The organism is Paraburkholderia ribeironis, assembly GCF_900019265.1.
In the GTDB taxonomy this organism is placed as follows: domain Bacteria; phylum Pseudomonadota; class Gammaproteobacteria; order Burkholderiales; family Burkholderiaceae; genus Paraburkholderia; species Paraburkholderia ribeironis.
In genome coordinates, this window is sequence record NZ_CYGX02000015.1 from 150 (window position 1) to 57820 (window position 57671).

46 protein-coding genes and 3 pseudogenes (1 of these 49 only partly in view) are annotated in these 57671 nt (G+C 61.8%); 23 read left to right on the forward strand and 26 right to left on the reverse strand.

The features are described from left to right. The 3 genes and pseudogenes from BN2475_RS36200 to BN2475_RS07720 form a co-directional block, all read right to left on the reverse strand. Positions 1-977 (reverse strand): annotated as a pseudogene (locus BN2475_RS36200) (hypothetical protein); the annotation flags it as partial. Between the two features lie 60 nt (positions 978-1037). Then, positions 1038-1202, reverse strand: a pseudogene (locus tag BN2475_RS36475) (ESPR-type extended signal peptide-containing protein); the annotation flags it as partial. A gap of 720 nt (positions 1203-1922) precedes the next feature. Beyond that, positions 1923-2714 (reverse strand): LuxR C-terminal-related transcriptional regulator, encoded by a 792-nt coding sequence (locus BN2475_RS07720; protein ID WP_094779095.1) that lies wholly within the window; start codon positions 2712-2714, stop codon positions 1923-1925. Between the two features lie 791 nt (positions 2715-3505). Between BN2475_RS07720 and BN2475_RS07725 the strand changes: the two genes are divergently transcribed. Beyond that, positions 3506-4195, forward strand: coding sequence for a response regulator (locus tag BN2475_RS07725; RefSeq protein ID WP_094778958.1), 690 nt, complete (start codon positions 3506-3508; stop codon positions 4193-4195). A 267-nt stretch (positions 4196-4462) separates the two neighbouring features. On the opposite strand, the gene BN2475_RS07730 is transcribed toward BN2475_RS07725, so the two are convergent. Beyond that, positions 4463-7513, reverse strand: coding sequence for a hybrid sensor histidine kinase/response regulator (locus tag BN2475_RS07730; protein WP_245841179.1), 3051 nt, complete (start codon positions 7511-7513; stop codon positions 4463-4465). Positions 7514-7630: 117 nt separating this feature from the next. Further along, complete coding sequence (locus tag BN2475_RS07735; protein ID WP_094778959.1) at positions 7631-8563, reverse strand: LysR family transcriptional regulator; 933 nt, start codon at positions 8561-8563, stop codon at positions 7631-7633. A gap of 193 nt (positions 8564-8756) precedes the next feature. On the opposite strand from BN2475_RS07735, the gene BN2475_RS07740 reads away from it, so the two are divergent. From BN2475_RS07740 to BN2475_RS07765, 6 genes and pseudogenes are all read left to right on the forward strand, one after another. Then, positions 8757-9785: a 4-hydroxythreonine-4-phosphate dehydrogenase PdxA gene (locus BN2475_RS07740; protein WP_425435495.1), complete on the forward strand. Its 1029-nt coding sequence runs from the start codon at positions 8757-8759 to the stop codon at positions 9783-9785. 59 nt (positions 9786-9844) lie between these two features. Then, positions 9845-11017, forward strand: a complete 1173-nt coding sequence (locus BN2475_RS07745) for an L-rhamnonate dehydratase (RefSeq protein WP_094778961.1) — start codon at positions 9845-9847, stop codon at positions 11015-11017. Positions 11018-11148: 131 nt separating this feature from the next. Then, entirely contained in the window at positions 11149-12441 is a 1293-nt protein-coding gene (locus BN2475_RS07750; RefSeq protein ID WP_094778962.1) for an MFS transporter, read from the forward strand. Positions 12442-12542: 101 nt separating this feature from the next. Beyond that, positions 12543-13490, forward strand: coding sequence for a YncE family protein (locus BN2475_RS07755; RefSeq protein WP_094778963.1), 948 nt, complete (start codon positions 12543-12545; stop codon positions 13488-13490). After that, positions 13468-14430: an amidohydrolase family protein gene (locus BN2475_RS07760; protein ID WP_094778964.1), complete on the forward strand. Its 963-nt coding sequence runs from the start codon at positions 13468-13470 to the stop codon at positions 14428-14430. The genes BN2475_RS07755 and BN2475_RS07760 overlap by 23 nt, the downstream gene beginning before the upstream one ends. A gap of 20 nt (positions 14431-14450) precedes the next feature. Further along, positions 14451-16029, forward strand: a pseudogene (locus BN2475_RS07765) (aldehyde dehydrogenase (NADP(+))). A gap of 528 nt (positions 16030-16557) precedes the next feature. On the opposite strand, the gene BN2475_RS07775 reads toward BN2475_RS07765, so the two are convergent. From BN2475_RS07775 to BN2475_RS07820, 11 genes are all read right to left on the reverse strand, one after another. Further along, entirely contained in the window at positions 16558-17520 is a 963-nt protein-coding gene (locus BN2475_RS07775; protein ID WP_094778966.1) for an electron transfer flavoprotein subunit alpha/FixB family protein, read from the reverse strand. A 77-nt stretch (positions 17521-17597) separates the two neighbouring features. Further along, positions 17598-18347 carry an electron transfer flavoprotein subunit beta/FixA family protein gene (locus tag BN2475_RS07780; protein WP_094778967.1) on the reverse strand — a complete coding sequence of 250 codons (750 nt, stop codon included), beginning with the start codon at positions 18345-18347 and terminating at the stop codon, positions 17598-17600. 64 nt (positions 18348-18411) lie between these two features. Then, positions 18412-19230 carry an SDR family NAD(P)-dependent oxidoreductase gene (locus BN2475_RS07785; protein WP_094778968.1) on the reverse strand — a complete coding sequence of 273 codons (819 nt, stop codon included), beginning with the start codon at positions 19228-19230 and terminating at the stop codon, positions 18412-18414. A gap of 33 nt (positions 19231-19263) precedes the next feature. Further along, positions 19264-20007: a carboxymuconolactone decarboxylase family protein gene (locus BN2475_RS07790; RefSeq protein ID WP_094778969.1), complete on the reverse strand. Its 744-nt coding sequence runs from the start codon at positions 20005-20007 to the stop codon at positions 19264-19266. Beyond that, the gene (locus BN2475_RS35365; protein WP_245841180.1) at positions 20004-20345 is read right to left on the reverse strand and encodes an SDR family oxidoreductase; all 342 of its coding nucleotides are present in this window, start codon (positions 20343-20345) and stop codon (positions 20004-20006) included. Before BN2475_RS35365 ends, BN2475_RS07790 begins: the two co-directional genes overlap by 4 nt. 13 nt (positions 20346-20358) lie before the next feature. Next, entirely contained in the window at positions 20359-20892 is a 534-nt protein-coding gene (locus tag BN2475_RS35370) for an SDR family NAD(P)-dependent oxidoreductase (protein WP_162494323.1), read from the reverse strand. Positions 20893-20904: 12 nt separating this feature from the next. Then, a complete protein-coding gene (locus tag BN2475_RS07800; protein WP_094778970.1) occupies positions 20905-21663 on the reverse strand; it encodes an SDR family NAD(P)-dependent oxidoreductase in 759 nt (252 codons plus the stop codon). 11 nt (positions 21664-21674) lie between these two features. Next, entirely contained in the window at positions 21675-22634 is a 960-nt protein-coding gene (locus BN2475_RS07805) for an acyl-CoA dehydrogenase family protein (protein WP_094778971.1), read from the reverse strand. 1 nt (position 22635) lies between these two features. Beyond that, entirely contained in the window at positions 22636-23838 is a 1203-nt protein-coding gene (locus BN2475_RS07810) for an acyl-CoA dehydrogenase family protein (RefSeq protein ID WP_094778972.1), read from the reverse strand. An 8-nt stretch (positions 23839-23846) separates the two neighbouring features. Next, entirely contained in the window at positions 23847-25988 is a 2142-nt protein-coding gene (locus tag BN2475_RS07815) for an acetate--CoA ligase family protein (protein ID WP_094778973.1), read from the reverse strand. Between the two features lie 3 nt (positions 25989-25991). After that, entirely contained in the window at positions 25992-26762 is a 771-nt protein-coding gene (locus tag BN2475_RS07820) for an enoyl-CoA hydratase/isomerase family protein (RefSeq protein WP_094778974.1), read from the reverse strand. A 400-nt stretch (positions 26763-27162) separates the two neighbouring features. Between BN2475_RS07820 and BN2475_RS07825 the strand changes: the two genes are divergently transcribed. Next, positions 27163-28050, forward strand: coding sequence for an SMP-30/gluconolactonase/LRE family protein (locus BN2475_RS07825; RefSeq protein WP_245841182.1), 888 nt, complete (start codon positions 27163-27165; stop codon positions 28048-28050). 56 nt (positions 28051-28106) lie between these two features. On the opposite strand, the gene BN2475_RS07830 is transcribed toward BN2475_RS07825, so the two are convergent. After that, complete coding sequence (locus BN2475_RS07830; RefSeq protein WP_094778975.1) at positions 28107-29045, reverse strand: LysR family transcriptional regulator; 939 nt, start codon at positions 29043-29045, stop codon at positions 28107-28109. A 115-nt stretch (positions 29046-29160) separates the two neighbouring features. Here BN2475_RS07830 and BN2475_RS07835 point away from each other — a divergent pair, with 115 nt between their 5' ends. Then, positions 29161-30225, forward strand: a complete 1065-nt coding sequence (locus BN2475_RS07835; RefSeq protein ID WP_094778976.1) for an LLM class flavin-dependent oxidoreductase — start codon at positions 29161-29163, stop codon at positions 30223-30225. Positions 30226-30234: 9 nt separating this feature from the next. Beyond that, on the forward strand, positions 30235-31032 hold the full coding sequence (locus BN2475_RS07840; protein ID WP_094778977.1) for a flavin reductase family protein: 798 nt from the start codon (positions 30235-30237) through the stop codon (positions 31030-31032). Positions 31033-31277: 245 nt separating this feature from the next. On the opposite strand, the gene BN2475_RS07845 is transcribed toward BN2475_RS07840, so the two are convergent. The 5 genes from BN2475_RS07845 to BN2475_RS07865 all read right to left on the reverse strand — a co-directional run bounded on the left by BN2475_RS07845 (position 31278) and on the right by BN2475_RS07865 (position 38262). Beyond that, positions 31278-32513, reverse strand: coding sequence for a porin (locus tag BN2475_RS07845; protein WP_094778978.1), 1236 nt, complete (start codon positions 32511-32513; stop codon positions 31278-31280). A 140-nt stretch (positions 32514-32653) separates the two neighbouring features. After that, positions 32654-33868: a CaiB/BaiF CoA transferase family protein gene (locus BN2475_RS07850; protein ID WP_094778979.1), complete on the reverse strand. Its 1215-nt coding sequence runs from the start codon at positions 33866-33868 to the stop codon at positions 32654-32656. Between the two features lie 157 nt (positions 33869-34025). Then, positions 34026-35414, reverse strand: a complete 1389-nt coding sequence (locus BN2475_RS07855) for an MFS transporter (protein ID WP_094778980.1) — start codon at positions 35412-35414, stop codon at positions 34026-34028. Positions 35415-36078: 664 nt separating this feature from the next. After that, the gene (locus BN2475_RS07860; RefSeq protein WP_094778981.1) at positions 36079-37182 is read right to left on the reverse strand and encodes a mandelate racemase/muconate lactonizing enzyme family protein; all 1104 of its coding nucleotides are present in this window, start codon (positions 37180-37182) and stop codon (positions 36079-36081) included. A gap of 60 nt (positions 37183-37242) precedes the next feature. Further along, positions 37243-38262 carry an Ldh family oxidoreductase gene (locus BN2475_RS07865; RefSeq protein ID WP_094778982.1) on the reverse strand — a complete coding sequence of 340 codons (1020 nt, stop codon included), beginning with the start codon at positions 38260-38262 and terminating at the stop codon, positions 37243-37245. A 598-nt stretch (positions 38263-38860) separates the two neighbouring features. Here BN2475_RS07865 and BN2475_RS07870 point away from each other — a divergent pair. The 8 genes from BN2475_RS07870 to BN2475_RS07905 all read left to right on the forward strand — a co-directional run bounded on the left by BN2475_RS07870 (position 38861) and on the right by BN2475_RS07905 (position 47815). Continuing rightward, positions 38861-39826 carry a substrate-binding periplasmic protein gene (locus BN2475_RS07870; RefSeq protein ID WP_159444536.1) on the forward strand — a complete coding sequence of 322 codons (966 nt, stop codon included), beginning with the start codon at positions 38861-38863 and terminating at the stop codon, positions 39824-39826. 185 nt (positions 39827-40011) lie between these two features. Continuing rightward, the gene (locus BN2475_RS07875) at positions 40012-40776 is read left to right on the forward strand and encodes an amino acid ABC transporter permease (protein ID WP_094778984.1); all 765 of its coding nucleotides are present in this window, start codon (positions 40012-40014) and stop codon (positions 40774-40776) included. Then, complete coding sequence (locus tag BN2475_RS07880) at positions 40776-41582, forward strand: amino acid ABC transporter ATP-binding protein (protein WP_094778985.1); 807 nt, start codon at positions 40776-40778, stop codon at positions 41580-41582. Before BN2475_RS07875 ends, BN2475_RS07880 begins: the two co-directional genes overlap by 1 nt. Positions 41583-41657: 75 nt before the next feature. Further along, entirely contained in the window at positions 41658-42764 is a 1107-nt protein-coding gene (locus BN2475_RS07885) for a mandelate racemase/muconate lactonizing enzyme family protein (RefSeq protein ID WP_094778986.1), read from the forward strand. A 495-nt stretch (positions 42765-43259) separates the two neighbouring features. Beyond that, the gene (locus tag BN2475_RS07890) at positions 43260-44204 is read left to right on the forward strand and encodes a dihydrodipicolinate synthase family protein (protein WP_094778987.1); all 945 of its coding nucleotides are present in this window, start codon (positions 43260-43262) and stop codon (positions 44202-44204) included. A 175-nt stretch (positions 44205-44379) separates the two neighbouring features. Then, a complete protein-coding gene (locus tag BN2475_RS07895; protein WP_094778988.1) occupies positions 44380-45963 on the forward strand; it encodes an aldehyde dehydrogenase (NADP(+)) in 1584 nt (527 codons plus the stop codon). 252 nt (positions 45964-46215) lie between these two features. After that, positions 46216-46899, forward strand: coding sequence for a GntR family transcriptional regulator (locus tag BN2475_RS07900; protein ID WP_094778989.1), 684 nt, complete (start codon positions 46216-46218; stop codon positions 46897-46899). A 442-nt stretch (positions 46900-47341) separates the two neighbouring features. After that, positions 47342-47815: a hypothetical protein gene (locus BN2475_RS07905; protein ID WP_094778990.1), complete on the forward strand. Its 474-nt coding sequence runs from the start codon at positions 47342-47344 to the stop codon at positions 47813-47815. A 181-nt stretch (positions 47816-47996) separates the two neighbouring features. On the opposite strand, the gene BN2475_RS36480 is transcribed toward BN2475_RS07905, so the two are convergent. Continuing rightward, positions 47997-48227 carry a LysR substrate-binding domain-containing protein gene (locus tag BN2475_RS36480; RefSeq protein WP_245841184.1) on the reverse strand — a complete coding sequence of 77 codons (231 nt, stop codon included), beginning with the start codon at positions 48225-48227 and terminating at the stop codon, positions 47997-47999. A gap of 237 nt (positions 48228-48464) precedes the next feature. On the opposite strand from BN2475_RS36480, the gene BN2475_RS07915 reads away from it, so the two are divergent. The 5 genes from BN2475_RS07915 (at position 48465) to BN2475_RS07940 (ending at position 53439) form a co-directional block, all read left to right on the forward strand. Further along, positions 48465-49670: a paraquat-inducible protein A gene (locus BN2475_RS07915; RefSeq protein WP_094778991.1), complete on the forward strand. Its 1206-nt coding sequence runs from the start codon at positions 48465-48467 to the stop codon at positions 49668-49670. Beyond that, positions 49667-50962 carry an MlaD family protein gene (locus tag BN2475_RS07920; RefSeq protein ID WP_094778992.1) on the forward strand — a complete coding sequence of 432 codons (1296 nt, stop codon included), beginning with the start codon at positions 49667-49669 and terminating at the stop codon, positions 50960-50962. The genes BN2475_RS07915 and BN2475_RS07920 overlap by 4 nt, the downstream gene beginning before the upstream one ends. Positions 50963-51105: 143 nt before the next feature. Then, on the forward strand, positions 51106-51618 hold the full coding sequence (locus tag BN2475_RS07925) for a PqiC family protein (RefSeq protein WP_425435484.1): 513 nt from the start codon (positions 51106-51108) through the stop codon (positions 51616-51618). A 732-nt stretch (positions 51619-52350) separates the two neighbouring features. Beyond that, positions 52351-52629 (forward strand): DUF1488 family protein, encoded by a 279-nt coding sequence (locus BN2475_RS07935; RefSeq protein WP_094778994.1) that lies wholly within the window; start codon positions 52351-52353, stop codon positions 52627-52629. Positions 52630-52647: 18 nt separating this feature from the next. Then, entirely contained in the window at positions 52648-53439 is a 792-nt protein-coding gene (locus BN2475_RS07940) for a phosphate/phosphite/phosphonate ABC transporter substrate-binding protein (RefSeq protein WP_094778995.1), read from the forward strand. A 29-nt stretch (positions 53440-53468) separates the two neighbouring features. Here BN2475_RS07940 and BN2475_RS07945 read toward each other — a convergent pair whose 3' ends face one another. The 3 genes from BN2475_RS07945 to BN2475_RS07955 form a co-directional block, all read right to left on the reverse strand. Next, a complete protein-coding gene (locus tag BN2475_RS07945) occupies positions 53469-55496 on the reverse strand; it encodes an acetyl/propionyl/methylcrotonyl-CoA carboxylase subunit alpha (RefSeq protein ID WP_094778996.1) in 2028 nt (675 codons plus the stop codon). A gap of 86 nt (positions 55497-55582) precedes the next feature. Continuing rightward, positions 55583-56368 carry an enoyl-CoA hydratase/isomerase family protein gene (locus tag BN2475_RS07950; RefSeq protein WP_094779099.1) on the reverse strand — a complete coding sequence of 262 codons (786 nt, stop codon included), beginning with the start codon at positions 56366-56368 and terminating at the stop codon, positions 55583-55585. A gap of 29 nt (positions 56369-56397) precedes the next feature. Continuing rightward, positions 56398-57671, reverse strand: partial view of a carboxyl transferase domain-containing protein gene (locus BN2475_RS07955; RefSeq protein ID WP_094778997.1) — the 3' portion only. It continues 334 nt past the right edge of the window; the window shows 1274 of its 1608 coding nt (coding positions 335-1608); its start codon lies off the right edge, out of view; it ends in the stop codon at positions 56398-56400.

A 57671-nucleotide genomic window follows, 5' to 3' on the forward strand; every position in this document is an offset into this window, starting at 1 on the left:
CTGTCAAGGTTGCTGTTGGTCGTGCTCAGCCCCGTCGACAGCGAGCTCACGCCGGTCGAGGTCGAGGTCGACAGGCTGTCGAGGTTGCTGTTGGTCGTGCTCAGCCCCGTCGACAACGAATCGATACTACCGTTGGTCGTACTCAATACTGAATAGAGTTCCGACCCGTTGATTGCATCCGTTGACGTCGCAGTAATCTGCCCGGCAGCAACATTCGTGATCTGACGCTCACTGCCGACCGATCCAACACTCACAATGCCTGCAGTGGCTGGCGTGGTTCCAGCAAAGCCGCTATATGTCTGCGAGCCGACTGTCGCCGATGTCACGTTGACACCCGCCACCGCTGCAGAGGAGTCGGAACCCAGTGCGACACTATTTGCCACGGTTGCAGTCGAATTCGCCCCAAGCGCAATCGTATTCGTGTTCAACGCATTCGCATTAACACCCTGTGCAATCGACTGATCCCCACTCGCGGACGTGGTACCCATTCCAATCGCGATCGAGTCCGATCCAGTCGCCGTGCCAGTAGACAAACTCGTGTTAGTGGCGAAATAAGGCAGTGCGAACGCTCCGGTCACCGTAAGGTTATTGATCGTGGCGTTGTTAAGATATGCCGCCGTGTTCGCGTAGAGTGTTCCACCAACCGACAGGTTCGTCGCGTTATTGGTCGAGCCAGTGTTAAACGCCAGGATGCGGTTTGTCTGAGTGGCGGCGTCCGCGCTGCCACAAATGACGTCCGAACCGTAGTAATTAATCCCCGCCGTTGGACCGGACGAAACATTATCCTGCGTGATTCCGCTGAATCCAGAAGCAACGCCCCCGTTGGTGTTGCCATACGGGGAATATACGGTGCTATAGCAGGTTGGATTGGTCGCACTTCCACCGCCTAACGACGTGAAGATTCCGCCAACAAACGTCGCGTTATTAGCCGCAGCCTGCGCGTATGTCGCCCCGCCCATCATCGAGATGACCAGCATACATTCCAGAGCCAGAATGCCACGACGCCGCAATCGTAGTTCGATCACACCTGCGCTCGACCCTGCTGCTTCGGAACGTACGCTACCCCGAGAGCATTGCGCCATCTCCCCGACGACGACATATGCAGACCTCACCCGACTCCAAACTACCCGAAAAATCCTGTTCATACGGTCTTCCCATCTATAAATATACGGAGTCAGCACTGAAATCCGTCGTGCCGACATTGCCTTTTTACAAACTTAATAAAATCCGATAATCTGATGACGGGATACAATCCCGACACCATTACTGCCTTCAGGCAATAAAACATTCGAAAAAATCAAGACGAACACCGCCCTCGCACATCAAAAAGACGTGCGAATAGAGTATTGAATTTCGATAAGGCGTTATTTAAACCCGACTACCTACGTAACCTATTCTAAATTTGACAAATAAATTTAGAATAGGCCCAGTCTTATTTTTCTTGCCGAAAAACAAGGACAGACAGCCAAGGTTTCATCACACGATAAAATTCGCACGAAGCAAATCAGCACCTCGCGCACAGATTTAATTCATCACTTGAATAATTAATATTTTAATGTTTTCAACATCAAACCCAAATCGGCCCAGTCCGATTATCAGCACCGAAAGGTCAAGGTTTGTTAATTTCACCCTGTCGTCAGAATTCACCTCGGCAAGCGCCCGGCGCATGCTACGTCAACAAACCGCATAGCACTCGCTACGCGCCGGGAATGCAACGTCGATGTTTCAGTGAAAGGCGATCTTGCGAATACGGGACGGAAGCAATTTTTGAACAATCCAGCGCCATGCCGCCATGCAAGCCAAGGATTTTTGTCCATCACGTTCATGCAACTTGCGATTTGGCGAGCGGATCCTATATTCCTGGAAAGTTATCTTTTTTAATGCTGGATTTCTGTCGATTCTTTATGTCGCGGCGCTCATGCTCAACTGGCTACCGGAGGCTGCCAAGCGGACCTCCGTGGATCCGTGCATTGGTCAAAAAAGCGGCAGACGCTGTCTTCGGCAGACATTGAATTCTCAGACGCCCCGTCCCCATCCGTCGGAGCCAGTACGGATTTGGTGGACAATACCAACCCGCTCTCGATCCCGTAACGCACAAGGTCAGTGTCCCGCTTGATTCCCAGCTTGGCCATTGCAGTGCACTTTTGCGAGCTGATTGTCTTCTTGCTGCGGTTCAACTGTTCGGCAATTTCTCCAACTGAAATTCCAGATATAAATAAACGAATGACGTCCAACTCCCGCAACGTAAGTGGGCTGCCATCCAGGCTACCGCGACGGCCCCGTTTGGTTGATCCGACGATTGATTCTATTCGCGGCGACAGATACGGACGGTTCGCGTATGCGGCGTGAACCGCCTGGGTAAGGTGAATGGTTGGATCAGATTTACTAACGATACAGCGATTACCCATAGTGATTATCGAGTGCAGAACTGAAGGGTGCTCCATCATGGTCAGCACGACGATTTTCAGGTTTGGATAACGCTGCCGAATCAGTTTGAATAGAGCCAAACCGTCACCATATTCATCTCCCGGCATGACATAGCCCGTCAGCAGCACGTCACACGGGATGCAGTCCAACGCCGTAACAAGGTCTGTGGAATTATGCGTAGCTCCGACCGCCGAAATCGTGCCGCTCTTTTTCAGTTCAAGCTGAACGCCCGAGAGCATAGCGGGATAATGATCCGCAAGCATGACGCGGATGGTAGATGAGGTCATGGACGACTCCATAGCAATATGTGACTCAAGCACAGGCACCGTCGGAAAATGATCGCACGCCGCTCCCCTTAAGATCGTCCTGGTTGCAGCGTACAATCGGGCATCCAAACCGCTGACACGTGGCTGATAATCTGACGCGACACTGCAAAGCAGAACAGGTTCACCAGGGATTCGACAAAGATTTAATTTCCTGCTGATCCATAGCACACCAAACGGCAACTATGGAAATACTTTATAGGGTTTTCCTTACGGCGGTAATAGGCCCAGTCCTATAAACTCCTCCAAATACTCAAAAAGCCATATTTGTCCTATCATTTCGAAAAATGATTTGAGTCTTGGATCAGTTTTTTTCGGACTGACAATAGGCCTGGTCTTATTTTCACAGGTGAGTTTCAAGGGCAAATCCGAAGAAAATCGCGTACCACTTGCCCCTGCATGAGCGGACACGCGGCCACGCCAAGAGGCCAGTTCGAAAACGAAAACCTCAAGGGTGCCTCCTGCCTGCGTACACGGCCCGGTCGTGCAGCCGCCACACGGCCCAGCAACGAGCACTGTTCTCGACGCCTTTCTCGATCCGCATTGTCAGAGGCTCCCGCCCGTTACTATGATGGTGTATGAAGTGTCGGATTTTCGGCTCGTCGTTCGTGTCGGTCGGCAAATGCCGGTTCACCGGTGTCGTGGGTTTTGCGTCGCAGCAAAATTGCTTGCAAGAAGAAAGCGGTTTGCCTCCTCTGGTGCGTGCGTGACACTGCACTCCTTTTTGCCGCACAGGCGGTACACGGAGGGTCACCATGGCTTCTCTTGCGATCCGGGTTGTACTTGCTGACGACCACCCGGCCATCATTAGCGGCGTGGAACATGAGCTGCTTCTCGATAGCACAATCGAGCTAATGGGCTCGGCGAAAAACTCGACGGAATTGATTGCGCTACTCGAAACCAAGGCATGCGACGTTCTGGTGTCCGATTACGCGATGCCAGCGGGCGAATACGGTGACGGGATTGCGCTGTTTTCCCTGATCCAGCGGCGCTATCCAACTGTCAAACTCGTCGTGCTTACCATGCTGGACAACCCGGCGGTGCTGCGCGCGCTCGTGGTCCAGGGTGTCAAGTGCATCGTCAGCAAGTCCGACGCCCTCAGCCATATCGTTCCCGCCACGCATACCGCGTTTAGCGGCGGCAAGTACTATTCGCCGCGAGTGGAGGAGATCGTCCAGTCGATCGACTGGAACCGCCGCGGCCGCGGCTCGACCGATGTTCTCAGCCAGCGCGAATCCGAAGTCGTGCGGCTGTTTGCTTCGGGGCTGACCGTCAATGAGATCGCTGAAAAATTGTGTCGCAGCAAGAAGACGATTAGCGCGCAAAAGTCGAAGGCAATGGAAAAGCTCGGTATCGACCGGGAAGTCGATCTGTTGCGCTACGCGATGGAAAGCGGTTTGGTGTCGTCGTCCCCGCGAGCGTCCGGCAGCGAACCCGAGGGATAGCAACAACAGGAGGCGCTCACGCTGGCATTCACCCAGAAAGACTCATACGGCCCAACTGGCCAGGCCGCACAGTTGCCGCTTCGTCCCGCGACCAGCATTTGATCCTTTTCCCATTCACATAAAAAATGCTTTCGATATTGCGGACACGTACACGAAGCGGTTCATGTTCGATAGGACTACCCAGCAACTCTACGAGCACCTTCTGTTTGCTTCCGTTACTCTTGCCGACCAGGCCGACCTGCCGGGAGAGTTCGGTACGCATCGCTGTCATATACCGATCTGAGCGTCCGTCGCGCGTCGTGCGAGCGCGGCACGCGCGAGCGGTTCAAAACGGGCGAGCGCGTCCCTGAGACCAGCCGTGTCGTGATCCTTCGCGTACTGCTCCATTTGCCTACAGTCGTTCGCGATGTCCTCTTCATGAATCATCGCAAATGAGCCGCGTGTTGCGTGAAGCTGCTCACGCACCGTTTTCATGTCGTCAGCTTCGAGCGCCTTGTGCAGCGTTACGAGCGATTCATCGAGTGACCTGTTCATTGCAGCATGCACACGCTCGGGTAGCGGGCCCCGCGTAACGTCCTGCATGGCCGCGACGCTGACCGCGGGACGCTCATCAGCCTCGCTGATCAGCCGGCGCAAGGCTTGATCCATCGTGCCAAGCAGAACCGGCTTAAGCAGAATCATGTCGATGCCCATACTCTCGCACCGTAGGCGTTCCTCTCCTGTCGCATGGGCCGTGATCGCGATGATCGGCACTGTCTCCTTCTGGGCTCGCAGGCATCGCGCTAGCGCATAGCCATCCATTCCCGGCATGCTGAGGTCCGTCATGACCACGTCGTAATCGCGCTCTTTAAAACGCCGCAGGGCTTCGCCCCCGTTGTCCGCCATGTCGGCTTCATATCCGAGCGTAGCGAGCTGCGCGGCGATCAGTTCGCGGTTCGAAAGCTGGTCATCCACGACCAGAACGCGAAACGCGTGCGTGTTGAGCAACCCGGCCGAGGGTCCGCCAGCGTCATGCTCGGTATGCTCCACCGGAACACTTGTATCGGCACGCAGCGGCAGCGTCACGACGAAGGTGCTGCCCGCATTGAGCTCGCTCCTGACCAGAAGCGTGCCTCCCATCAAGTCTGTCAGGCGTCGGCACAGCGCGAGCCCAAGTCCGGTTCCGCCATAACGCCGGGTAATGGACGAATCGGCCTGCTCGAACGCATGAAACACGGTCTCTTGCTGCGCGGCCGACATTCCGATACCGGTATCGATTACGCCGATCGTGATTGGCGAATCATCGACCGTATCATCCTTGCGGTATACCTCGAGTATCACTTCGCCACTACTCGTGAACTTGATCGCATTGCTAACCAGGTTGACCGCGATCTGCCTGATTTTCGTCGGATCGCCGAGGTAGTGCGACGCAAGCGTATCGTCAATCACACAGTTGAATTCGAGCCCTTTTTCGCGTGCGATCGGCGCGAAAATTTCGCCGACCTCGCGAATGGTGTCGGCGAGATCGAATCGGACTGTCTCGACGGTCATCTGGCCAGACTCGACCTTTGAGAAGTCGAGAATGTCATTGATGATAGTCAGCAGGGAAACAGCCGCGGACGAGACAACGCGCAACCGTTCGCTTTGCGACGAGGACAATTGTGAACGGCCGAGTAATTCGAGGTTACCGAGAATTGCGTTGAGTGGTGTACGTATTTCATGACTCATCACGGCGAGGAAGGCGGACTTCGCCTGGTTCGCCGCATCGGCCGCCGCACGCGCTTCGTTCAGCTTGCGCTCGGTGTTTTTGAGGTTCGTGACGTCGGAGAAGCTGCACAGCAGCACTTCGCTTCCCTGATATTTCGTGCGCACGAGACTGACCTGCAGATCATCGATCTGCCCTCCCTTCAGCTTCAGGGACATCACGAGATCGGACTGCCATGCGGGCGCGTCCGGGGAGCGGTCGTAGAGGCTATGCAATTGGGCATGCAATGGCGGTTCATCCTCGCGCACGTTCGCCGCGTAGCGGCACATCACGTCGTTTTGCAGCATGATGTCACCGCGCTCGAACGACAGAAGGGCGAACCCGGACGGCGCTGCGGCGACCATGGTCCGATTCAGGTTCTCGCTTTCGAAGATCCGCTTAGAGCGCTCATAGTCCGGCCTGAATACCGCGCGATCGAGCAGCAGCAGGAGCGTCCACATGAAACCTGTCACCGCCAGCATCAAGACGGTATATCCAACGAGCCTCGGCCACAGTTCGCCGAGAATCGCGCGCCACGAAAACGCATAGATCAGTGTCCACTCTCCGGTCTGAACGGGGGCGCTGGCGATAAAAAGACCTTGCAGGTATCGGCGATCCATCCCAACCGTATGTGGGTTCCACGGCTGTGCAGCCAGAGCCTGGCGGACTGTCTCGCGGAGTCCGGTTCCTTGCGCTATGTCGAGGATCACCTTTCCTCTGCTATCGACGAGTAACGTGACTTCGTCATAGCGGTGACTGAAGAGATCTTCGATCAGCGGCTGTACCAGTAGATAGCGGACCATGACGAGAATCGGCTTGCCATCACTAAACACGGGGAGCAGAACGCGGAACACAGACTGCCCGCTGAATGGATCGACAACCGGCGGAAACCAGAGCGCGTTACGACTTTCGAGCAGCTTGTCCGCGACTGCGGGGTTAGTCAGATCGCCAATGTCGGGCGCAATCCTGCCCAGCAGCTCTTTGACATTTTCGACACCATTGCGCTTGAGTGGATCGTCCGCCGGTACAGGACCGATAGCAATGAAACGACGATCGGGCGAGTACATATATCCGAACACCCTTCCGAATTGCACCCGCGTATAGCCACCCGTGCGATAGTTGAATTCCTTGGCAAGAGCGAGATAGCGCGCCCATTCCGTAGTCTGCCAGGGGCCGGCAACGTCGCCCATCACCAGTACCGGATCGAACTGCCGGTTCGGATGAACGACAACGTGGCCGTGCTGCCTGACGAACAGATCGACCAGATCCTCTGGCGCTGAGGGACGCCCACCCCATACCGATTCTTCATGCAGGACGGCGGCCCTCAGTCCGCTTTCGCGTTCGGCAAAAATCAGCTGTAAGCGGGTTTTCTGGTAGATGAAGTCGGAATAGCGGCTAGCAATGTAGTCGTTGACCATCATGTATTGCAGAACACCGGCGAGTAGCAGCAGAACAATCGTAATTGCAATGCCAGCCCCGAAAAGGAGCATCCGCTGGTGGCGGTTTGGCGCAGGGGTATCGCTAGCATCCGGCTCACGACCGGAGGGCGGAAGTGCGTGCTCCTGTTCATGGGAACCCACTTTTTCCGACGACATCGTTGCCTCCAGGCCCTGCCTTGAAAGACAGGTTCCTGTCATCTTAATGCCATTCGCGATGATGCCGGGTATCGGCTGCGGGTTCAGCAGTCAACCAGTCCGCTGCACTAACCGCTATCACGCATCGCCGTGAAAGAGCGCCAGAAAATACCGTGCAGGCGTGCTCAGCGGCCTGTCGCGTCGCACGACACTGCCATAGGACGGCAGCTTATGGCTGAACGTATAGCCGATTGTGGCGACCAGTCCGTGCTCCGCATTGCACTGTGCCACGGTCGCGGGAATTACGCCGAGCATCTGCGAGTGTGCAACGAGGCTCATCGTTGTCAGAATCGAACCCGTTTCAATCAGGCCGCGCGGCAACGGCTCGTGATGCTCCTGGAACTCGCGCTCGACGACCTCGCGTGCGGGACTGCCGGCGGGCTGGAGTATCCAGGGATAGGCGGCCAGCGTCGCGAAGTCGACGCGACGCTTCCCGGCAAGGGGATGGTCGCAGCCGGCGACGATCGCAAGCGCTTCGTCATCGACCGAGCGGAATAGATAGTCACGGCCCTCGCTGGCATCGCGGCCAATCACGACTTCGAGCACCCCTTCATGCAACTGCGGCATGAGACGGTCACTCGTGTCGACGGCGATTTCAACTGCCATCAGCGGAAAGCGCGCTTTCAACTGTACAAGCGCCTCCGTGAGTCTGCCTGGCGTTGCCGCCATGATGCTGCCGATCGTGAGACGCCCCGCGCTGCCCAGCTGAAGTTCTGCCAGTTCGCGATTGAGCGCTTCCATGCTGCCGCGAATTCCGCGGAAATATCCCAGCACCCGCTCGCCCGCCGGGTTAAGGCGCAGGCCACGTCCAACACGTTCAAAAAGCGGCTGGCCAAGCGCATTTTCCAGTTCGTGCAGCATCTTCGTCGCCGCTGGTTGAGTCAGCCCGAGCTGGCTTGCGGCGCCGCGCAACGTCGAGCATTCCTCGACTGCAAGCAGCAGCGCAACCTGACGCATGCGTAGCCGGTTCAGCAATTGCGGCGTCGTATCGCGCCTGTCTATCGAGCCCACTCTGATTACCTGTAGTTATCAAATCATCAGTAGTTTTCAATTTACGGGCAGGCGGCGTCTACCTAGTATGAACCCTGAATTCATCGCGCGGCATCGCTGCCACTATGAGGAGACGAACAATGCGAATCGATCATCCATCCCCGCAAATGCGGTCCTCGATTGTGGGAGACGAGGCATGATGGTCCCCTCCGAGATGCCCGTCGTCGCGCTGACGCTCGGCGATCCGGCCGGTATCGGCCCCGAACTGATAGCGAAACTCCTCGCACGGTCTGACGCAACTGCCAATGCCAACGTGGTGCTGATCGGCGACCGCTGGCTGTGGGAAGAGGGGCAACGCGTCGCGCGTGTGCAAGTAGACGTTGAGCCGCTCAGCTCACTGGCCGGTGCACGTAGACGGACATCCACCGCGCGGCCCGCCTTCGTCGCCATCGATACAGTCGACCGGGTCCAGGTAACGCGCGCAGCAGCCTGCGGCGCGGGCGGTCGTTCTGTTCTGCAAGTGCTCGACCTGTGCATGGACGCTACGCTTGCCGGCCATGTCGACGCAATCTGTTTCGCACCGCTCAACAAGCACGCAATGAAGCTCGGCGGCCTCGAGCACGAGGATGAGCTGCATCACTTTGCCGAGTATCTCGGCGTGACGGACTATTTCTGCGAGTTCAATACGCTAGGCGATCTCTGGACCGCACGCATCTCTTCACATGTCCCACTCAGAGAGGCGGTCAATTATCTGAACGTTGACCGGATCACGCAGGCAGCTGAACTGATCTATCGCTCGCTGCGCGCGAACGGCGTAAGTGCGCCGAAGGTGGCGATCGCGGCCTTCAACCCGCACGGCGGCGACGGCGGCGTGTGCGGCCGCGAAGAGATCGACGTCATTGCTCCGGCGGTGCGCGCGCTGCAGGCCCGCGACTGGCCGACCGATTCCCCCTTCCACGGTCCGTTTCCCGCCGACACCATCTTCCTGAAGGCGCAGGCCGGCGAATATCAGGCCATTGTCACGATGTATCACGACCAGGGGCAGATCGCCATCAAGCTGCTGGGCTTTTCGCGTGGCGTCACGGTCCAGGGCGGCCTGCCCGTACCGATCACGACTCCCGCGCACGGCACTGCGTACGACATCGCGGGACAGGGGCGTGCCGATGTCGGTGCGACATGGCAGGCATTCCAGATCGCCTGCCGTATGGGCGCCGCGCACCGGCGCACCCTCACTGCCGCGTAAATGAACGGTGCGGACAGTGCAAATCCTCTAACCAACGACGATCTAACGGAGACGTCCGAATGAAAATCAAATCTGTGCGTGCTCGTGTCTTCCAGTGGAAGGGCAAGACAGTGCCGCCGCAAGGCAACTTCTGCTCGAACGCAATGGACCTGCTGTACGCGCCACAGGAGACGATGAGTACGTTCCGCTTCCACGCGTGGACAGTCGTCGAGATCGAAACGGACACAGGACTTGTCGGTCTTGGTAATGTCGCACTCGCACCGCAGGTCGCGAAGACGATCATCGACCAGTATCTCGCGCCGCTCGTGATCGGCCAGGATCCGTGGGACTACGAATACCTGAACCAGCGGATGTATCGCGCAACCCACGCATGGGGACGCAAAGGCATCGGCATGGCGGCGATTTCCGCAGTCGACATCGCGATCTGGGACATCCTCGGCAAGAGTGTCGGAAAGCCGGTCTTCAAGCTGCTCGGCGGCCGAACCAAGGAGCGCATCCCCTGCTATTACTCGAAGCTGTACCGCACGGACCTCAAGGAGATGCAGGCCGAAGCGCAGCGCTATCTCGATCAGGGTTTCCGGGCATTCAAGATGCGCTTCGGCTACGGGCCGATCCACGCACAGCAGGGCGTGGTCGAAAACCTGAAGTCGGTCGCCGCGATCCGCGAGGTGATCGGCTACGAAAACGACCTGATGCTGGAATGCTATATGGGCTGGAATCTCGACTACGCAAAGCGGATCCTGCCGAAGCTCGAGCAATACCAGCCGCGCTGGCTCGAAGAGCCCGTCATCGCCGACGATATCGATGGTTACGCCGAACTCAATCGTCTGACCAGCATCCCGATCTCCGGCGGAGAACACGAGTTCTCGCTCTACGGCTTCAAGCAGTTGCTCGACCGCAAGGCGGTATCGGTCGTCCAGTACGACACGAACCGGGTTGGCGGCATCACGATGGCGCACAAGATCAACGCGCTATGCGAGGCGTACAGCGTGCCCGTTATTCCGCACGCGGGGCAGATGCATAACTATCATCTGACGATGAGCACGCTCGCCTCGCCGATGAGCGAGTACTTCCCGATGTTCGACGTCGAGGTCGGCAATGAGCTGTTCTATTACATCTTCGACGGCGAGCCGGTCGCCGAGAACGGCTTCCTGCAGCTGCGCGACGACGTGCCCGGTCTCGGCCTCACGCTGAAGACCGAGTTCCTCGACCAGTTCGAGATTGCGGAGTAAGCATGAGCGCAACGCGAGGGCGATCGCGTTGGTGTGACACCGCAAAGGCCTGCCTTCTGCGCCAGGCGGGTGAAGCTTGACCGGCGGCGGCCGCCTGAGTCGCCGTTGCAAATAACGAAACTGGAGACATCATGACACTGCTGAACACGGCCACCCAGGCCTATGACGTCGCCGACGCCATTCCGCGGCGCCGCTGGCTGCGTGTGATCCCGCCATTGCTGCTTGCCTGCATCATTTCGTACATGGACCGCGTGAACATCGCCTTCGCGATGCCTGGCGGCATGAACGCCGATCTCGGCATGGATGCGACGATGGCCGGTCTTGCCGGCGGAATCTTCTTCTTCGGCTACCTGTTCCTGCAGATTCCGGGCGGCCGGCGCGCGGCAATGGGCAGCGGCAAGAAATTCATCGCGTGGTCGCTCGTGAGCTGGGCCGTGCTGTCGGCACTGACGGGACTCGTCACACACACGTGGGAACTGCTCACGCTGCGCTTCCTGCTCGGCGTCGCCGAGGGCGGCATGCTACCCGTCGTGCTTACGATGGTCAGCATCTGGTTTCCCGATCGCGAACGCGGACGCGCAAATGCGATGGTCATCATGTTCGTACCGCTCGCCGGGATGATCACCGCGCCGCTGTCCGGCTTTGTCCTCGCGGTGTACGACTGGCGTCACCTGTTCTTCAGCACGGCCCTGCTGTCGATACTGTTCCTCACGGTCTGGCTGCGCTTCGCCGACGACAGCCCGCAAACCGCGCGCTGGATCTCACCGCGCGAGAAGGCGTACATCCTCGACGCGCTGCGTGCCGAGCAGGAGCGCAAGCGGGCGGCGGCCGCGCCGAGCGCAACGTCGTTCGGCGCGTTGATGGGCAACCCGACGATCTGGCTACTCATCGCGATCAACTTCTGCTATCAGGTCGGCATCTACGGATACACGATGTGGCTGCCCACGCTGCTGAAGAACCTCACGCACACCGGAATGGGCAAGATCGGACTGCTCGCCATGCTGCCCTACGTCGCGATGATCATCGGCATGTTCGCGACGTCGTATCTGTCCGACCTCACCGGCAAGCGGCGCCTGTTCGTGCTTCTGCCGCTCGTCGGCTTCGCCGCGTCGCTCGCGATGTCAGTGCTGACGCAATCGGTGATGCTCGTGTCGTTCGCATTCCTGATCGGCTGTGGTTTTTTCCTGCAGGCGGCTGCCGGTGTGTTCTGGGCGATTCCGCCGAAGCTCTGCAGTCCCGAGACTGCGGGCAGCGCACGCGGCCTCATCAATGCACTCGGCAACCTCGGCGGCTTCTGTGGCCCGTATGCGGTCGGCGTGCTCACTCAGCACTACAGCCCGGCGGCTGGCGTATACAGCCTTGCGGGAGCGCTTACGGTGGCCGGCCTGCTCGCGCTCGCGCTGCCGCAGCGCTGCGAGGACTGACGCGCTCAACGGACAATGAAGAGGGCAATGAAACGGACAATGAACCCGACGCGGCGCGATGCACGCACCGCCTCGAAAAGAGTGAAGGAAGGAGATACACGATGAACGACATCCTGCTGCTGGTACAGAAATGCGCCCATACCTTCAGCTTTTACGACCTCGAAACAAAGACGGCGCTCAAGCACATCGTGCTGCCGAACTTCCCGCACGAATTTACCGTCGACGCGCAACGCCGCTTCGCCTACGTCGGTATCTTCGGAATCGAAACGGCGTGGTCGCGCGGTCATGACGGTGATCATCGGATCGCGGAGATCGACCTCGTCGAGCGCACTCACACGCGTACCCTCGACCTATGGCCTTACTATCGGCCGCACGGGATGGCGAGCGATGCCGACGGGCGGCTGTACGCCATGAGCGAGGCGCACGACATGCTGCTGGTGTTCGACCGCCCGCACGAGCAGTTGGTGCCAAACATGGCGATACCATCGGGTGGCGTGAAGACCCATCTGGTGACGCTGACGCGCGACGCGAGCCGCGCCTATGGCGTGCACCTGCTGTCGAACACCGTGACACGTTTTCATCCGCGTGACGCAACGGTCCTGCCGCGCGCCGTGATGCCGGGGCCGCGTCCCGAAGGCAACGCACTGTCGGGCGACGAGCGCACACTGTTTGTCGCGAATCGCGGCGACGACACGCTGGTGGCTATCGACACGGACACGATGACCTGCGGCCGTCGCGTGAAGACCCGTAGCGATCCGAACCGCATCTACCGCACGAGCGCCCCCGATGGCCGCGATCTGCTTTTGCTGACCAATTCGGGCGAGCAGTCGATCTCCGTTTTCGATGCCGAACTGCTCGAAGAAGTCGAGCGCATTGCGCTGCCCTCGAATCCGACCGCGCTGTCGTTCCATCCGTTGCGCGCCGCGGCCTACGTGTCGTTCCAGGACGATCACGTGCGCGAGCTCGATCTGTCCACGTGGCGCTTCGTCGGCGCGATGCCGACGCTGCGCGAGCCGGATGCGTCCTATGTGCTCACAGGCAGTCACTGATCTGGATGCGCTCAACGCTGCGCCGGCGCTGCCCGCCGCGATCGTCGATGCGCATCATCATCTATGGCGGCTCGATGCGTCTACGCACTATCCGTGGCTGCAGGATCAATACGAGCCGGCGCGCTTCATGTTCGGCGACTACGCGGCGTTGTGCCGCAATTTTGAAGTGGATGACTATCTGCGGGCGGCAGAGGGCGCGCCCGTGGTCGCAAGCGTACATGTCGAGGCCGAACGCTCGCGTGCACAGTCGCTCGCTGAGACGCGCTGGCTGCATGAAGTCGCGTCGCGGCATCCGATCCCGTCGGCTGTAGTTGCATGGGTCGATCTGCTCGCCGTCGATGCCGCGGAGCGAATTGCCGAACATGCCGCGTATCCGCTGGTGCGCGGCGTGCGCTTCAAGCCGCGCACATCGGCAACCCCCAACGAAAGACTCCACTGCCCCGGTACGCTGGACGACCGCCGCTGGCCTCGAGCGCTCGAACGTCTCGCCGAACGCGGCCTGAACTGGGACCTGCGTGTGCCGTTCTGGCATCTGGAGGAAGCGGCTGCGATGCTTGCCGATGCGCCCGCAGTCGACGTGGTGCTCGAACACACGGGCCTTCCGTGGAACCGCTCCGACGCCGGCCTTGCATGCTGGCGACGCGGGATGGAAGCGCTCGCAGCGAATCCGCGCGTATCGGTCAAGCTCTCCGAATTCGGTCTGCGCGAGCGCGCGTGGAACGATACGGAGAACCAACAGATCATCCGTGACGCAATCGCGATCTTCGGGTGGCAACGCTGCATGTTCGCGAGCAATTTCCCTGTAGCGGGATTGCGCGTCACGTATCAGGTGTTGCTGCAGACCTTCGCGGCGGCGATGGCGGACATGGATGACGCAGCGCGCCGCGCGATCTGGCATGACAACGCAATCCGGCTCTACCGGATCGACACGAACTCATAGGACAAGCGGGCAGAACAATGATGCAGATCACCGGAGAAATGTTGATCGGCGGCGCGTCCGTGCGCGGCGAAGAAGGCACGATGCGCGCGTACGATCCGGCGCGCGGCGAAGAACTGGAGCCGACGTTCGGCGCGGGCGGCACGGCAGACGTCGATCGCGCCTGCCGGCTTGCGCAGGCCGCGTTCGATCCGTTTCGCGCCGCGCCCCTCGACACGCGCGCGCGCTTTCTCGAAGCGATCGCCGAGAACATACTGGCGCTCGGCGACACGCTGATCGAGCGCACGCAGCGTGAATCCGCGCTGCCGAAGGCACGCCTCGAAGGCGAGCGCGCCCGCACGGTCGGGCAGTTGCGCCTGTTCGCCTCGTTTGTGCGCGAGGGGCGCTGGCTTGCCGCGACGCTCGATGCCGGACTGCCCGATCGCAAACCGTTGCCGCGCCCCGACCTGCGCCTGCAGAAGATTCCCGTCGGCCCCGTCGCGGTGTTCGGCGCGAGCAACTTCCCGCTCGCCTTTTCGGTCGCGGGCGGTGATACTGCGTCGGCGTTCGCGGCAGGCTGCCCGGTCGTCGTGAAGGCACACCCGGCGCACCTCGGCACGTCGGAGCTCGTCGGGCGTGCGATCCAGCATGCCGTGCGCGACTGCGGGCTGTCCGAGGGTGTGTTTTCGCTGTTGACCGGCAAGGGTAACGCGATCGGCGAGGCGCTCGTCGCGCATCCGGCGATCAAGGCCGTCGGCTTTACCGGCTCGCGCAGCGGCGGCGTCGCGTTGATGAACGTCGCCGCGAAGCGCCGGGAGCCCATTCCCGTCTACGCGGAGATGAGCAGCATCAACCCATTTTTAGTACTGCCTGGCGCCCTCGCGGCGCGTGGCGAAGCAATCGCCCGCGGCTTTGTCGAATCGCTGACGCTCGGCGCCGGCCAGTTCTGCACAAATCCGGGGCTCGTGGTTGTGCTCGACGGGCGGGACACGCAGGCGTTCCTTGACGCTGCCGCGCAGGCGCTGACCGGCAAGGACCCGCAAACGATGCTCACGGCGGGCATCGCGAGCGCGTATGCGAACGGCGTTGCCAAGCGCGCTGGGGTCGCGGATGTGCGCATGCTCGCCCAAGGCACGGAAACCGGCGCGCGCCACAGCACGGCCGACGCTCTTCGCGACGACGCAGCGCGCATTTATCGCAAATCCGCAGCTCGCGGATGAGATTTTCGGGCCGGCCTCGCTGATCGTCATGTGCCGGGACGCCGAGGAGATGATCGCCGTCGCCGAGCATATCGACGGTCAACTGACCGCGACGCTGCATCTCGAAGCGGATGACATAGCGCTCGCCCGGCGCCTGCTTCCGACGCTCGAACGCAAGGTCGGACGGGTGCTCGCGAACGGGTATCCGACAGGCGTCGAGGTATCGCACGCGATGGTGCACGGTGGCCCTTTTCCGGCGACGTCTGATTCGCGCACAACGTCGGTCGGGACGATGGCGATTGAACGCTTCCTCCGTCCCGTCTGTTACCAGGGCCTGCCGGCTGAACTACTGCCGCCCGCTATGCAGGACGGTAATCCGCTCGATCTACGGCGCGAGTGCGACGGCAAACCCGGCAAAGCATGAGTCGTGAATTGCGCGATCACACATCTGCCGTATCGTCCTGACGGTTCGTGTCGCTGCGCCCGCCGCTGAAACGCTTGAAGTCTTGAGCGATTTGGTTGACCTTTGAAACTCCGCAAAGACAACGGCAAAACAATCCGGGCAGTCTGGCGCCAGTTTGTGATGCTGTGCCAGCAGTTGGATCTTTTTTCCAAGGTCCTCGTCGCCATTGATGGCAGCAAATTCAAGCTGGTAATTCGTCTACTGAGTCCTGAGTGCCGCGCTTTTTCGACACCGCTCCGTTCGCGCCTTTGCTGCACGAATGGCCGCGTCAAAATGAGCTTCGGTTGCCAAATGCCGATTGTCCACACTGACCAGCCAGCCCGCGGGCGACAGGCACCAACGGATCCGGCGCTCTTCCACCAGTACAGAGAACCATCTCCATACAGCAGCGTCGTCCGCATTCGCGGACGACGCTGCTGTGCTGCGCGCCCGTTGCCACACGTCGAGCTCATTCATTGAGGTTCATGGCTTTGAGAGTTCATTAGCGTTCTACTGAATTGCTGCCGTCAAGTCAGGAACACTTACGAATAGATCAGCCACAAGACCATAATCGGCGACGCTGAAGATCGGCGCTTCCGGGTCCTTGTTGATCGCGACGATCACCTTGCTGTCCTTCATGCCGGCCAGATGCTGGATCGCCCCCGAGATGCCAACGGCCACGTACAGTTGCGGCGCAACGATCTTGCCGGTCTGGCCGACCTGATAGTCGTTCGGCACGAAGCCCGCATCGACGGCGGCGCGCGAGGCGCCCAGCGCCGCACCGAGCTTGTCGGCGAGCGGCTCGAGTACCTTCGTGTAGTTCTCGCCATTGCCCAGACCCCGGCCACCCGACACGATGATCTTCGCCGACGTCAGTTCCGGACGGTCCAGCTTCGTCACTTCGCGGCTCACGAACTGCGAGATGCCTGCATCGGCTGCGGCTTCGATTTTTTCCACCGGTGCGCTGCCGCCTTCGGCCGCCACTGCGTCGAAGCCTGTCGTGCGCACCGTGATGACCTTGATCGGGTCCACCGATTGCACCGTCGCGATCGCGTTGCCCGCGTAGATCGGGCGCTCGAACGTGTCGGCCGAATCGACTGCGGTGATGTCGCTGATCTGCGCGACGTCGAGCTTCGCGGCGATGCGCGGCGCGATGTTCTTGCCGTAGGCGGTCGCCGGCGCGAGGATATGTGAGTAGTCCCTGGCGATGTTCAGCACGGTCGCTTCGATGTTCTCCGCGAGGCCCTGCTCCAGTTGCGGCGCATCGGCCAGCAGCACCTTCGCAACGCCCGCAATTTTCGCGGCCGCATCCGCTGCGGCCTGCGCATTGTGGCCCGCCACCAGCACGTGAATATCACCACCGATCTTCTGTGCCGCTGCGATCGTGTTCAGCGTCGCGGCCTTGATCGACGCATTGTCCCCCAAGGGGGCTTCCTTCGGGGCGTCGTATTCGGCAATTACCAGATTCGTCATTTGCTCTGTCTCCGTGTCGACTGGAGTTAGCGCTTTAGCGCTTACTCCAGTCCCATGCAACATAGTTGCCGTTCTACTTAAAGCACCTTGGCTTCGGTCTTCAGCTTCTCGACCAGCGTCTTCACATCCGGCACCATCACACCGGCGGAGCGCTTCGGCGGCTCGGTGACTTTCAGCGTCTTCAGGCGCGGCGCAACGTCAACACCCAGGTCTTCAGGCTTGAGCGTTTCCAGCGGCTTTTTCTTCGCCTTCATGATGTTGGGCAGCGTCACGTAGCGCGGCTCGTTCAGGCGCAGGTCGGTCGTGACGACCGCGGGCAGCGTCAGCGACAGCGTTTCCGCGCCACCATCCACTTCACGCGACACCGTTGCCTTGCCATCAGCCACGACAACTTTCGAAGCAAAGGTTGCCTGGGGCAACCCCGCCAGCGCCGCCAGCATCTGGCCGGTCTGGTTCGAATCGTCGTCGATCGCCTGCTTGCCCAGGATGACGAGCGAAGGCTGTTCCTTGTCGACCAGTGCCTTCATCAGCTTGGCCACCGCCAGCGGCTGCAGTTCTTCATTCGATTCGATCAGGATCGCGCGATCCGCGCCGATCGCCAGCGCCGTGCGCAGCGTTTCCTGCGCTTGCGTCACACCACAAGACACCGCTATGACCTCACTAGCCACGCCCGCTTCCTTCAGACGTACCGCCTCTTCCACCGCGATTTCATCGAACGGGTTCATCGACATCTTCACGTTCGCAATGTCGACACCCGTACCATCCGATTTGACCCGGACCTTCACGTTGTAGTCGACCACTCTCTTGACTGGCACCAATATTTTCATGCTGCTCTCTTTGAATTGAAAATCGACACCGCACGACCTGCGTCCGGGCGCATCGTGTCGCGCTTCATTGCGGCCGCGGCACCAGCGCCATGACGTTGCGGCCCAGCGCACCGTCCACCAGCAGTTCCTGGCCATTCACGTAGCCCGAGCGCTCGCTCGCGAGGAACAGCACGACGTCGGCAATATCGCGCGGTTCAGCGATGCGCCGCGACGGCACCATCTGCGTGCGGGCGCGCAGCATGGCGGGATCTTCGTAGTAGTGTGCGCTCAAGGTTGTGCGCACCAGACCGGGGCTCACCGCGTTGCTACGGATGCCGTCGTCGGCAAGCTCGACCGCGAGTTGCTGCGCGAGCATCGCGAGGGCCGCCTTGCTCGCGCTATACGCGCCGCCCGACGGGATCGGCGAACTGGCGGCGATCGACGAGATGTGAATCATCGAGCCGCTATTTCCGGCGCGCATCTGCTTGCCGAAAGCCTGTGCGCACAGCAGCGCGCCGGTCAGGTTCACCGACAGCACGCGGTTCCACTGCTCGACGTCCAGATCCAGAAGCGGCCCGCGCGCCGTGATCGCCGCGTTGTTCACGAGCACGTCACAGCGTCCAAGTTCGCGTTCACTCGCAAGCGCAGCGCGCGCGACGCTTGCTTGATCCGCAATGTCGCAGGCGATGACGATCACCTTGCCGCCCTCTTGCGCGATTCGTTCGGCAACGGGCTTGCACGCCGTGCTGTCGCGATCGAGCAAAGTGACGTACGCGCCCGCGCTCGCGAGAGAAAGCGCGATCTCCGCCCCAATGCCACCTGCCGCGCCGGTCACGACGCAGACTTTCTCTTCGAGTCCGAGCCAGGACTTGCCCGCGTGATCGCGCGCTGTATTTACGTTCATTGAAACCATTTCGTTTGTCTATATATCGAGGATCTATCGGTCCGCCGCCGACGCGCGCAATTCGCTGAACACCGTCGCGCCAAGCGCAGTGCCATGCACGGACAGATGTGCGCCTAGTTGAATGGCCTGCAGGATCTCCGGTACCGAAGTGCCAGCATCGAGCGCCACGCGAATCAGCCGGCTCAACGCGTCGCGATTGAAAGCGGTGAAGCAGGCGTGCAGCGCGATCTGAACGAGACCGCGTTCTGCATCGTTCAGGCCCCGCCCCGTACCACCGTGCTCAAGAAAGTCCAGCAGCGTGCTCACATAGCCACGGTCCAGCGCCGCGAGGATTTGCAGCATGCGAGAAGCCTGCGGACATAGACGTTCGATGCGCGCCTGCAAGGCCGCGTCGATACGCGCCGCGCCGGCCTGCCCGGCTTCATCGGCCAGAATCACCCCCGCCTGATACACGCATTCAAGCCCTTGCGACGCCACGAGATGCAGCACGTCGAAGATGTCGGCCTCACTCGCTCCGGCCGCGAACGCGCCCGCCATGTGCGTCCGGAGTCCCGTCGCGAACAGATGCGCAGATGACGCGTCGAGCGCCACGTAGATCAGTTCCACCATACGGCTCGACAGCGGACCACTGCGTGTGGGATAGCCGGCGTAGTTCGCATAATGATCGAGAAAGGCGGGCTGCGCCTGCAAGATGGCTTCGGTCCACGGCCGCCAGTAGCCACGTTCCTTGATGAAATGCGCCCTGATCCGCTCACGCGCCGAATTGGTTTCGCTCACTGAGTCTCCTTGTCGTGTTGCCCGGTTTGCGGGTCGTTTCTCGTTGATTGCTTTTCGAAGGCAATGCGGCCTTCAAACGGCCGCGTGCGCAACGTCTGGCCAGTCAGAAATTGCGCCGATGCGCCAGCCACGAAACGTATGAGCGGCATGAGCGATGCGGCCTCTGCCTCACCGCCTTGCGGACTCACTTCGATCGCATTGATGCGCAAAGCAGACGCGCCCCATTCGCAAGCCAGCGTCGCGACCAGCATGCGGGCGGCAGCGCTGTCACCTGTTATGCGCCAATCGGTTTTGGCCAGATCGGAGCTAGCCGATGGCGTTGGAAGCAGCAGCGTCAAGCTGGCCTGCTGCTTATGTTTTCTGGCCACGCGCACGGCCGCCGCGTGCACGGCGGCGAGGCGCTGCCCCGGCGCGGCGTCGAGCACCGATGCGTCGAGCGTGGCGCGATACGCCGCGCCTTCCCGCGCCCGACGCCACGTTCACGATGCGCGCCGCCGCCCGCAGCGAAGGCGCGAACGTCGAGAACACCTGTGCCGGCGCATCGAGGTTGAGCGCGACGAGCCGTGCGAACTGCGCCGCGTCCTGCTCGACGAGCGGCACGTTGCTGCTGTCCGACATACCCGCGTTGTTCACGATCGCATCGAGCGCGGGTGCACCCACGGCGAGCTCGGCGATCTGGTCGGGCCGCGTGAGATCGGCCACGCACACGACATGCGCCGCCTCACCGGTTACCGGCAATCGCGCGACGCAGCCCTCGAGTGCCGCGCCGTTGAGGTCCACCAACATGCAGCGCCAGCCCGCCGACGCAAAACGGTGAGCCGCGGCACGCCCGATACCCGAGGCAGCGCCGGTGATCAAAACCGTTCTGGTCGTGGCCTCATTCATCAATTCGGCATCCTATATATTTGTGAACGTGATGCCGCCATCGATCGTCAACGCCTGCGCAGTGATGAAGCCCGCCTCGTCGCTCGCGAGGAAGGCGATGCCGCGCGCAATATCCTCCACCACGCCCAGACGCCCTAGCGGCGTGCGCGCCACGCGGGCCGCGTCGCGCTCCACGTTGCGGTTGCGCTGCGTGCCTTCGGTCGGTACCGCCGAGGGGCACACCGCGTTCACGCGTATCCTGCGCGCGCCGAGTTCCGCCGCGGCGGCGCGCGTGATGCCGAGAATGCCCGCCTTGATACCCGAATACACAACCGAACTCGCCGCCGAGCGCAGCGCCGCCGTCGACGCGACGTTGACGATCGCGCCACCGCGCTCCGGGTCCATCACCTCGGTTGCGGCCTGAATACCCCAGATCACAGCCTTGAAGCCGATATCCAGCATGCGCTCGACGGTCTCCGGCGCGATCTCCAGCACGGCCTGATAGCGTACCCACGCCGCGTTGTTGACGAGCACGTCGAAGCGCCCGCATTCTTCGTATGCCGCGCGCACGGCCTCGGTCATCCCCTCGCGCGTGGAGACGTTCCACACCACGGCAAACGCACTGCCGCCTTCGGCGCGAATCTCCTCGACCACCGCGTTCACGAGTTCGTCCTTCAGATCGTTCACGCCGACCCGCGCACCACGCGCAGCCATCTGGCGCGCAGTCGCCCGGCCGATACCCGCGCCCGCGCCCGTGATCAGCGCAACGCGCCCATTCATATCCTGTTGCATCGTCTGGTTCCTCACAGCGCTGCGATGAAATCGCGGCCCACCTCGCGGGCGAGACCGCCTGCGCCGAACGCCGCATCGAACTTGAGCACTTCGCGCAACGAATAGTGCAGCGGTACTTCCCACGTGAAGCCCATGCCGCCGTGCAGATGAATCGCCTTTTCGATCACGAACGCCGCATTCGCGAGCGTGCCGGCCAGCACCGGGCACACGTCGCGCGCCGTTTCATATTCGTCAGTGGCCAGCGCCCGGCGGATGGCCGCCGCCGATGCCTCCTGCACGAGCTTCATCCGTGCGAGCAGATGGCGCACCGCCTGTTTCGCGGAAAGCGGACGGCCGAATTGGACACGCGTGGACATATAGGTCGCCGCGGTCTCCAGCGCGCCGTCCGCCGCCCCGTTGACGAACGCCGCCACCAGCACTTGCAGATCGCGTTGCAGCACCGCGTATGCATCGGCGCCGAGCTGCGCAACCACGCGTGCGCCTCCAGGCGAGAGCCACTCCTGCGGGCACTCGGGATCGAGCCCATGGTCGGTCTCGCACGCCGCGCTGCTCACGTCGACGAGCGCCGCGCCTGCGCCATCGGCGACCAGTAACCAGTCGCATTCGTTCGCATAGCGCGCATGGGCAGCAATGTCCTGCGCGATGCTCCCTTGGACCGCAATGGTAGCGAGCCTCTCGCCGCTCGCGAGCGCACTGGCCAGTTCAGTGCCTGCAAACGCCTTCGCGAGAGCGATCTGCTCAAGCAGCGGAAAGCGTAGTTGCTGCTTGCCGGCCGCGTGCACGATAGGCACCGCGAAATCGATATCCAGCCCGAGCCCGCCATCGTCCTCGCAGGCGCACACCCCGATCAGCCCGGCCTCAGCCAGCACGCGGGCCGCTTCGCGCAGCGTGCGCGACTTCGCGTCGTCGATCGGGGCGACCGCGGCCTGCGCAAATTCTTCGGGCTTGAGCTCGTCGTCTCGCATCGTCATATCAGAGATCCTTCGGCAGTTTGAGGATGCGTTGCGCGATCACGTCCATCTGCACCTCGGAGGTGCCGGCGTAAATCGTCTCGGCATGGGAAAAAAAATAGGCGTGCGTGAAGGTCTTGCGCGCGCGCTGCGCGAGCGGGCTGGACGCGGGCGAGACGTGCGCGACCAGCGACAGCGCGAGGCGCGCGAACTGCTGATGGCACTCCGACCAATAGAGCTTGGTGAGCGAGCCGCGCGCCCCCAGGTCCTCGCCCGCCATCACCTGCTCGACGGTGCGCTCGACGAGCCCCTTGAGTGCATCGATCTCGCAGACCACGTCGCCGATGCGCCGCTGGTAGTAGCCATCGTTCAGCAGGTGCGCGAGCCCGGAGTCGGACTTGCACGCGGTCACCAGTTGGCGCAGTTCGCATTCGAAGCGCCACGGCCGGTACATCCGGTTGGTCGCGCGTTCGATGGAGAGCACGCGAATCGCCGCGCTCCAGCCTTCGTCGGGCGCGCCGAGGCGGGCGTTATCGGGCACGACCACGTCGTCGAAGAACACTTCGGCGAACGACTCCTTGCCGTCGATCGACTTGATCGGCACCACGCGGATGCCGGGCGTGCTCATCGGCACCGCGAACATCAGCAGGCCGCGATGCTTGTCGGCCACCGTGCCGGTGCGCGCGAGCAGCAGGCAGTAATGCGCCTTCGCGGCGCCACTCGTCCAGATTTTTTGGCCGTTGATGCGCCACGTGCCGCCTTCCTGCACGGCCTTCGTGCGCAGACGCGCGAGGTCCGAGCCTGCATCCGGCTCGGAGAAGCCCTGGCACCAGTACTCGCGCATCGAAAGAATCGCGGGCAGGAATGCGTGCTTCTGCTCTTCAGTGCCCACCGCCATGATGATCGGCCCGGCCAGTTCCTTGCCGATCGAGCTTACGCTCTCGGGCATCGGCAGCGCGCCGATCTCCTTGTTCACCGCCAGATGATCGCGCATCGTGAGTCCGTAGCCGCCGTAGGCGAGCGGCCAGGTCATGCCCGCAAGGCCCGCGTGATACATCTGCGCTTCCCAGGCGCGGCACTCCTCGACCGTGGGCACCCGATACTCGAGGCTGTCTGTGCGCATATGATCGGGCAGGTTCGCGCGCAACCACTCGCGAGCGTGCTGGCGATAGACCGCGCGCCCGGCGGCTGGATCGGGGACCGCGGGGCTTTTGTCAATCTGCATGGCTGTCCTCAATGAGTTGTCGGTGCGGCATACGCTGGGATCATGAGCGCGTCGAGCACGACGGCGCCCTCGCCCGCGGGCCTGACCAGAATGGGGTTCATGTCGATTTCGGCAATGTCGTCGGCATGGCGGCAGGCAAACTCGGAGAGCCGCGCCACCGTGCTGGCCAGCGCGCCGAGATCGGCCTTCGGCTGGCCGCGTGCGCCATCGAGCACCGGGAACATGCGCAGCGAGCGGATCATCTGCAGCGCTTCGGCCTCGCTCACGGGCGCGGTCTGCACCGCCACGTCCTTGAGAATTTCGGCGTGTATGCCGCCCATGCCCACCATCACCACAGGGCCGAACACCTGATCGCGCGAGACGCCTGCGATCATTTCAACGCCACCGCTCAGCATCGGTGCCACCAGAATTCCGTCAAGGCGAGCGTTCGGCGCATGCTTCGCGGCGTTGTCCTGCAGGCGCGCGTGTGCGGTGCGCACCGCATCGGCGTCGCGCAGACTCAGCGCCACGCCGCCCATCTCGGTCTTGTGCGCGATATCCTCCGACGCGATCTTCAGGACTACGGGATAACCGATTGCTTCGGCAAAGCACACTGCTTCGTCAGCGGAACCGACTATCGACTCTTGCGGCACATTGATACCCGCCGCCGCGAGCGCAACTTTCGCCCGGTACTCATTGCGGAAGACTGCGGGATCGATCCGCGTGAGAGCGCCTGTGCAACGCGGCGCGGCCGGCTGCTCCCTGAGCTTGCTGAGCCGCACGAGCGACGCGAGCCCGTGCGCGGCGGCGTCGATGCTGCCGAATACGGGAATGCCAAGCGCGTTGATCTGCGCGATGGCATCGGCGGGGCCGTGGCTGATGATGACGAGCAGCCGCTCAGGGTGACTCTGGCGCACCCGCGCGAGAGCCTCCAGATAGATGCCGCGCAGCCGCGAACTGAAGAGCGAGAGCGACATGAACAAGACGGTCGTGCTGCCGCCCGGATCGTCCAGCAGCGCCGTGAGCATCTTGAGCAGAATGTCGGGACGGCTCGACATCTGCGCGGAGGCATCGACCGGGTTGTTCGTACCCGCCGTCGGCACAGCTTCATTGATGCGCGTGCGCGTCATCGCCGCGAGCGGCGGCAAGGCGATGCCGGCCTCGCTCATCGCATCGGCCATCATGATGCCGAAGCCACCCGATGCGGCGACCAGCGTGGCCGTATCGGTTTGCGGCAGCCGCGACGGCAGCAGCAGCGAAGCCGCGTGGCCCACGTCGAGCATCTCTTCGATCGAGCGCACACGCAGCGCGCCGTGGCGGCGGAAAACGGCGTCGATCACCGCATCCGAGCCGGCCAGCGCGCCCGTGTGCGAAGCGGCGGCGGCCCGGCCCTGCTCCGTCGCGCCGATCTTCAGCACGATCACGGGCTTGTTGCGCGCACGCGCCGTTTCGAGGGCGGCGATCAGGCGATCCGCGTTGCGGCACGTTTCCATGCAACAGAGAATCACACGCGTTGCGTCGTCGTGGGCGAGCGCGGCAAGACCGTCGGCCACGTCAATGTCGGCTTCGTTGCCCGTGGCGATGAAGCGGCTCACGCCGAGGCCGCGGTGCGCCACGCACTGCATCGTATGGCTGCCCACGTTGCCCGACTGCGAGACGATGCCCACGTGGCCAGCGGGCGGCATGTTCTCTTCCAACGCGATCGAAAACGAACCGATGGTGCCGTCGACCACGTTCACGGTGCCAAGGCAGTTCGGCCCGAGAATGCGCATGCCCGCGCCCCTTGCGATCTCCACCAGTTCCGCCTGCAAGGCGGCGCCTTCAGCACCCGCTTCCGCGAAGCCGGATGACAGCACGATTGCGCCGCGCACGCCGCGTGCGGCGCAGTCCCGCAGCGCTTCGGCGGTGGCATTTGCGGGCACGGCGAGGATCGCCATGTCGGGCGCCGTCGGTGTCTCACGCACCGAGGTGTAGGCGCGCAGGCCCTGGATTTCACCGCCACGCGGATTGACCGGATAGATCGGCCCTTGATAGCCGTATTTGAGCAGCAGATGAACCGGGCGGCCGCCGATCTTGTTGATATCGTCCGAGGCGCCGACGATGGCGATACCTCGTGCGTTGAAGAACGCTTCGAGCCCCGAGCCTGGGCGCTGAAAATCGCTTGCATTCATGATTCAGCGGCCCTTGAACACAGGTGCGCGTTTTTCAAGGAAGGCCATGCGCGCTTCGCGTGCGTCTTCCGTCTTCGAGAGCGCCATGGTTATGTCCTGCTCATGGCGATACGCCTCGCGCTGCGGCATCACCTCCACCATGTTCGCGGCGCGCTTCGCGTAGATCATCGCAAGCGGCGCCTTCGCGGCGATCTCGCGTGCTAGCGCCAGTGTCACCGGCAGCAGTTCGCTCGCCGGCAGAACATCTTCCAGCACATTGCGGCGCAGCAGGTCGTGTGCGCTCAAACGCTGACCCGTGAAAAACATGCGGCGCACGGTCGAGCGACCGAATAGCGTGCGCAGCATCGAAGCGCCGCCGGCGAGCCCCACGTTGATCTCCGGCATGCCAAACGTCGCTTCCTCCGCCGCGTAATAGATATCGCAGGCCGCCATCAAGCCAAGGCCCGCGCCCAGCGCCACGCCGTTGACCGCGGCGATTACCGGCTTCGCGCATTCGCGGATCGCATTGCCAGTTTCGCGCGTGAAACGGTTGTGTTCCAGAAAGTCGCCCGCGACTTCGTTGTTCGGGCGATCGCGCAAGTCGGCGCCCGCGCAGAACACCTTGCCCGTGCCCGTCAGCACTGCGCAGCGAATATCGTCACGCTCGGATATTTCGTCGAAGGTCGCAATGATCTGGCGGCGCATCTCGCGATTCAACGCGTTGACCGGTTCGCGCGCCATCGTCACGAGCGCCACGCCGTCCGTTACTTCCAGTCGTACCAGACGTTCGCTCATACTTCAGCCCCCTCGTTCGAGTGATTGATGGTCGTGACGCTAAACTCCGCGCACAACAGGGCTCCGAATCTCATCTGCATGAATGCCTCCTCGTGTTCTCGACTTCACCCGGATGCCTGTCCGTATGTCCGGCATCGGTATGTGCTCCTGCGATCCGATTATATGGACGGACCGCTCCTGTGATTTCCGCCGAAATCATTGGATGTGTCCTGCAAAAATTCGCGCTATTCGCGGGAATCGAAGCCCTTTACGATGCTTGAAGCTGCACAACTGCGTGCCGGATTTCGTCGCGCGACTGCGCCTTGAAACGGGTTGGAAAGCCCAATGCTTTTGGGTGCCCGAAAGTTTCCTTTGAAATGGCGAACTCCGTTACTCCGCCCCGAATCGACTGATTAAATCCATGGCAATTGAAATTGAGCGCATAACGACAATTACCGCCGCACTTGGCGAGTGCCCGGTCTGGGACGCCGCCAATCAGCGGCTCTGGTTCGTGGACTGCAGAAGGGGACGGATTTATCGGGTCGATCCGCAAAGCGGTACAAGCGCGCATTGTGATGTGCCAGCGCCTGCGGGCTCGTTCGCGTTGAACGACGACGGCAGGCTGATCGTCGCACTAAAAGAAGAGATCGCCCTGGTCGATCCGGAAAGCGGCGCGCTGCGGCAGCTCGCGCGCATTGAAGCGAGCCATCCAAATCTGCGCCTGAACGACGGCGCAGCCATGCCCGACGGCAGCTTCGTGGCCGGCACGATGCACGTCTTTCGCGAGGCGGGAGAGGCGCCGCTGGGCGGGCTCTATCGGCTCGCCGTCGACGCAACGTTGACGAAACTGGATAGCGGAATCGGCGTGGCGAACGGCCCGGTCATGCATCCCGCGAACGGGCGCTTCTACGTGGCGGATAGCGCGGCAAAAACCGTCTGGTCCTACGCAGTCGAACGCGACGGCAGTTTCGCGGATCGCCAGGTGTTCGTGAATACCGCAGATCAGGAGTCGGCGCCCGACGGCTGCTGCTTCGATGCGCAAGGCGGGATGTGGACCGCGCTCGTGCACGCGGGTGCGATCGCGCGCTTCGATCCGCAAGGCCGCATGACCGATCGCATCGCACTGCCGGTCGCCCATCCTGCTTCGCTATGTTTCGGCGGGCCGGATCTCGGCGACATCTTTGTCACGTCGATTACCAACAGCGGCCGCTTGCGAGCGAGCGGCGCTCTGGACGGCGCGGTGTTGCGCGTGCGCGGCGCGCGCTATCGCGGCGCGCCGCGCTTCATGTGCCGGATTCGCGTCGCATAAGGTGCGGCACCGAGGCGCGGCGCCAAATCGGCGCATGACGCCAGCAACGATGTATCTCAGTGCGCCACCGCTTTTCCGTAAGCGGAAAACCTGAGTTCCTTGCCTGAAACGCGCGCCGCAATGAAGTCGAGAAAGACCCGGATCTTGGCGGGAATGATGGGCGTATCGACAATGGTCGCGTACATGCCGTCCTCGAACGACGTGTTGGTGACCTGGTATTGCGGCATCAGGCGCACGAGTCTGCCGCCAGCGATATCGTGATGCACGGTGTAATCGTCGAGCAGCGCGATGCCCTCGCCGAGGCGCGCGAGTTCGAGTAGCGCGATGCCGTTGTTGCTCACATGGCGCGGCTTGAACGCGACTTCGTCCACCGCTTCGCCTAGCTTGAGGCGCCAGATATAGTTGTCGCCCGGTCGCGTATACGCGAGGCATTCGTGGAGAGCAATCTCCTCGGGTGTTTCAGGCGGCTTGCGAGCGGCCACATATTCCGGCGAAGCCACCAGATAGCGTTCGCTCTTGAAGAGAATCCTGCGTTTGAGCCCCGCCTCCACGGGCGGCGCAATGCGAAAGTCGACGTCGATCTGCTGGCGCCGCAAGTCCGCCTTCGATTCGCCGAGCATCAGCTCGACGTGAATGTCCGGGTAGTGCTGGCGAAAATCGGCGATCAGAGGCGGCAACACGCCGAGGCCGAACATCATGCGCGAGTGAACGCGCAAGATACCCTTGGGCGCGGCACTGATGGCGGTAATACTGCTTTGTGCTTCGGCGATGCTCCACAGAATGCCCTCGAGATGTCGGGCGTATTCCAGACCGGTTTCGGTAAGCACGACCTGACGTGTTGAGCGCAGCAACAGCTTTACATTCAGCTCGCTTTCCAACTCCGTAATCATCCGCGACACCGACGTGGCCGAGACACCGAATTGACGCGCTGTTTCAGAAAAACTCTCCGTTCGTGAAATAGAGAGAAAAAGCTCCATCGCACGAAGCCGGTCCATGATTCCTCCAGTTTTTGCAGTACAGAACGCATGTTTTACGCTATTCATGATAATAACATGGTGAATCTAAAATCCTCTCAAGCCCATTGGGTTTTTATAAAGAGAGAGGAGCACTATGGAATTCGGCGTTTTTATTCTGGCCCAGCAGCGGGGCTATCATCAGACTTCTCAGCAAGTCATCGGCAATTCGATCGAGCAAACCGTTGCTGCGGAACAGGCCGGATTCGACACTGCCTGGTACGCGGAACATCACTTCAACAACTATTCGCTGTCGCCCTCGCCGCTCATGATGGTGGCGCACGCAGCAGGTAAGACGAAGCGCATTCGCCTCGGCACCGCTGTGTGCATCCTGCCCCTCTATCACCCGGCGCGCTTTCTCGCCGAGGTTGGTTTTGTCGACACCGTGTCGAATGGTCGTCTCGAACTGGGTGTCGGTTCGGGTTACCAGGAATTCGAGTTCGAGCGCTTTGGCGTGGACATCGCCGAATCGGGCGCGATCTATCACGAGTTCCTCGACATCATTCCCAAGGGCCTCACGCAGAAGATCTTCGAGCACGACGGCAAGTATTTGAAAATTCCGCCCAGCTCGATCGCCGTGCGCTGCGTTCAGCAACCCATGCCGCCTATCTGGATCACCTCGGGCAACCCCGCCACCCTCGGCCGCGGTGTGCGCGAAAATCACAACCTGTTCGTGACCTCGCTGCTCAACGGCTCCGACGCTATAGCGAACCTGCGCGGCCGCCTCGAAAAGATCGCGTCGGAAAACGGCAAGGATCTCGACCGCGACGTGAAATTCGGCTTTTTGCGCTGCGGCTATGCGTCGGATAACAAGGCCGAAATCGACGCGTATCTGGATTGCGCGCGCTTCCAGCGTCGCATTTCGGAAAGCCTCAAGTACCGGCGTGCGCATTCGGAAGACGGCTATATGGTGAAGGAGGAGCCGTCTGAAACCGACCTGAGCTTCGACCAGTTGCGCAAGAACTTGCCGGTGGGCTCGGTGAATGAAGTCATCGACAAGATGCTCGAGGAGATCAGCATCCTGCGTCCGAAGCACATCGCATTGCAGACGCAGCTCGGCGACTGCGATCAGAAGACCATGCTCAAGCAGATCGAGCTGTGGGGCGAGAAGATCATTCCGGCCATCCGCAAGGAAGTGGGCCAGCTGAGCACGACAATCTAGGAGACGGCCATGCGTCTGCACCTGACCGATGCGGGAGCGATCACACTGCTCGATCCTGCGAACTTCAAGAAGCTCGACGTGCTCGTCGATCCGCAGCCGCGCGAGCGGCTCGATCAGGCCATCGCGCGCATCGGCCGGCGCGATGGCGAAGAGCACATCCGGCTGGCACCGCCGGTGTTGCGCTTTCTCTCCGGCCATGCCGGCGATCCTGGCTGGGAAGCGGGCTTCGCCACCATGATCGACTACGCCACCCGTTTCGGCTGGGTGAACGACAGCGGAGAGATCCGCGCGCATATCACGCTCAACGACGGCGACGAAGTGGTCTCGCTCGCCGACTTCAAGGCCGCGATGCGCGCCCTGCCCGCGGGTATCAGCGCAATCACCACGGGCAGCGGAGATGCCGTTGCGGGCATGATCGTGTCGAGCCTCACGTCGATCTCGGCGGAGCCTCCGCTCGTGGGATTCTTCGTAAACCAGTCGTCGTCGATGCGTGCGCCGCTGATGGCGAGTGGCCGCTTCGTCGCCAACATTCTCGGCGAAGAGCACGGAGCGGTCATGTCGACGCTGCTCGGCGCGCCGCAGGGGCCGCAGCGTTTCACCGAGGGCTGCTGGAGCGATGGGCAGCACGGCCTGCCGGTGCTGATCGACGCGCTCGCGAGCCTCGAATGCGATATCGTCTGCACACAGCCGCTCGGCACGCACGATCTGGTAGTGGGCAAGATTCGCAAGACGGCGAATCGCGAGGCGAATCCAATGGTGAATTTCAACGCGTCCACGCACAAGCTCGTGCAGCTTACGCTGCATTGAGACCCGCACCACTTCGCCGTATCTCGCGCCGCTGATTTCAGCGGCATTTTCTTTTTGTGCGTCCGGCTGAGGCGCACTTTGACGGGTGCAAGTCCCACCGCGAGTTGATCACAGCGAGCGAAGCGCAGCTGCGTAAGCACGTCCCGCCAAAAAAATCTGGCCGCTATCCTGTGCGAACCGGATAGCGGCCATCAGAGTTTCACGCTGCGGGCAATGCGCTGAGCGCCGCCTGCAGCGATCGGGTTTTAGAAGCGTTGAATGATACCCACACGCCCCACGAACTGGCGGCTCGTGCTCGAAGGCGGCATGAGCTCGATATTCGCGACGGCCGGCTGACCCAGCGAATCGGTACCAGTTGCAGCCTGATAGACGCCGACGAAGTAGAGTTCAGTACGCTTCGAGAGGAAGTACTGCGCCGCGAAGATGCCCTGGTGATAGGTCGCCGAACCATTGCCCCCCGCGCCACCTCCATGCGTGTATGTGTACGCGCCGCCGATCAGGAGCGCGGGCGTAGCGAGGTACGAGATGGTCGCCGTCGCGGTGTTGAAGATCGCCGTGCCGCTGTAGTGGAATGGATTGGGACCCGCGCTCAGATCGCCGAGGCTATCGAACGCCGAGTGGCTGAACGAGGCCGCAAAGGTCGCCGGACCGAACTTGTAGCTTGCACCCGCCGAATAGATCTCAAAGGTATGCGCCGAAGCGTAGCCAGCGTAGATCGGATTCGATTGCGCCGTCGTCAGTGAACCGAGCGAACCGAGATTGTTCGTGGCCGGTCCGCCGGAGCTCGGGCTATTGCCGAACGACGAGAGATTCGGATCGCGTGCGTTGAAGTAGCCCACGCCGGCCGAGAAATCTCCGATCGCGTAGTTGGCCCCGAGCGCCCAGATCTGGCTGCCCGTGAAGTCGCCTGCCTTGCCGCCCAGTGAGTACAAGCCGCCGAACGTCAGGCCCCGATAGTTCTGACTGAGGTATTTGATCGCGTTGTTCACGCGACGCGTGTGGCCGAGCCCGTCCACATCGCCAGGCACCGAGCCCGAGATGCCCGCGATGATGGCCGGCGAATAGTTGACCACGAAATCGGACTGTGTGTCGTACTGTCGGCCGAACATGATCGTGCCAAGCTTGGTGCTGCTGAGGCCCACATACGCCTGGCGGCCAAACATCGCTCCGCCCTGCGCAATGGCGCCGTTCACGATGTTGTAGCCGTTTTCGATCGTGAAGATCGCCGACAGACCATTGCCCAGATCTTCCGATCCCTTCAAACCCCAACGGCTGCCGCCGTAGCCACGCGTCGCACCGTCGCTCATCGAGACGAGCGACTTGCCGTTGAGCGAACCATCGGCATTGCGGCCCGTCTGCGCGCTATTCACATAGTTGATGCCGAGGTCGATCAGGCCGTATAGCGTGACCGAACTCTGCGCATGGGCATTCGCTGCTGCGAGTGCGACAACCGGGCCAACCCAAAAATAACTCTTTTTCATAACGTCTCCAGAATACCAATCCTCTGATTTAAACTCGGTTCGTAGTCCGAATCTTTAATTTTTCTTGTGCGGGTTCAGACCTCCACGGTATTTTTCGAAAGGGGTTGTGCCGCTGCCGAGGGCGCGAACGGCGTTTCAGATCACACCACGCCTCGACTAGCCAGCTCGGCAATGCGTTCTGCGGAGAAGCCCAGCACGCTTTGCAACACGTCGCGTGTGCCCTCGCCCAGTTGCGGCGGCGCGCGCCGTACGGGCAGGCGCTCGCCGTCGAAGCGCCAGGGCGGTGCAAGTACGGGCGTGGTGCCCGACTCCGTGTGTGGGTGCGACTGCGTGGTCACAAGACCGGCATCGGTGGCCCGCGGCGAAAGCAGCGCTTCGCGCAGGCCCGCTACTTCGCCGCATGGAATCCCGGCTTGCGCGAGCTTCTGCAGCAGTATCGCGCGCTTCTCGCTACCGATCGCGCGGTGAATTTCCGGCAACAGCGCTGCGCGGTTCTGAGAGCGCAAGATGTTGGTTTTGAAGCGGCTGTCGTCGGCGAGATCGGGGCGCAGGAGCACTTCGCGGCAAAAGCGGTCGTACTGGCTGTTATTGCCGACCGCGACAACGAGCGGGCCGTCCGCCGCCTCAAACACCCCGTACGGCACGATGGACGGATGCTCGTTGCCGAAGCGCGGCGAATCGTCCCCAGCCACGAGCGCCTCGAGGCCGTAGTACGCCGTGATCATCAGCCCGCAGTCGAACAGCGCCATTTCGATGTGACGGCCGCCGCCCGTGCGCTGGCGCTCGAAGAGCGCCGCGAGAATCGCTTGCGCGGAGTACATGCCAGTGAAGAGATCGACGGCGGCGATGCCGAACTTGAGCGGCGGCCGATCGGCCTCGCCGTTCAGCGCCATCAGTCCCGCCTCGACCTGCACGAGCAGGTCATAACCAGGGCGCCCCGCTTCTGGGCCCGCGCGGTCATAGCCCGAGATCGAGCAATAGACAAGCTTGTGGTTCTCGCGCTTCAATTGTTCGTAGCCGAGATGGAGCTTCTCCGCGCCGCCGAATTTGAAGTTCTGGATCACGACGTCGGACGTCTTCGCAATCTCGCGCGCAATCTGCTGCCCTTCAGGCGTCTGCAAGTCGAGCGTGAGCGAGCGCTTGTTGCGGTTCACGCTGTTGAAATAAGCGGTCTCGGTACGGCCGATACGCAAGCCCCAGTCGCGCGTGTCATCGCCACGGCCCGGATGCTCGACCTTGATGACCTCGGCGCCCAGATCGCCAAGCACCATCGCGCACCACGGACCGGCAAGCACACGCGAAAGATCAAGCACGCGCACGCCGGCTAGTGGCAGCGCCTTGTTGTCTGCAACCATCAGACCGTTCCTTGTTCGTTTGGCATGGATGAAACGGGCCGCAACACCCGGCATGCCGTGTGCCGTCCTGCCGTCCATCCGTTGAGATGCGGTGCGCGGCGTCACACGCGAGATGCGTGCCGCGCTCCTCGTCAGCGCTGTGTGCGCAGCGCCGTGCTCAGTGCTGGGCAGCCGCAGGCGTGCCCGCCATGCGTTCGCCGCGGCCGAGATGCGGGGCGTGGCGGCCCAACACGAGTAGCGCGCCAGCGGCGATGAGCGAAGGCACGGCGAGCATGCCGAAAATGGCCGAGAACTCCCAGTTCAGGCTCAGCAGGAACGCCCCGCCGAAGGTGCCGGCAACGGCGCCCAGACGGCCGATCGCAAGCATCCAGGCGCCGCCGGTCACGCGGCTCGTGGTCGGATAGAACTGCGTGGCGAGCGTGGACATCGACGAAGCCGCGCCCGAAAGCGTGAGGCCCGTGGCGACGATGAGCAGGGTGAGCCCCGCGTCATGTGCGACGTTGCGGCCGATGATGAAGACCACGAGCGCGGTGAGCGCGTAGAACATGGCGATGACGCGTACCGGGCTGATGCGGTCCATCAGCCAGCCCGTCACGACAATGCCGACACTGGCGCCGAGATGGAAGTACGCGGCCGTAGTGGCGTATTGATGCAGCGAAAAGCCTGAACTCTTGAGCAGCGTGGGCATCCAGTTATTGATCAGATACAGCACCACAAGGCACATGAAGTACGCCACCCACAACATGACGGTGCCAACCGCGTAGTTGCGCGAAAACAGCTCGAACACCGGCGAACGCTTTGCCTTTTCCACGGGTGCATGCGCCTCGCTCACGAACACACAGCCGTCGAGGCGCGCAGAGGGCGAGAGACGCCGCAGAATGCGCGCGATCCGCTCGGCGGGCCGGCCGCTGGACACCATGAACTTGACCGACTCGGGCAGAAACGCCAGCAGCAAGCATGCGAGCACAAGCGGGGCGACACCGCCCACGAGCAGCAGGCTGCGCCAGCCGAATGCGGGAATGAGCCAGCCCGAAAGCACGCCGCCCACCGCGTTGCCTGCTGCGAAACCCATCAGCATCGCGTTGACGACCAAGCCGCGCATGCGTGCCGGCACGAACTCTGCCATCAACGTGGCCGTGTTGGGGATCGCTGCGCCAAGGCCCACGCCCGTGAGAAAGCGCATGACGGTGAGCATTTCCATCGACGAAGCAAATGCCGCTGCGCAACTCCACACACCGAAGCACGCGACGGCGCAGATCAGTACGATGCGGCGCCCGACGCGGTCGGCGATCGGGCTCACCAGCAGCGCGCCCACACCGATGCCGATCAGCGAGGCGCTCATTACGGGTCCGAGCGATTCACGCGCCACATGCCAGTCCTGCGCGAGCGTGGGCGCGATGAGGCCCATCGCGCCGGTGTCGAGACCGTCGAGTGCAATGGCGAGAAAGCACAGCACGAACAGGATGCAGTGGAAGAGCGAAAAGCGCTGAGCGTCGATGAATGCATGGACATCGATCGTGCGTGCCCTTTCGAATGCCTGGCTCATCGTGTGCCTCCCGTTACAGCCGCCCCATGGGACGCTTCGCGCAACTGGGAAAGACACTGATTGCCACTACCGATTCTCTTCATGCTGTCCTGTCTCCGATGGGTCTTCTAAGCGGGCATCGCTCTTTTTGCGCAGGCCTATGAGAGCTTTGGCCCTTTTGTTCCGCGTCTCGCTCGCGTTTTCCGGTTCTTCTATTCCGACGCGTTTTCCGCTGTTCTTTAAGGCGTATTCGCGCTGCGTGCTCATGCGTGAGTGCGGGTGCCTTGAACTGAACGAGCATGCGCTTTATGGCGCGCGGCGTGATTCTCTTGCGGTTCGATTATATGAATGGAGCAGCCCTCCGATTTCATCGAAATTCGTGGGTGTGTCCTGCACAAATTGACATACTCGCGAATGAGTGAATCGATGAAGACGGTGAATCTGGCGTTCACCAAAGAAAGAGAGGGAGAAGGTGGATCTCAACAACCTGATAGAACAGGGTCATCGAGCGTGTGGCGTGCATGACGCTGACAGACAAGGAAAGCGCGACGCTACATCGCGTCGCGGCCGCCTGCTTCGTAAAGTGAACGGCGGCGATCATTTGATAACTTAAAACGCGCCGCTTCGGGAGAAATGCCCGTCCTTGAAAGGCAAAATCCCTGAAGCAGCGCGTACGTCACCGATGTCACTGAACGCTAAACAACGGCGCGCCAAGTCTGCTTTCGTCGACCTCGATGCCGAGCCCAGGTGCCGACGGCGCAGACCCGAATCCGTCTTTTGACCGCGGTTGATGACCCGCGAGATGACCGTCGGTCCAGTCGTTGAAGAAGGGTGTCATCAGCAGTGACTCCGGTCGCGTCGTCGCCGCGACATGGCTGGTTGCCGCCGTAATGATGTCCCCGCCCCACATGTCCTCAACGGACACCGCAAGGTTCAAGTCCTGGAGCAGATCGCGGGCTTTAACCACATTCGTGAGGCCGCCGAGCTTGCCGAACTTCAGATTGACCGAAACGGCATTTGCCTCGTATTTCGCTCTGAAAACCTCGTCCTGACTCGTAATCGACTCATCAAGAACAAGCGGAACCGCCGAGCCTCTGCTCGCCAGAATGCAGTCGATCGTTGATCGGCATGGTTGCTCGACATACACAGGCAGGCCTGCCAGCCCCTGGAAAGCAATCTTTGCGGACGCTAGTGACCAACCACCATTCGAGTCAGCGACAATGACGGTCTGGCTATCCCCCGCTTCGACGCTCGCCCGTGTACGCGCGATGTCATCGAACGGATTGTTTCCGACCTTGAGCTGAAACCTGTTGATACCAGCTCCGCGTCGCTCGCGGATGAATTCGCCCATCGATTCAGGCGAACCAAGCGGCACCGCCTCGTAGATCGGAAACCGCTCATTGATCACGCCGCCAATCAACGCGGATATCGGCCGGTCAACCGACTTGCCAAGAAGGTCCCAGCAGGCGATGTCGAGCGCACTCTTGGCAAATTCCTGCCCCATCAGCGTTTCGTTCATTGTCCGGTTAACCTGCCCGACATTGGTCGGGTCTTTGCCGATCAATGCCGCTGCGAGCTCACGCAGGGCCGTCCGTATGCCTTCAGGGAATACGGGCAGATAGACCTTGCCAAGAGTCGTGATCTCCCCCCAACCCACCAGAGCTTCGTCCGTCCGGATACGCACGACGGTTCCATCTTCAGTGGCGGCCTTCCGGTCACCCGACATGATGTACGTACCGTGGGCATAACCGACTACGTACGAATAAACGTCCACTCCAACAATTTTCATCTGCACTCTCCGAATGTTCCACTGTCTTTTTAGTCTTTAGTCCGATTCCCGCGCGCTGGCCTACAGTGCACGGATCTCATCGAAAAGAACCCGGTCGATACGTACGCCCTCGCGGCTCGTTTTCGCTCTGGCTTCGAATCGACGCTGTGAAGGCAACCTGGCGCCCTGGTCGACGATCGCGTCAAAGAGATGCTCAGCGCGTTGAAGATTTGTTTTCGCGCCATCTGCACCAGCGAACCTGTCCGGGCCGAACGCTATCAACAATTCACCGTGGTATGGCGTGATAGCCGCGCCAGCATCAACCAGGACGGATTCGAAACTCATCAGGTCTCCGAGCAGCGGACCGGCGAGCAACTCGATCATCACCGAAAGCGCAGAGCCCTTATACGAACCAAAAGGGAGCATCGCCCCTTCGAAGGCACGACCAGGGTCGTCAGTAGGCAAACCCTCATTATCGATAGCCCAGCCGAACGGAATCTTTTCATCCTTGCGCCTGGCTAATTCGATGTCCCCCCGCGCGACCACGCTCGTCGCAAAGTCGAAAACAAACGGAAAGTCGCCCGGCCGGGGCCACGCGAATGCGAAGGGATTAGTGCCGAACAACGGTCTGCTTCCGCCGGCTGGGGCAACGCAAGAGTGGCTCGGCGTCATCGCCATGGCCGCAACTCCAAGCCCTGCCAACGCTTCAACTTCCTGCCACAGGGCAGAAAAATGGAAGCAGTTGTTAATCGCCAGAGCCGCGATACCCACGTCCCTGGCTTTGCGGACCAGATGCTCAGTTCCGACATCGAAAGCTACCTGCGAAAAACCCGCACGTGCATCGACACGAGTTAGCGCGGGGCTAACGTCGACCACTACAGGTTCTGCATTGCCGTCGACCTTGCCTGAACGCAGTCCCTTTACACAGACAAGAAGACGATACATGCCGTGCGAGTGGCACTCGTCACGCTGCCCGGCCACGACCGACCTGGCGACAGCCGCCGCGTGCCGCGCATTCATGCCATTTTTCAGCAGAACGGCATGCGATAGCTCATAGGCCTCGTCGAGCGAGAGCAGCACGGATGATGAGGAATTCGTCATGAGTTTGCAGATAGTCCCAGTTCAAAACGGAAAGGATGATGCGACTGCGCCATGCATCCCCGCCCAGGGGCGCCCGGGCGGTAATCACGGCACTGTTGTGCACTGCCGTGTATTTGGCGACGCCGACGATCACGGGAAGTTGAACACTGGAGACGTCGCCGTTTTGCTCCTACCTAAGCCGTGCCTTCCCGGTACGCAAGAGCGCCCTTTCGCCACCGATTCCGCACACAACCAACCCTGGAACGAGAACGGCAAAGCACGCCTGAACATCCACCACGCTTCCCATCGCCATCACTCTCCGACAAGCAGATTTTATACAATATTCACACACAGTCAAGCTGATCCGTATTCTTGAATTAGGGTGCAGACCACCATCAATACGGCGTACGCCTTGAATAAGAGGGTATACGCCCATAGGGTGCATTCTTCGTTGACTTTTCATTTTTTATACAATCTACTGTATTTAACCAACGCACCAAGCGATCCCGCTCAGCCGGATGTCACCGCGCTGACCGGATCACGCCCCTGCGGACTGCGCGCTGACTGCGGTGGTTGTATGCGTCGCGATTTTGTACTTGAAACCCCAAGGAGAGCTGTTATGACCACGCACAATCCTGCAGTCACTTACAAGCAGGCAACCCAGTCGGTGTTCGCAAAGATCGTCGCCGGCGTCACCCTATGTCTGGCGTCCTTTGGCGTGGCCAGCACCGCAAGCGCTGCCGATATCGATCCCGGCACCCCTCTGCGTGTCGTCATTACCGATTTGCCGCCTTATGTTCATAAGGATGCCAACGGACACCTCGAAGGCATCGACGGCAAGCTCTTCGATCAGGCAGCGCAGCAACTCGGCTTCAAGTACACCGTCACCGTAACGAACTGGGATGGCATGCTGGCGGCCGTGCAGTCGGGACGAGCCGATCTGGCTGTGTCTGATGTAGCCTGGACCGATGCCCGGGCAAAAACCGGCTTGTTTAGTGATCCTGCCTACTACCTGCCACAACTGATCGCCGTGCGCGATGGCGTCAACATCCGTAGCGTCAGCGATTTGCCGGGGCACAGTGTTGGCGTCATCAATGGGCAGTCGTATGTGGATGCCGTCAACAATGTGCCGGGCGCGAAGCTGCGGCTATATCCCGATACCGTGGCTCTTCTGTCCGACATTGCGGCAGGCCGACTCGACGTCGCCTTCATGGACCCGCTGGTCATGGTCTATCAGAAGAAAGTCCGCCCCGATCTGCATTTCAATGTCGTGCCCCTGCCTGCCCCTTCAATGGCCGACGTCGCCGCGCATCCCAAGTGGGCCGTATTCGGTCCTCAAATGATCGGTTGGTACGTTCGCCCAGGAGCGCAGCAACTCGTTGACAAACTGAATGGCCAGATCCGTAAGGCGTGGGCGGAAGGTACCAACGCCGAGAAGATCAAAGCGGTCGGCGTCACCGATGTAACCCCGTTTCTCAGCCCCGGAGCGGAATGGCTGAAGACTTACGAGAAGCAACGCCGCGGAGTTGATCGAGCCGCAGACTGGACTCCTCCGAGTAGCGGCGCCGCGGTCGCAAAGAAATAGGAAACCGATACGTCTGGGTGAAGGGGCATTCGCATCCCGTTGCCAGGCTGCCAGGCTGCCAGGCTGCCACGCAAATGTGACGCTGCCCCTTGAACCCAAGGTTTTGCTTTTGATTTACCCGCGCCTGTGCCTGTCGATGCCAGGATAGCAGGGCAAGGTTTCAGCATCTTTGAAGGGATATACAAATGGACAAGTTAGGTGGATTTTTTAAGGTCCCATGGGACACTTACTGGACTGACCTTATCCAAGGCATTGGCATCACCCTCGAATACACCATTGCTGGGTTTATCGGTGCGATCGTGCTCGGCGTCATCCTCGCGCTGCTGCGCGGCAAGGACGAATCACTCGTCGCCAAGGCGACCCGGATGTTTGTTGAAGTGTGGAAAAACGTCCCGCTGATAACCGAGATCTTCATCATCTATTTCGGACTGTCGTCGGTGGGCATCAATCTCAGTGCGTTCGCCGCTGGCTCATTGGCCCTGATTGGTCACTACGGGGCGTACCTGTCCGAAATCTTCCGCGCGGGGATGAAATCAGTCGACAAGGGGCAACACGAGGCAGGACTCGCGCTGGGGATGACCACCTTCGGTATCTTCCGGAAAATTCTGGCGCCGCAGGCCATTCTGGTCGCACTGCCCGGTACCGGGACGATGCTTGTTGATCTTTTGAAGAGCACATCTCTCATGGTCACGATCGGTGGCGCGGACCTGATGACGCAGGGCCAGATAGTCACTTCGGCGACTTTCCGGGCTCTCGAAGTCTACATCGTGATCGGTGCGATCTATTTTGCGCTGTGCTTCCCTCTTTCGTCGTGCCTTCTGTATATCGAGCGGCGTCTTGCCAACGGTCATCCGTTCTCGCTTCGCCGTCTCGGACTACTTCGATGCGCAAGAGCCGCCCTGAGTTCGCGCGCAGGTGCAATTCAAGTGGCGAGCGAGGAGAATGTGTGATGGAGAACGTTGCCGTGGAACAATTAACGCCAGCAGTCAGGCAGACCGAATCGATCATCAAGGCCGACGGGGTGTCGTTGTCCTTTGGAGACGTCAAGGCTCTCGAGGACGTCAGCATCAATGTTGGGCAGAGCGAAGTCGTAACGATAGTCGGCCCGAGCGGAGCGGGCAAAAGCACGTTTCTGCGTTGCCTGAATCTTCTGACCACGCCTGATCGCGGTCACATTGCTATTGAGGGCAAGCTGATCTTCAACGATGCCCTCATGCTGAACAAGCGGGACTTGCGAGACGTACGACGGAAACTCGGCATGGTCTTCCAGCGCTTCCATCTGTTCCCCCATTTGACCGCGCTTGAAAATGTCACGCTTGCGATGCTCGACGCAGGCATCGCCACTCGTGATGAAGCTGTCGAGACTGCCACTGGCCTTCTGGAACGGGTTGGCCTCCTGAAACGCGCGCTCGCGCCGGCACCCCGTTTGTCGGGGGGCGAACAGCAGCGGGTGGCCATTGCGCGCGCACTCGCGATGAGGCCCCGAGCCCTCCTGTTTGACGAACCCACATCGGCGCTTGACCCCGAGGCAAGTCGTGAAGTCCTCTCAGTGATGAAGGAACTGGCCCAACAGGGAACCACGATGGTGGTCGTTACGCATGAAATGAAGTTTGCCCTGAACGTTAGCGACAGAATCCTCTTCATGGAAGCTGGCAAGGCGATCGAGACGGGCACGTCCCAGGATATGTTCTATCGTGCGAAGTCGCCAAGAGCACGGGCGTTTTTCGCGCAGGCGTTAGATCATATGGATACCTGAGCGATTCGGATTTCGTCAGTGCGACGGACCGTGATCTCTCTGACAACGTTGCATCCATTCAAACAGGAAAGCCGAATGAAAATCGCCCAAATCGATATTTTCAATTTCGAGCTGACATACGTCCACGGCACCTACATGATGTCGGGCGGTCGGGACATCACCTCTCTGCAGTCAACCCTCGTCCGCGTAACAGCAGATTCCGGTCACCAGGGCTGGGGTGAAGTCTGCCCTCTCGGCTCTGCCTACCTGCCACAGCACGCAGGCGGCGCCAGGGCGGCACTCGAGCTTCTCGCGCCCGCCCTGATCGGACTCGACCCGACTAACCTCTGCGCTGTGTACGACACGATGGACGCTGTCCTGATGGGGCACTCGTATGCGAAGAGTCCTATCGATGTCGCGTGCTGGGACCTGACAGGTAAAGCGTGGGGTGCAAGCGTCGCCGAAATGCTCGGTGGCGTTCGGCAGCAACGTTTCCCGCTTTACTTTGCCGTCCCCCTCGGCTCGCCCGAAGAAATGGTCGCGTATGTATTGGCCCGACGCGAGGAAGGCATCCACCGTTTTCAATTGAAGATTGGTGGTGACCCGACGCTGGACGGCATCCGGGCAAAACACATCATTGATGCAACCGGTCCGGAGGACTTGATCGTCGGCGACGCAAACTGTGGATGGCGAGTCAATGACGCGATCATTGCAGCGAGAGCAATGGAGCATCTGCCGCGATTCTATTTTGAGCAGCCGTGCCCAACCATGGAGGAGTGCATCGAAGTACGGAAGCACACCACTCTTCCAATGGTGTACGACGAAGTCGTCAACGATCCGGCTACGCTCATCCGGGCCGTACGTGAAGGTGGCGCCGGAGCCTTTAACCTGAAGGTCTCAAAGGTTGGCGGTCTGACCAAAGCCAAGCTGATGCGCGACCTTGGACAGGAGCTCGGACTGCAGATGACCATCGAGGACACCTGGGGCGGCGATGTGGTCTCTGCTGCCTCGGCTCATCTTGCTGCATCGACGAAGGAGCGCGCATTGCTTAGCGTGTCGTTCATGAATGACTGGACTAATGAGCACGTTGCGGGCTACCAGCCTCGCAGCGTAAATGGCTTCGGCGCCGCACCCTCCGCACCTGGCCTGGGTATTGAAATTGACGTCCAGGCGCTGGGCAAGCCCCTCTATTCTTTCGGGTAAAGCGCATCGCCACCATAAAGGATGCGGTGACCCGGTCCGCCGCATCCTGCTCGTCATGCCCCGCTCCCATGCCGGTTGTTCGTGGTCGTCGTAACCGGGCGCAAGAGGTGCTCGCGATGCTCGCTTGAACCTCCAATCAGAAGGATTAGCAGCCGAACCCGGCAGCCTGCGCTAGCCGGGTCGTTCGCCGAATTGTATAAAATAGTCCCAGTGTTTGATTCCCCCGCTGCTTTCCTGCGGCGATTCTCCGATCTCGCTTGATACCCATCAGAGTGGAATGAGATGCCAAGTCTGGACTCAATCGAGGTACCAGGGCTAATGCGTAGATTTGACAGATTGTATAAAATATCCTGATGAGTTAGTATTCATTCATGGCATTGCGTGAGGCAGTTCTTTTGCTTCCCGTCAACGCTCTCTCTGCCGCCGGATCGAGTTGTCTTCCGTCTCGCGCCGCAGTTACTTCGAAGCTTTCACCTACCGTTTGAAGGAAACACCATGAGCGACAACATCTTTACCGGCACCATTCCCGCCCTCATGACGCCGTGCAAGGCCGACCGTACCCCCGACTACGACGCGCTCGTGGCCAAGGGCCGTGAACTCGTTGAGCTTGGGATGAGCGCTGTCGTTTACTGTGGCTCGATGGGTGACTGGCCCCTCCTGACCGAAGCTCAGCGCCAGGAAGGTGTTGCGCGCCTGGTTGCGGCGGGCGTTCCGACCATCGTCGGTACCGGCGCTGTCAACTCGAAAGAGGCTGTTTCTCACGCTGCGCATGCCGCCAGGGTCGGAGCTCAGGGCCTGATGGTGATCCCGCGTGTGCTGTCGCGCGGATCTTCGCCCGCTGCACAGAAGGCGCACTTCTCGGCGATTCTCGAAGCCGCGCCCGCCCTGCCGGCGGTCATCTACAACAGCCCCTACTATGGCTTTGCCACTCGCGCGGACCTGTTCTTCGAACTGCGTGCCAAGTACCCGAACCTGATCGGCTTCAAGGAGTTTGGCGGCGCCGCGGATATGCGCTATGCAGCCGAGCACATCACATCCCGGGACGAGCACGTCACGCTGATGGCTGGCGTCGATACTCATGTGTTCCATGGCTTTGTGAATTGCGGTGCGACCGGCGCCATCACGGGAATCGGCAACGCGCTGCCGCGTGAAGTGCTGCACCTGGTCGACCTGTGCAACAAGGCGCGCACGGGCGATGTGAGCGCGCGTCGTCAGGCAAAGGAACTGGAGTCCGCACTCGCCGTGCTCTCCTCGTTCGACGAAGGCGCGGACCTCGTGCTCTACTACAAGTATCTGATGGTGCTGAACGGCGACAAGGAGTACACCCTCCACTTCAACGAAACGGACGCACTCAGCGACTCCCAGCGTTGCTACGCCGAGGAGCAATACAAGTTGTTCCGTACCTGGTACGCGAGCTGGACCAAGGAAAATAACGCGTAAGGCTGGCTCATCTTTGTCAAAGCGGCCAGCGCTCAGGCTGGCCGTTGCGCGACTCAACGAAGCGCAGCCGCGTTTCTCAGTTCTCCTTACGTATACCCGCGCGTTCCGCCGACGCGTTCGGCACCAGTCGGCGTACGACCGGCCGGTACAAACCATTTAACGCAAGGACGGTACCATGCAACTTACAGGCAACCTGCTTATTGGCCAGCAATCGGTCGCGGGCTCAAACGGCACGATCCACGCGGTCAACGCATCGACGGGCGCGGCCATCGAACCGGCGTTCGGCGGGGCCACCCTCGCCGATCTCGACAGCGCGTGTGCGCTTGCGTGGGCTGCGTTCGACTCCTATCGCGAAACCTCACCCGAAGTGCGCGCGAAGTTTCTTGAAACGATCGCGCAGAACATTCTCGATATTGGCGACGACCTGGTCGAGCGCTGCATGGTCGAAAGCGGCCTGCCGCGAGGACGGCTTGAGGGCGAGCGCGGCCGTACCGTAGGTCAGCTGCGTATGTTCGCGGATGTCGTGCGCAACGGTGATTACATTGGCGCACGCATCGATCCAGCGCAGCCCGAGCGCAAACCGCTGCCGCGCGTCGATCTGCGTTTGCGTCACATCGGCGTGGGTCCGGTCGCCGTTTTCGGAGCAAGCAACTTCCCGCTGGCGTTTTCCGTCGCGGGCGGCGATACCGCTTCGGCGCTCGCGGCCGGCTGCCCGGTGATAGTCAAGGCGCACTCGGCTCATCCGGGCACGTCGGAGCTGGTCGGCCGCGCGGTGCAGAAGGCCGTGAAAGATTGCGGCCTGCCCGAAGGCACTTTCTCGCTCCTGTTCGACAGCGGCCGCGACATCGGCCAGGGGCTCGTCAAGGATCATCGCATCAAGGCGGCTGGTTTCACCGGCTCGCGCGGCGGCGGTACGGCGCTGATGAAACTTGCCGCAGGCCGCCCCGAACCGATTCCCGTCTACGCGGAAATGAGCAGCATTAACCCGGTTCTGCTGTTTCCAGGCGCGCTCGGGAACCGCACCGAAGGCATCGCGAAGGCCTTCGTACAGTCGCTCGTGCTGGGCGCGGGCCAGTTCTGCACGAACCCGGGCCTCGTGCTCGCCGTCGATAGTCCGGACCTCGACAGGTTCATTGAAGCGGCGTCGTCTGCGCTCAAGGAAACCGCCGCGCAGACGATGCTGACGCCGGGCATTCACAAAGCGTATGAAGCCGCGGTCGAGAAAGCCGGATCGCACGCGGATGTGAAGACGGCCGCACGCGGCGCCGAGGCCAGGGACGATCACCAGGCACAGTCCGCGCTATTCGCGACGACCGCCGAAGCGTTCCGCAACAACCAGCAGCTGCAGGAAGAGATTTTCGGCGCGTCGGCGCTTGTCGTGCGCTGCCCGGATCTCGCCTCCATGCTCGAGCTGATCGAATCGATGGAAGGCCAGTTGACGGCAGCCCTGCACATCGACGATTCCGATCACGCTGAAGCCAGGCGCTTCCTGCCCGCGCTGGAGCGTCGCGCCGGGCGCATCCTGGTGAACGGCTTCGGCACGGGCATCGAAGTCGGCCACGCGATGGTGCACGGTGGCCCGTTCCCGTCGACGGCAGACGGCCGCTCGACGTCGGTCGGCAGCCTCGCGATTGAACGCTTCCTGCGTCCGGTGAGTTATCAGGATCTGCCTGATGCGCTTCTGCCGGATGCCTTAAAGGCCGGAAACCCGCTCGGCCTGAACCGTCGCATCAACGGAAAGGTGCAACTGGCTGAATGAGTCCATCCAGTCACAGGACGCTGCCTTGGGCTCCCGGCGGGACATGGCGCGCGTATCGATCCGATGCGTGCGCGGTGACCGCGCCGCAGCTTGCTGCAGATACGGCGTCCGGCGCCGACGACAGACCGCGTTTTCTGAAGGTCGAGCGTGCGCCCTGGTCGGCGGTTCCTGGCGTTTCACCGCACGCGTCTCAATTGAAGGGGTGATATAATTTATACAACTCTCTTCGAGATAGAAGGACGCATATCCGCCATGAACTCCACTGTCACCAGCTCGCGGCTACAGGCCACGACCGTCGCGGAACAGGCTGCCGACGCGCTACGGCGCAAGATCATCTCGGGCGAGTTACCGGAGGGCTACCAGCTTAGACAGGATGCGCTCGCCGCCGAGTTCGGCGTCAGTCGCATCCCGGTGCGCGAAGCGCTCGTTCAACTCGAAGGAGAAGGACTGGTTCGGATCGTCCCTCACAAGGGTGCTGTCGTATCTGAGTTGTCCATCGCCGAAATCAGCGAACTGTTCATGCTGCGCGGGTTGCTTGAACCCATGCTCCTGAAGAAGTCGGCCCCAAAGCTTACGCCAGCGGATTTCGCGGAACTCGACGCGATCCTCGCTGAATACAAGGAAGAGCTGCACGCCCAGCACCCCGCGCGATGGGGAGAACTGAACACGCGACTGCACGATTTGCTGATGTCGAGAGCAGAACAGCCGCGCACCCTGTCAATTGTCACCAGTCTGTTGCAACAGACTGATCGATACACCCGTCTGCAACTGTCTCTGAGTGCGGAGAGTTGTCGGCGTGCAGAGGAAGAACACGGAGAGCTGGTCCGGCTGTGCAAGACGGGAGACGTTCGCGCTGCTGCCGCCCTTCTGAAGCGCCACATCGACCACGCTTGCGAAGAACTCGAACAGTTCATCCTGTCGCGAAGGCGCTTATAAGGCGGCTGCCGCGACCGCGAATGCAGCGAATACCGTGCGAGGCCTCACTCTTTGCCCTGCGCCTCGCGCGATACCCGCCGTTGCTCGCGACGTTCCTCAATGATCTTGTCATAGTCAACATCGCCGTTCTGGCTGTTGATATGGTGTGTCCACGCCTTTTCGCACTCCTGATCCAGTAGACAACCCGCAGACTTCGTGCCGGCCGATCCCGGCTGAACACGTCCTCTGGTCGCGGCACGCTGCACGCGTGGCGGGCCGAAATCCGCTAATCTGTCGTGAGGCCTGCACGCACGGCAGCGAACCCGCTGCCCGCGCACGTGGCCGCTACCGGGAGCGCGATGCGTTTCCGGTCTCTTGCACTTGCAAGCGTTCTTCAGTCCGACGGAGCGCACGCGTACATTGCTCGAGCCCGAAGTCGGCACTACTGTAAGGAGTGACCACGATGGCAATCCAAAGCAATGCTCCCCGGCTCGCATCGACCATGCTGGCCGCGGCGTTCGCGCTCGTTCTGGCAGGCGGCGCAGTGGCGCAGACGGCTGCTCCCATGACCCCCAGCGAGATCCACAGGACCGGCATGCCGCCGACGGAGCAGCAGGGCGACGTATCGTTCGTGTCCGGCGGGGTCGGCCGCGACGAGTCGACTGCGCTGCGGCAGGCGCGAAGCCAGTGGCCGCTGTCGCTGCTGTTCACGGGTCCTGGATCGGCGTATGTCGCCGACGTCCAGGTGCAGATCGCCAACGCCAGCGGCACGACCGTGCTCGATACTACATCGCACGGGCCGCACATGCTCGTGCGACTGGCGCCGGGGCGCTATACGGTTAACGCCACCTACAGCGGCGTTTCGAGGAAGCAGACTGTGAACGTGCGCGGCAATGGCAGCGCGCGCGCGACGTTCTCGTTTCCCGTCAGCCACTGAGCGCGGCTTGCGCGGCGCCGCGCCGCAGTTGGCGCGCGCCACGCATACGCGCGCAACGCAAATTCCACACCCGAACGCAACTCACGTGGCAATCGGCATAGCGCGAATTGCCATTCCTCCATACTGCCGGACTTATTTTCCAGGTCGCATTTATCGCTGAACAACGAACCCGCACATTGGGTTAGAGTTCGGCCGAATTCTTGTGCTTGCCCATTCTTTCCTTCAACCATGACACCGCTTCGTCGACCATCGGATGATGGCGATGTGTGTTCCAGACCAGCGCCGCCGTGACGATCATCACTTTTTCCTTCAACGGCCGGACGACGACATTCTCCGGTGCCAGCTTGCGCATTGCCGAAGGCACCAGCGCCACACCCTGGCCGCAACCGACATAGGCGATCTGCGAGGTCACCGAACGCACTTCGTGCGTGACGCGCGGCCCCCAATACCACGCTGCGCAAGTCCGTGACGGCCACCCAGCGCTCCGGGAACGCGCAATGCTAGTCGAGAATGAGCCACTTGTGCGAGACAGCATGCCTGCGTGCGTCCACATGTCGAGCGGCGCCACAGGAGTCGAGCTAATGATCAGCGCAAACCTGTTCGCAACGCGCAGCACCCCTGAAAATGGACAGCCAGCGGAGAACACCGCATGACCATCGGTTGCCCGGAATGCGGCGCGCTCGAGGACATCCCCCCGCTCACCGCGCGTAGCTACGCGCGCTGCCGAACCTGCCACTATCCGCTCGAGCGACGCAGCGGCCGAAGTCTGAGCGCGGCGCTAGCCTGCACGACGGCAACCTTCGTGCTGCTGTTTCCAGCCAATCTGGCGCCGCTCATGTCGGTCCACATGCTGGGCGCCGAGCGGTCGTCATTCCTCTCGTCAGGCATCGTGGCAATCTGGAACGACGGCTGGGTCATTCTTGCACTGTTGCTCGGCATGTTCGGTATCGTCCTGCCATTCGTCCGCTTCGGGGGCCTCCTCGTCGTCCTCGGCGCGGTTCGGCTCGGCTGCCGTGCCAGGGGAATCGGCGCCCTGTTCCGCTGGATGACCTGGCTCGATATCTGGACAATGCCCGATGTGTATCTCGTCGGCTGCTTCGTCGGTTACGCACGCGTGACGCAGAATCTGACCGGCACGATTGGTCCGGGCGGCTATTGTTTCATCGCCGCGGCGCTGCTGTCGATGCTCACGCGCGCATCGCTGGATCGAAGAACCGTCTGGCGCGCGATCGCCGCTGAAAAAGAACTGCCGAAAGGCGAAGCCTCGCTGTCCTGTCAGGTGTGCGATATGGTCGAGCCGATTTCGCATGAGGGGCTTGCCTGCCCTCGCTGCGGACTCACGCTGCGCGCACGCAAAACGGACGCCGTCGTGCGCGCGGCTGCGCTGTCGCTCGGGGCGCTCATTCTGACGATACCGGCGAACTTCTATGCGATGACCATTTCAACGCAACTCGGCCGGGACCAGTCTCATCGAATCATTGACGGCGTCTACCAGCTGTTTCACCTGGGCCTCTGGCAACTCGGCATTCTCATCATCTGCACGAGCATCGTTATTCCGGTTGCAAAGATTCTCGGCATGGCGTGGTTCATCGCCTCCGTCTGGGGTCGTTCACGCAAACATCTGCGGATCAAGGCACATCTCTATCGCTGGATCGACGAACTGGGTCGATGGTCGTACGTCGACGTCTTTACCATCGCTGCCTTCGTGCCGCTGATCCACTTCGACGGCATGGCCTCGGCCAAACCCGCAATCGGCGCGACGGCGTTCGCGCTCGTCATCTTTCTGACGATGGCCGCTTCGCGCGCATTCGATCCACGGCTGATGTGGGACGTCCACATGCGGAGAAAGCCATGAGCGGCACGCGTTCCCGACGCTCGCAAGCCGAGGTGCGACGCAGCGCGTGGCCAGGCTGGATCTGGGCGGTGCCGATCGCTGCATTCGGCGTGGCGGGATGGCTTGGCATCCGCGCGTTGCTTCATCAGGGCGAGACGGTTACGGTTACATTCGACAACGCTTACGGAATGAAGCCCGGCGATACGCACGTCACCCTGCGCGGCGTGAAGGTGGGCTCTGTCTCGGACATTGCGCTCGCGCCCGATGGGCAGCATGTGCAAGCGAAGCTCGATATAGATCGCGCCGAGAAAAAATATCTGCGCAGTAGTACGAAGTTCTTCCTGCGTGGCGCACAAATGGACCTCAGCGATCCATCATCGATCAAAGGGCTACTGTCCGGCCCCGAGATAGTCATGGAGCCAGGGCCCGGCGAGCCCGCGTCCCGCTTCGACGGAGTCGATCGCCGGCCTGCGCTCACGCCTGGGCACGGCCCGATTGTCACCTATCTCCTGCGATTCGAAGGCGCCGTTGGCGAACTCAAGAATGGCGCCGATGTGCAATTGCGCGGCTTCGACGTGGGCACCGTCACCAGCGTGCGCCTGAACTACGATGCCGGCACGGGCGCGCTAAGCACGCCTGTGCAGATTGCGCTCGACCCGTCGCAGCTCGGCATCGTTGGCGTTGCGCCGCCGGCAAACGGCAACTGGCGCCCGCTCGTCGATAGCATGCTCGAGCACCTCGTTGCCGAAGGGTTGCGTGCACGCCTGTCGCAGGACCCGCCGTTGGTGGGGCCTCGCAAGATCAACCTCGACTTCGTGAAAGGCGCGCCGGGTACGACGCTCGCCACCGCAAACGGCATACCCGTGATTCCAAGTGTCGCTTCCGCGGATCTCGACACAACCATGTCCAAAGCCAACGAAGTGATCGCGAAGATCGACGACCTTCCGATCAAGGAAACGGGAGAACAAGTCCGCAGTATCGCGGCGCATGTCAACGCGCTCAGTTCTTCGCCACAGATCCGGGACGGCCTGACGCATATCGACCAGGCCGTTGCGCAGATCGATCGTACGTTGCAGCAGGTATCGCCGCAGATCGGCCCGCTCGTCGCGCAACTACGCGAGACGGCGAACGCGGCCGATCGCACCGTCGCCGCGGCCAATCGTACGCTTGGCGCCGATGCGTCGAGCCAGAACGATCTGCCTGCTGCGCTGCGCGAGCTGACCGACACGGCGCGTTCGGTTCGGGCGCTGGCCGACTATCTCGATCGTCATCCCGAGGCGCTCGTTCGTGGCAGGCAGAAGGAGACTCAATGATGCGCAGCCTCGGACTCCCCGCCCGACGCACCGCCGCGTCACCCTTGGCGGCATGCTTCGCGGCATGCTTCGCGGCAAGCGTAAGGACGGCGGCGCTTTTCGTATTCGCCGCCGGGACGACCATCGCGGGATGCGGACATAGCATGCCAACACGCTATGTCACGTTGAACGCGACACCCGCTGACGCGCCATTTGCAACGGCTCCGATCAAACCCGTTCAACTGACCGCCGTACATATTCCGACCGTGCTAGATCGGCCTGAAGTGGTCACGCTAGCGTCACAGAACCGTCTAACCATCGACGATAGCGATCGGTGGGGCGCTCCGCTCGCACAGATAATGCGCAGCACGCTTGCCCAGGATTTGATGACGCGATTGCCGGCAGGCTCGTTTGTTTTTCCAGATGCGCCCTCCCCACCCGACACACGGACGCTGGTCGTCACCGTGCTGGACAGCGAAGCCGACGCCAGCGGAACGCTGACCATGCAAGTGGGCTGGACGCTGTTGTCGGGACAACCAGGCCATGCGACGCTGCGGCAACAGATGACGCTCAGATCCGCACTCGCGGGACACGACGCAGCGGCGCAAGCCGCTGCGCTAAGCCGCATTCTCGGCGAGCTGGCCGACCGCATTGCCGCGTCGATCGTTGCGCACTGACGACGATCCAGGTGGCGAGGAGGTAGTGCGCCGCCACGCGCCAGAATCGTGCGCTGGAGACCGACGAACTGAAACGCGTGCTGTTTGCGATTTCGTTGCGGCGCTTTCGCAATACCATCAGCCAGATGCCGTGACGGTGCGCGTACCCGTCGGGGCTTTTATCCGAAGGATGCCGCCTGCGCCATCACCAGCCATCACCGGCAGCCTATTGCGCACCCCAGCAAGCCGAACACGCTGACAATACCAACGCCCGCACCGAGCCCGAACGTTTCGAGCGACGTAGCGCAGCCCTGCAACCCGCAGGCGCATGCCAGCGTGGCGGCCAGTAGCAGACCCCGGACCCGGTTGCGGACGAGCGGCCTATGTCGACTGCGATGCATCATGTCTCCCCCTTCCGAGGCGGTTGTACTGAGCGGTTGTACTGAGCGGTTGTACTGAGCGGTTGTACTGAGCGAGTGCCCCGAGCCCGGGCGAATTCGCCGCAGCGAGTGTAGCCAGCGCACCCCGGCGCGCAACCGCCGAATACAGGGCGAAAAGACGCAGCCGCTTACCAAAGCTTGCACGCGGTAGTCAGTATCCCGTTCGGGTCCGTGCGCCAACGCACGGCAATTCACCACGAATGCCGGTTCTCCCACATACTTGAAACCGGTTGCTTGTCATCCTGATGTTTCGGGCGTTTGTTGCGGCTGTTTGTTGCAGGCGTTTGTTTCAGGCATTTGTAGGGAGATCGCCATGTCGATCTATGTCGATGAGGGGTTCCGCCCCTGTGTGACGGAATGCGCGACGGTCGCTTTCCGGGTGTGCTGTGACGATCGTGCGCAAGTCTTCGAGGTCAGCGCCGAGGCGCTCATAGCGTTTTGCGGCGCGGCAAGCAGGCGCAAGCGCGATCTGCTCGTCGCATTCGAAGACGCGCAGCAGGAGATCCTGACGGTTGCCGCGCAAAAGTGGACCTTCAGACCCACCGAGCCCGTGCGGCTCGGCCTCGACGAATTCCGAATGATCAGACATTAGGTATGCCAGAATGCAGTCATGACCTGGATCGCCGCCCTGCCGATGTACAACGTCACCCCCGCGCTCGACCTCGAGTGGCGCGCGTGGCTGGTCGACGTGCTGCGCAGGGTCAAGCCGGCATGCCGCGTCGTCGAGCCGGACGAGGAGTTGCATGGCTTCTGGCGCCGCCCCAACCTGCTGCTTTCGCAGGCGTGCGGCTATCCGCTGATGCACGGCCTGCATGAGCAGGTTCAACTGATCGCGACGCCGCGCTTCGACGCGCCAGGCTGCGAAGGCGCGCACTATTCGAGCGTGCTGGTGACGCGGGCAGACGCGCAATTCGATACGCTCGCGGCCTGCCGTGGCGCACGCGCCGCCTACAATCAGGACGACTCCAATAGCGGCATGAACGTGTTTCGTCACGCGGTCGCGCCGCACTCGCGCGCTGGCATGTTTTTCAGCGCGGTACTGCGCACCGGTTCGCATCTCGGCTCGTTGCGCGCGGTGGCGGACGGCCGCGCGGACATCGCCGCAGTGGATTGCGTGACCTTCGCTTTCGTGTGCGACGCATTACCGGAACTGGCGCGCAAGGTTCGCCCCATCGGCATGACGGCGACCTCCCCCGGCTTGCCGCTGATCGCGTCGGACACCGTGCCGCCCGCGACGATCGAAGCGCTGCGCGACGCGCTGAACGAAACCCTCGAAATCCAGCCCGAGCGCGCCAAACGGCTGCGTTTGCAGGGCTTTTCGGTTCTGTCGCTGGCGGACTACGACCGGATCGGGCAGCTCGAGGACGAGGCGCGCGCTGCCGGCTATACGCACCTCGCCTGAGCCTCGACCTTACTGCGCGTCCAGCACCCTCACTGCACGTCGAGCACCAGAAGCTGCGCGCCGTCGGCCACCTGATCGCCAACGCCATACAATACTTCGGACACCGTACCAGCCGCCGGTGCGCCGATGGTGTGCTCCATCTTCATCGCCTCCATCACGAGCAGCGGCGTGCCCTTCTCGACCACCGTGCCCGGTTCGACCAGCACCGCGATCACCTTGCCCGGCATCGGCGCGGTGAGCCGGCCTTCGCCGCCTTCGGCATCGGCGGCATGCGCGAGCAGGTTTTGCCACTCGAACGCCAGCGCATGACCGAAACAGAACACATGGAACGTATCGACGTCGACGAACACGCGGCCCGTGACGCGCTCATCGCCTATCGTCGCGCGGAATTCGTGCGCGCCGGTGCCGACCGACCACGAGAACGCTTCGCGCACGCCATCGTGCTCGAGCGTTTGCGTGGCGCCGTCGCGGGCGAACGTGACGGTGAACGCGTTGTCATTGTCGACCTCGCGCCAGCTGAGCGTCTGCGTATAGCCGCCGTTCAGACGCCAGTGCGATAACGCATCCCACGGCGACGCGCCATGCGCGGTGCCGCCCTCGCGCGTGAGCAAGGCCGCACAGGCAAGCGCGAGTGCTTCCTTGAACGGCTTTTTCAGCGGCGCAAACAGCGCGTCGTGATGGCGCTCGATCAGGCCCGTATCGAGGTCGGCGGTCGCGAACGGCTCGCTCGTGACGATGCGTTGCAGGAACTCGATATTGGTATGCGGACCGACCACTTCGCACGCGTGCAGCGCGCGGCTCAGGCGCGCGAGCGCCTCTTCGCGCGTGGCGCCGTGGACGATCAGCTTGGCGATCATTGGGTCGTAGAACGGCGTGATGGTGTCGCCTTCGCGCACGCCGCTGTCGATGCGCACGGGCGCCTTGCGACCCGACTCGCCGAGACCGGCCGCGTCGATCGCGAACTCCACGCCTTCGGGCATGCGCAGATGCTTGAGCGTGCCGGTCGACGGCAGGAAGCCGCGTGCCGGGTGTTCGGCATAGATGCGCGCTTCGATCGCGTGACCGTCCAGCTGCAACTGCTGCTGCGTGAGCGGCAGCGGTTCGTCCGCGGCGACGCGCAGTTGCCATTCCACCAGGTCTTGGCCCGTCACCATCTCCGTGACCGGATGCTCGACCTGCAGACGCGTGTTCATTTCCATGAAGTAAAACTCGCCGCTGCCGGTCATGATGAACTCGACCGTGCCCGCGCCGACGTAGTTCACCGCACGGGCGGCAGCCACCGCCGCCTCACCCATGGCACGCCTGATTTCAGCGGACAAGCCGGGCGCCGGCGCCTCTTCCAGCACCTTCTGGTGACGCCGCTGCACCGAGCAGTCGCGATCGAACAGATAGACGGCGCCGCCGTGACGGTCCGCGAACACCTGCACTTCGACGTGACGCGGCCGCGTCAGATACTTCTCGATCAGCACGCGATCGTTGCCGAAGCTGCTCGCGGCCTCGCGCTTGCACGACGCGAGCGCCGCCGCGAAGACCTCGCTGCGCGCGACCACGCGCATGCCCTTGCCGCCGCCGCCCGCGCTCGCCTTGAGCAGGACCGGATAACCGATCGCATCCGCTTCGCGATGCAGCAGTTCCGGATCCTGATCGTCGCCGTGATAACCGGGCACGAGCGGCACCGCGGCCGCGTGCATCAGCGCTTTCGCGGCGGCCTTCGAGCCCATCGCGGCGATCGCCGCAACCGGCGGTCCGATGAAGACGATGCCGGCCGCCTCGCACGCGTGCGCGAAGTCTTCGTTCTCCGACAGGAAGCCATAGCCCGGATGCACCGCCTGCGCGCCGCTCGCGCGTGCGGCTTCGATGATGCGCTCGATGCGCAGATAGCTTTCCGCCGCCGTCGAGCCGCCGATGTGCACCGCCTCATCGCACGCGGCCACGTGTTTCGCGTTGGCGTCCGCGTCGGAATAGACGGCCACGCTCGCGATGCCCAGGCGCTTGCAGGTCGCGGCCACGCGGCAGGCGATCTCGCCCCGGTTGGCAATCAGGATCTTGTTGAACATGAGTGTCTCGATGAAGTGTGCCGTGCGGGCCTGTTGTTCTGGTCAAGGCGCTGCACGCGCCCCGGAAAATGTGTGTGGCTCGTGGATCAGTTGCGCCAGCCTGGCGTGCGTTTCTCGAGGAACGACGCGACGCCTTCGCGGCCTTCCGCGCCGGCACGCGTGCGCGCGATGCGCGCCGCCGTGTCCTCGATCATCGCATCGTTCAGCTCGCGGCTCGCGATGTCCTGCACCAGTTGCTTGCATGCGCGCACCGCATGCGGACCGTTAGCGCACAGCGTCGCGGCGATCTGCTGGACGGTGGCGTCCAGCTGCGCCGCGTCGACTGCCTCGCTGACGAGGCCGAGGCGCAACGCCGTCGCGCAATCGAACGCCTCGGCGGTGATGAAATAGCGGCGCGAGGCCTGCTCGCCCAACGCGCGAATCACATATGGCGCGATGGTCGCCGGAATCAGACCGAGTCGCGCCTCGGACAGGCAGAACCGCACACTGTGCACCGCGACGACGATATCGCACGCGGCGATCAGCCCCATGCCGCCCGCGTAGGCATCGCCGTTCACGCGTGCGATCACCGGCTTGCTGCAGCGATACACCGAGGCCAGCATGTTGGCCAGCAACATCGCGTCGGCGCGGTTCTCGTCGTCGGAGTAACCGGCCATCTTCTTCATCCAGTTCAGGTCGGCGCCCGCACAGAAGGCCTTGCCGTGCGCGGCCAACACCACCGCGCGCACGTCGTCGCGGCCGTTGAGCGCCGTGAACGCGGAGGTCACATCGGCGATCATGGTTTCGTTGAACGCGTTGCGTACATCCGGGCGATTCAGCGTGAGCGTCGCGACCTGGCCGTCAAAGCCGACATCCAGCGTTTCGTATTGCATACGTTGCAGCTCCTGCGCGTTGCGCGCTGTCACATTCTGAATACGCCGAAGCGCGTGTCTTCGATCGGCGCGTTCATGCTCGCCGACAGCCCGAGACCGAGCACGTCGCGCGTTTGCGCCGGGTCGATCACGCCGTCGTCCCACAGGCGCGCGCTCGCATAGTACGGGTGCCCCTGATGTTCGTACTGGTCGCGGATCGGCTGCTTGAACGCCTCTTCCTCTTCCGCGCTCCATGCGCCGCCGCGCGCTTCGATGCCGTCGCGCTTGACCGTGGCCAGCACCGACGCGGCCTGCTCGCCGCCCATCACCGAGATGCGCGCGTTCGGCCACATCCACAGGAAGCGCGGCGAATACGCGCGGCCGCACATGCCGTAGTTGCCCGCGCCGAACGAGCCGCCAATGATCACCGTGAACTTCGGCACCTTCGCGGTGGCGACCGCCGTCACCATCTTCGCGCCGTTACGGGCGATGCCTTCGTTTTCGTACTTGCGGCCCACCATGAAACCCGTGATGTTCTGCAGGAACACCAGCGGAATCTTGCGCTGGCAGCACAGTTCGATGAAGTGCGCGCCCTTGAGCGCCGACTCCGAAAACAGAATGCCGTTGTTGGCGACGATGCCGACCGGATGTCCCCAGATATGCGCGAAGCCGCACACGAGCGTGGTGCCGTAGCGCGCCTTGAATTCGTCGAACGCGGAGTCGTCGACGATGCGCGCGATCACCTCGCGGATATCGAACGGCTTGCGCGTATCCACGGGAATCACGCCGTACATGCTGTGCACGTCGTAGCGCGGCGGCTTCGGTTCGCGCAGCGCCAGCGGCGTAGGTTTGCCGAGATTCAGATTGCCGACGATGCTGCGCGCGATCGCGAGTGCATGCGCGTCGTTTTGCGCGAGATGATCGACCACGCCCGACAGCCGCGTATGCACGTCGCCGCCGCCGAGGTCTTCCGCGCTCACCACCTCGCCGGTCGCGGCTTTCACGAGCGGCGGGCCGCCGAGAAAAATCGTCCCCTGATTCTTCACGATGATCGACTCGTCGCTCATCGCCGGCACATAAGCGCCACCCGCCGTGCACGAGCCCATCACGACGGCGATCTGCGCAATGCCCGCCGCCGACAGATTCGCCTGGTTGTAGAAGATGCGGCCGAAGTGATCGCGATCGGGGAACACGTCGTCCTGATTCGGCAGATTCGCGCCGCCCGAGTCGACCAGATACACGCAGGGCAAACGATTTTCCGCGGCGATTTCCTGGGCCCGCACGTGCTTCTTCACGGTGACCGGATAGTAGGTGCCGCCCTTGA

Coding starts and splice junctions, on each gene's coding strand:
- BN2475_RS07720 (WP_094779095.1), bottom strand. CDS start 2,714: ATGACCTCATCTACCATCCGCGTCATGCTTGCGGATCATTATCCCGCT.
- BN2475_RS07725 (WP_094778958.1), top strand. CDS start 3,506: ATGGCTTCTCTTGCGATCCGGGTTGTACTTGCTGACGACCACCCGGCC.
- BN2475_RS07730 (WP_245841179.1), bottom strand. CDS start 7,513: ATGTCGTCGGAAAAAGTGGGTTCCCATGAACAGGAGCACGCACTTCCG.
- BN2475_RS07740 (WP_425435495.1), top strand. CDS start 8,757: ATGCCCGTCGTCGCGCTGACGCTCGGCGATCCGGCCGGTATCGGCCCC.
- BN2475_RS07745 (WP_094778961.1), top strand. CDS start 9,845: ATGAAAATCAAATCTGTGCGTGCTCGTGTCTTCCAGTGGAAGGGCAAG.
- BN2475_RS07750 (WP_094778962.1), top strand. CDS start 11,149: ATGACACTGCTGAACACGGCCACCCAGGCCTATGACGTCGCCGACGCC.
- BN2475_RS07755 (WP_094778963.1), top strand. CDS start 12,543: ATGAACGACATCCTGCTGCTGGTACAGAAATGCGCCCATACCTTCAGC.
- BN2475_RS07760 (WP_094778964.1), top strand. CDS start 13,468: ATGTGCTCACAGGCAGTCACTGATCTGGATGCGCTCAACGCTGCGCCG.
- BN2475_RS07775 (WP_094778966.1), bottom strand. CDS start 17,520: ATGACGAATCTGGTAATTGCCGAATACGACGCCCCGAAGGAAGCCCCC.
- BN2475_RS07780 (WP_094778967.1), bottom strand. CDS start 18,347: ATGAAAATATTGGTGCCAGTCAAGAGAGTGGTCGACTACAACGTGAAG.
- BN2475_RS07785 (WP_094778968.1), bottom strand. CDS start 19,230: ATGAACGTAAATACAGCGCGCGATCACGCGGGCAAGTCCTGGCTCGGA.
- BN2475_RS35370 (WP_162494323.1), bottom strand. CDS start 20,892: ATGAATGAGGCCACGACCAGAACGGTTTTGATCACCGGCGCTGCCTCG.
- BN2475_RS07800 (WP_094778970.1), bottom strand. CDS start 21,663: ATGCAACAGGATATGAATGGGCGCGTTGCGCTGATCACGGGCGCGGGC.
- BN2475_RS07805 (WP_094778971.1), bottom strand. CDS start 22,634: ATGACGATGCGAGACGACGAGCTCAAGCCCGAAGAATTTGCGCAGGCC.
- BN2475_RS07810 (WP_094778972.1), bottom strand. CDS start 23,838: ATGCAGATTGACAAAAGCCCCGCGGTCCCCGATCCAGCCGCCGGGCGC.
- BN2475_RS07815 (WP_094778973.1), bottom strand. CDS start 25,988: ATGAATGCAAGCGATTTTCAGCGCCCAGGCTCGGGGCTCGAAGCGTTC.
- BN2475_RS07820 (WP_094778974.1), bottom strand. CDS start 26,762: ATGAGCGAACGTCTGGTACGACTGGAAGTAACGGACGGCGTGGCGCTC.
- BN2475_RS07825 (WP_245841182.1), top strand. CDS start 27,163: ATGGCAATTGAAATTGAGCGCATAACGACAATTACCGCCGCACTTGGC.
- BN2475_RS07830 (WP_094778975.1), bottom strand. CDS start 29,045: ATGGACCGGCTTCGTGCGATGGAGCTTTTTCTCTCTATTTCACGAACG.
- BN2475_RS07835 (WP_094778976.1), top strand. CDS start 29,161: ATGGAATTCGGCGTTTTTATTCTGGCCCAGCAGCGGGGCTATCATCAG.
- BN2475_RS07840 (WP_094778977.1), top strand. CDS start 30,235: ATGCGTCTGCACCTGACCGATGCGGGAGCGATCACACTGCTCGATCCT.
- BN2475_RS07845 (WP_094778978.1), bottom strand. CDS start 32,513: ATGAAAAAGAGTTATTTTTGGGTTGGCCCGGTTGTCGCACTCGCAGCA.
- BN2475_RS07850 (WP_094778979.1), bottom strand. CDS start 33,868: ATGGTTGCAGACAACAAGGCGCTGCCACTAGCCGGCGTGCGCGTGCTT.
- BN2475_RS07855 (WP_094778980.1), bottom strand. CDS start 35,414: ATGAGCCAGGCATTCGAAAGGGCACGCACGATCGATGTCCATGCATTC.
- BN2475_RS07860 (WP_094778981.1), bottom strand. CDS start 37,182: ATGAAAATTGTTGGAGTGGACGTTTATTCGTACGTAGTCGGTTATGCC.
- BN2475_RS07865 (WP_094778982.1), bottom strand. CDS start 38,262: ATGACGAATTCCTCATCATCCGTGCTGCTCTCGCTCGACGAGGCCTAT.
- BN2475_RS07870 (WP_159444536.1), top strand. CDS start 38,861: ATGACCACGCACAATCCTGCAGTCACTTACAAGCAGGCAACCCAGTCG.
- BN2475_RS07875 (WP_094778984.1), top strand. CDS start 40,012: ATGGACAAGTTAGGTGGATTTTTTAAGGTCCCATGGGACACTTACTGG.
- BN2475_RS07880 (WP_094778985.1), top strand. CDS start 40,776: ATGGAGAACGTTGCCGTGGAACAATTAACGCCAGCAGTCAGGCAGACC.
- BN2475_RS07885 (WP_094778986.1), top strand. CDS start 41,658: ATGAAAATCGCCCAAATCGATATTTTCAATTTCGAGCTGACATACGTC.
- BN2475_RS07890 (WP_094778987.1), top strand. CDS start 43,260: ATGAGCGACAACATCTTTACCGGCACCATTCCCGCCCTCATGACGCCG.
- BN2475_RS07895 (WP_094778988.1), top strand. CDS start 44,380: ATGCAACTTACAGGCAACCTGCTTATTGGCCAGCAATCGGTCGCGGGC.
- BN2475_RS07900 (WP_094778989.1), top strand. CDS start 46,216: ATGAACTCCACTGTCACCAGCTCGCGGCTACAGGCCACGACCGTCGCG.
- BN2475_RS07905 (WP_094778990.1), top strand. CDS start 47,342: ATGGCAATCCAAAGCAATGCTCCCCGGCTCGCATCGACCATGCTGGCC.
- BN2475_RS07915 (WP_094778991.1), top strand. CDS start 48,465: ATGACCATCGGTTGCCCGGAATGCGGCGCGCTCGAGGACATCCCCCCG.
- BN2475_RS07920 (WP_094778992.1), top strand. CDS start 49,667: ATGAGCGGCACGCGTTCCCGACGCTCGCAAGCCGAGGTGCGACGCAGC.
- BN2475_RS07925 (WP_425435484.1), top strand. CDS start 51,106: ATGCCAACACGCTATGTCACGTTGAACGCGACACCCGCTGACGCGCCA.
- BN2475_RS07935 (WP_094778994.1), top strand. CDS start 52,351: ATGTCGATCTATGTCGATGAGGGGTTCCGCCCCTGTGTGACGGAATGC.
- BN2475_RS07940 (WP_094778995.1), top strand. CDS start 52,648: ATGACCTGGATCGCCGCCCTGCCGATGTACAACGTCACCCCCGCGCTC.
- BN2475_RS07945 (WP_094778996.1), bottom strand. CDS start 55,496: ATGTTCAACAAGATCCTGATTGCCAACCGGGGCGAGATCGCCTGCCGC.
- BN2475_RS07950 (WP_094779099.1), bottom strand. CDS start 56,368: ATGCAATACGAAACGCTGGATGTCGGCTTTGACGGCCAGGTCGCGACG.